59 protein-coding genes, 3 tRNA genes and 1 other RNA gene (1 of these 63 cut by a window edge) are annotated in these 57,671 nt (G+C 37.4%); 11 read left to right on the top strand and 52 right to left on the bottom strand.

Features of this window, described 5'->3' with window-relative positions; translation table 11 throughout:
- Nucleotides 1-4: 4 nt before the first annotated feature.
- The 4 genes from BN999_RS14045 to BN999_RS14030 form a co-directional block, all read right to left on the bottom strand.
- On the bottom strand, nucleotides 5-931 hold the full coding sequence (locus BN999_RS14045; RefSeq protein WP_096272356.1) for a protein kinase domain-containing protein: 927 nt from the start codon (nucleotides 929-931) through the stop codon (nucleotides 5-7).
- Nucleotides 906-1,640, bottom strand: a complete 735-nt coding sequence (locus BN999_RS14040; RefSeq protein ID WP_096272354.1) for a VWA domain-containing protein — start codon at nucleotides 1,638-1,640, stop codon at nucleotides 906-908. The genes BN999_RS14045 and BN999_RS14040 overlap by 26 nt, the downstream gene beginning before the upstream one ends.
- Nucleotides 1,641-1,737: 97 nt before the next feature.
- Nucleotides 1,738-4,188 (bottom strand): stage II sporulation protein E, encoded by a 2,451-nt coding sequence (spoIIE, locus tag BN999_RS14035; protein WP_096272352.1) that lies wholly within the window; start codon nucleotides 4,186-4,188, stop codon nucleotides 1,738-1,740.
- Nucleotides 4,189-4,736: 548 nt separating this feature from the next.
- Complete coding sequence (locus BN999_RS14030) at nucleotides 4,737-5,195, bottom strand: DinB family protein (protein ID WP_096272350.1); 459 nt, start codon at nucleotides 5,193-5,195, stop codon at nucleotides 4,737-4,739.
- Between the two features lie 145 nt (nucleotides 5,196-5,340).
- Here BN999_RS14030 and BN999_RS14025 point away from each other — a divergent pair.
- Nucleotides 5,341-5,414 (top strand) — tRNA-Met (locus BN999_RS14025).
- Nucleotides 5,415-6,101: 687 nt separating this feature from the next.
- Here BN999_RS14025 and BN999_RS14020 read toward each other — a convergent pair.
- The 26 genes from BN999_RS14020 to metG all read right to left on the bottom strand — a co-directional run bounded on the left by BN999_RS14020 (nucleotide 6,102) and on the right by metG (nucleotide 31,422).
- The gene (locus BN999_RS14020; protein ID WP_096272349.1) at nucleotides 6,102-6,485 is read right to left on the bottom strand and encodes a S1 domain-containing RNA-binding protein; all 384 of its coding nucleotides are present in this window, start codon (nucleotides 6,483-6,485) and stop codon (nucleotides 6,102-6,104) included.
- A 74-nt stretch (nucleotides 6,486-6,559) separates the two neighbouring features.
- Nucleotides 6,560-6,937: an FtsB family cell division protein gene (locus tag BN999_RS14015; RefSeq protein ID WP_096272347.1), complete on the bottom strand. Its 378-nt coding sequence runs from the start codon at nucleotides 6,935-6,937 to the stop codon at nucleotides 6,560-6,562.
- Between the two features lie 4 nt (nucleotides 6,938-6,941).
- Entirely contained in the window at nucleotides 6,942-7,541 is a 600-nt protein-coding gene (yabQ, locus tag BN999_RS14010) for a spore cortex biosynthesis protein YabQ (RefSeq protein ID WP_096272346.1), read from the bottom strand.
- Entirely contained in the window at nucleotides 7,538-7,840 is a 303-nt protein-coding gene (yabP, locus tag BN999_RS14005) for a sporulation protein YabP (RefSeq protein ID WP_096272344.1), read from the bottom strand. The genes yabQ and yabP overlap by 4 nt, the downstream gene beginning before the upstream one ends.
- A gap of 54 nt (nucleotides 7,841-7,894) precedes the next feature.
- Nucleotides 7,895-8,158 (bottom strand): RNA-binding S4 domain-containing protein, encoded by a 264-nt coding sequence (locus BN999_RS14000; RefSeq protein WP_096272342.1) that lies wholly within the window; start codon nucleotides 8,156-8,158, stop codon nucleotides 7,895-7,897.
- A gap of 4 nt (nucleotides 8,159-8,162) precedes the next feature.
- A complete protein-coding gene (mazG, locus tag BN999_RS13995; RefSeq protein WP_096272340.1) occupies nucleotides 8,163-9,611 on the bottom strand; it encodes a nucleoside triphosphate pyrophosphohydrolase in 1,449 nt (482 codons plus the stop codon).
- A gap of 19 nt (nucleotides 9,612-9,630) precedes the next feature.
- Nucleotides 9,631-11,151, bottom strand: coding sequence for a putative polysaccharide biosynthesis protein (locus tag BN999_RS13990; protein ID WP_096272339.1), 1,521 nt, complete (start codon nucleotides 11,149-11,151; stop codon nucleotides 9,631-9,633).
- 389 nt (nucleotides 11,152-11,540) lie between these two features.
- Nucleotides 11,541-12,077, bottom strand: a complete 537-nt coding sequence (gene spoVT / locus BN999_RS13985; protein ID WP_096272338.1) for a stage V sporulation protein T — start codon at nucleotides 12,075-12,077, stop codon at nucleotides 11,541-11,543.
- Between the two features lie 229 nt (nucleotides 12,078-12,306).
- Nucleotides 12,307-15,825, bottom strand: coding sequence for a transcription-repair coupling factor (gene mfd / locus BN999_RS13980; RefSeq protein ID WP_096272336.1), 3,519 nt, complete (start codon nucleotides 15,823-15,825; stop codon nucleotides 12,307-12,309).
- 194 nt (nucleotides 15,826-16,019) lie between these two features.
- A complete protein-coding gene (locus tag BN999_RS13975; protein ID WP_096272334.1) occupies nucleotides 16,020-16,250 on the bottom strand; it encodes an anti-sigma-F factor Fin family protein in 231 nt (76 codons plus the stop codon).
- Between the two features lie 91 nt (nucleotides 16,251-16,341).
- Entirely contained in the window at nucleotides 16,342-16,902 is a 561-nt protein-coding gene (pth, locus tag BN999_RS13970) for an aminoacyl-tRNA hydrolase (protein ID WP_096272332.1), read from the bottom strand.
- Nucleotides 16,903-17,087: 185 nt separating this feature from the next.
- On the bottom strand, nucleotides 17,088-17,711 hold the full coding sequence (locus BN999_RS13965) for a 50S ribosomal protein L25/general stress protein Ctc (protein WP_096272331.1): 624 nt from the start codon (nucleotides 17,709-17,711) through the stop codon (nucleotides 17,088-17,090).
- A gap of 136 nt (nucleotides 17,712-17,847) precedes the next feature.
- Complete coding sequence (locus tag BN999_RS13960; RefSeq protein WP_096272329.1) at nucleotides 17,848-18,801, bottom strand: ribose-phosphate diphosphokinase; 954 nt, start codon at nucleotides 18,799-18,801, stop codon at nucleotides 17,848-17,850.
- Nucleotides 18,802-18,816: 15 nt separating this feature from the next.
- Nucleotides 18,817-20,199, bottom strand: a complete 1,383-nt coding sequence (gene glmU / locus BN999_RS13955; RefSeq protein WP_096272327.1) for a bifunctional UDP-N-acetylglucosamine diphosphorylase/glucosamine-1-phosphate N-acetyltransferase GlmU — start codon at nucleotides 20,197-20,199, stop codon at nucleotides 18,817-18,819.
- Nucleotides 20,200-20,391: 192 nt separating this feature from the next.
- Nucleotides 20,392-20,679 (bottom strand): septation regulator SpoVG, encoded by a 288-nt coding sequence (gene spoVG / locus BN999_RS13950; RefSeq protein ID WP_042147512.1) that lies wholly within the window; start codon nucleotides 20,677-20,679, stop codon nucleotides 20,392-20,394.
- Nucleotides 20,680-20,895: 216 nt separating this feature from the next.
- Nucleotides 20,896-21,705, bottom strand: coding sequence for a pur operon repressor (purR, locus tag BN999_RS13945; RefSeq protein ID WP_096272326.1), 810 nt, complete (start codon nucleotides 21,703-21,705; stop codon nucleotides 20,896-20,898).
- A gap of 64 nt (nucleotides 21,706-21,769) precedes the next feature.
- A complete protein-coding gene (gene ispE / locus BN999_RS13940) occupies nucleotides 21,770-22,621 on the bottom strand; it encodes a 4-(cytidine 5'-diphospho)-2-C-methyl-D-erythritol kinase (RefSeq protein WP_096272324.1) in 852 nt (283 codons plus the stop codon).
- Nucleotides 22,622-23,003: 382 nt separating this feature from the next.
- Complete coding sequence (locus tag BN999_RS13935) at nucleotides 23,004-23,177, bottom strand: small, acid-soluble spore protein, alpha/beta type (protein ID WP_047986267.1); 174 nt, start codon at nucleotides 23,175-23,177, stop codon at nucleotides 23,004-23,006.
- A gap of 105 nt (nucleotides 23,178-23,282) precedes the next feature.
- On the bottom strand, nucleotides 23,283-23,630 hold the full coding sequence (locus BN999_RS13930; protein WP_096272322.1) for an SCP2 sterol-binding domain-containing protein: 348 nt from the start codon (nucleotides 23,628-23,630) through the stop codon (nucleotides 23,283-23,285).
- A 157-nt stretch (nucleotides 23,631-23,787) separates the two neighbouring features.
- Nucleotides 23,788-24,057 (bottom strand): biofilm formation stimulator Veg, encoded by a 270-nt coding sequence (gene veg, locus BN999_RS13925; protein ID WP_096272320.1) that lies wholly within the window; start codon nucleotides 24,055-24,057, stop codon nucleotides 23,788-23,790.
- 238 nt (nucleotides 24,058-24,295) lie between these two features.
- Nucleotides 24,296-25,207, bottom strand: coding sequence for a sporulation peptidase YabG (yabG, locus tag BN999_RS13920; protein ID WP_096272318.1), 912 nt, complete (start codon nucleotides 25,205-25,207; stop codon nucleotides 24,296-24,298).
- Between the two features lie 116 nt (nucleotides 25,208-25,323).
- Nucleotides 25,324-26,202 carry a 16S rRNA (adenine(1518)-N(6)/adenine(1519)-N(6))-dimethyltransferase RsmA gene (rsmA, locus tag BN999_RS13915; protein WP_096272316.1) on the bottom strand — a complete coding sequence of 293 codons (879 nt, stop codon included), beginning with the start codon at nucleotides 26,200-26,202 and terminating at the stop codon, nucleotides 25,324-25,326.
- Nucleotides 26,195-26,761 carry a ribonuclease M5 gene (gene rnmV / locus BN999_RS13910; RefSeq protein WP_096272417.1) on the bottom strand — a complete coding sequence of 189 codons (567 nt, stop codon included), beginning with the start codon at nucleotides 26,759-26,761 and terminating at the stop codon, nucleotides 26,195-26,197. The genes rsmA and rnmV overlap by 8 nt, the downstream gene beginning before the upstream one ends.
- 72 nt (nucleotides 26,762-26,833) lie before the next feature.
- Entirely contained in the window at nucleotides 26,834-28,015 is a 1,182-nt protein-coding gene (locus BN999_RS13905; protein ID WP_096272314.1) for a G5 and 3D domain-containing protein, read from the bottom strand.
- Nucleotides 28,016-28,263: 248 nt separating this feature from the next.
- Nucleotides 28,264-29,034 (bottom strand): TatD family hydrolase, encoded by a 771-nt coding sequence (locus tag BN999_RS13900; protein WP_096272312.1) that lies wholly within the window; start codon nucleotides 29,032-29,034, stop codon nucleotides 28,264-28,266.
- Between the two features lie 438 nt (nucleotides 29,035-29,472).
- Complete coding sequence (gene metG, locus BN999_RS13895; protein ID WP_096272310.1) at nucleotides 29,473-31,422, bottom strand: methionine--tRNA ligase; 1,950 nt, start codon at nucleotides 31,420-31,422, stop codon at nucleotides 29,473-29,475.
- 366 nt (nucleotides 31,423-31,788) lie between these two features.
- Between metG and BN999_RS13890 the strand changes: the two genes are divergently transcribed.
- Entirely contained in the window at nucleotides 31,789-32,064 is a 276-nt protein-coding gene (locus BN999_RS13890) for an AbrB/MazE/SpoVT family DNA-binding domain-containing protein (protein ID WP_096272308.1), read from the top strand.
- A 137-nt stretch (nucleotides 32,065-32,201) separates the two neighbouring features.
- Entirely contained in the window at nucleotides 32,202-32,537 is a 336-nt protein-coding gene (locus BN999_RS13885) for a L,D-transpeptidase (protein ID WP_096272306.1), read from the top strand.
- A 35-nt stretch (nucleotides 32,538-32,572) separates the two neighbouring features.
- Here BN999_RS13885 and rsmI read toward each other — a convergent pair whose 3' ends face one another.
- From rsmI to tadA, 18 genes are all read right to left on the bottom strand, one after another.
- Nucleotides 32,573-33,445: a 16S rRNA (cytidine(1402)-2'-O)-methyltransferase gene (gene rsmI / locus BN999_RS13880; RefSeq protein WP_096272305.1), complete on the bottom strand. Its 873-nt coding sequence runs from the start codon at nucleotides 33,443-33,445 to the stop codon at nucleotides 32,573-32,575.
- Nucleotides 33,423-33,716 (bottom strand): GIY-YIG nuclease family protein, encoded by a 294-nt coding sequence (locus tag BN999_RS13875; RefSeq protein ID WP_096272303.1) that lies wholly within the window; start codon nucleotides 33,714-33,716, stop codon nucleotides 33,423-33,425. Before BN999_RS13875 ends, rsmI begins: the two co-directional genes overlap by 23 nt.
- Nucleotides 33,709-34,449, bottom strand: coding sequence for a tRNA1(Val) (adenine(37)-N6)-methyltransferase (locus tag BN999_RS13870; RefSeq protein ID WP_096272301.1), 741 nt, complete (start codon nucleotides 34,447-34,449; stop codon nucleotides 33,709-33,711). The genes BN999_RS13875 and BN999_RS13870 overlap by 8 nt, the downstream gene beginning before the upstream one ends.
- A 281-nt stretch (nucleotides 34,450-34,730) precedes the next feature.
- The gene (yabA, locus tag BN999_RS13865; protein WP_096272299.1) at nucleotides 34,731-35,075 is read right to left on the bottom strand and encodes a DNA replication initiation control protein YabA; all 345 of its coding nucleotides are present in this window, start codon (nucleotides 35,073-35,075) and stop codon (nucleotides 34,731-34,733) included.
- 15 nt (nucleotides 35,076-35,090) lie between these two features.
- Complete coding sequence (locus BN999_RS13860) at nucleotides 35,091-35,918, bottom strand: PSP1 domain-containing protein (RefSeq protein ID WP_096272297.1); 828 nt, start codon at nucleotides 35,916-35,918, stop codon at nucleotides 35,091-35,093.
- Between the two features lie 5 nt (nucleotides 35,919-35,923).
- Nucleotides 35,924-36,910, bottom strand: a complete 987-nt coding sequence (holB, locus tag BN999_RS13855; RefSeq protein WP_096272296.1) for a DNA polymerase III subunit delta' — start codon at nucleotides 36,908-36,910, stop codon at nucleotides 35,924-35,926.
- A gap of 32 nt (nucleotides 36,911-36,942) precedes the next feature.
- Nucleotides 36,943-37,383: a YaaR family protein gene (locus BN999_RS13850; RefSeq protein ID WP_255247476.1), complete on the bottom strand. Its 441-nt coding sequence runs from the start codon at nucleotides 37,381-37,383 to the stop codon at nucleotides 36,943-36,945.
- A 26-nt stretch (nucleotides 37,384-37,409) separates the two neighbouring features.
- Nucleotides 37,410-37,739: a cyclic-di-AMP receptor gene (locus tag BN999_RS13845; protein WP_096272294.1), complete on the bottom strand. Its 330-nt coding sequence runs from the start codon at nucleotides 37,737-37,739 to the stop codon at nucleotides 37,410-37,412.
- 14 nt (nucleotides 37,740-37,753) lie between these two features.
- Nucleotides 37,754-38,389 (bottom strand): dTMP kinase, encoded by a 636-nt coding sequence (tmk, locus tag BN999_RS13840; RefSeq protein WP_096272292.1) that lies wholly within the window; start codon nucleotides 38,387-38,389, stop codon nucleotides 37,754-37,756.
- A gap of 217 nt (nucleotides 38,390-38,606) precedes the next feature.
- Nucleotides 38,607-40,025: an aminotransferase class I/II-fold pyridoxal phosphate-dependent enzyme gene (locus BN999_RS13835; protein ID WP_096272290.1), complete on the bottom strand. Its 1,419-nt coding sequence runs from the start codon at nucleotides 40,023-40,025 to the stop codon at nucleotides 38,607-38,609.
- A 477-nt stretch (nucleotides 40,026-40,502) separates the two neighbouring features.
- A complete protein-coding gene (locus BN999_RS13830) occupies nucleotides 40,503-40,697 on the bottom strand; it encodes a sigma factor G inhibitor Gin (protein WP_096272288.1) in 195 nt (64 codons plus the stop codon).
- A gap of 76 nt (nucleotides 40,698-40,773) precedes the next feature.
- Entirely contained in the window at nucleotides 40,774-41,040 is a 267-nt protein-coding gene (locus tag BN999_RS13825) for a pro-sigmaK processing inhibitor BofA family protein (RefSeq protein ID WP_096272286.1), read from the bottom strand.
- A gap of 659 nt (nucleotides 41,041-41,699) precedes the next feature.
- Nucleotides 41,700-41,924: a YaaL family protein gene (locus BN999_RS13820; RefSeq protein WP_042147586.1), complete on the bottom strand. Its 225-nt coding sequence runs from the start codon at nucleotides 41,922-41,924 to the stop codon at nucleotides 41,700-41,702.
- A 15-nt stretch (nucleotides 41,925-41,939) separates the two neighbouring features.
- Nucleotides 41,940-42,536 (bottom strand): recombination mediator RecR, encoded by a 597-nt coding sequence (gene recR, locus BN999_RS13815; RefSeq protein WP_096272284.1) that lies wholly within the window; start codon nucleotides 42,534-42,536, stop codon nucleotides 41,940-41,942.
- A 47-nt stretch (nucleotides 42,537-42,583) separates the two neighbouring features.
- Nucleotides 42,584-42,904: a YbaB/EbfC family nucleoid-associated protein gene (locus BN999_RS13810; RefSeq protein ID WP_096272282.1), complete on the bottom strand. Its 321-nt coding sequence runs from the start codon at nucleotides 42,902-42,904 to the stop codon at nucleotides 42,584-42,586.
- A gap of 30 nt (nucleotides 42,905-42,934) precedes the next feature.
- Nucleotides 42,935-44,620: a DNA polymerase III subunit gamma/tau gene (gene dnaX / locus BN999_RS13805; protein WP_096272280.1), complete on the bottom strand. Its 1,686-nt coding sequence runs from the start codon at nucleotides 44,618-44,620 to the stop codon at nucleotides 42,935-42,937.
- A 239-nt stretch (nucleotides 44,621-44,859) separates the two neighbouring features.
- Nucleotides 44,860-45,125: signal recognition particle sRNA large type (ffs, locus tag BN999_RS13800), an RNA gene on the bottom strand.
- Between the two features lie 64 nt (nucleotides 45,126-45,189).
- On the bottom strand, nucleotides 45,190-45,672 hold the full coding sequence (gene tadA, locus BN999_RS13795; RefSeq protein WP_217988485.1) for a tRNA adenosine(34) deaminase TadA: 483 nt from the start codon (nucleotides 45,670-45,672) through the stop codon (nucleotides 45,190-45,192).
- Nucleotides 45,673-45,731: 59 nt separating this feature from the next.
- Between tadA and BN999_RS13790 the strand changes: the two genes are divergently transcribed.
- Together BN999_RS13790 and BN999_RS13785 are read left to right on the top strand one after the other, a co-directional pair.
- Nucleotides 45,732-46,265: an isochorismatase family cysteine hydrolase gene (locus tag BN999_RS13790; RefSeq protein ID WP_096272413.1), complete on the top strand. Its 534-nt coding sequence runs from the start codon at nucleotides 45,732-45,734 to the stop codon at nucleotides 46,263-46,265.
- 90 nt (nucleotides 46,266-46,355) lie between these two features.
- Complete coding sequence (locus BN999_RS13785) at nucleotides 46,356-47,648, top strand: glycoside hydrolase family 18 protein (protein ID WP_096272277.1); 1,293 nt, start codon at nucleotides 46,356-46,358, stop codon at nucleotides 47,646-47,648.
- A 258-nt stretch (nucleotides 47,649-47,906) separates the two neighbouring features.
- Here BN999_RS13785 and acsA read toward each other — a convergent pair whose 3' ends face one another.
- Complete coding sequence (acsA, locus tag BN999_RS13780; protein WP_096272276.1) at nucleotides 47,907-49,622, bottom strand: acetate--CoA ligase; 1,716 nt, start codon at nucleotides 49,620-49,622, stop codon at nucleotides 47,907-47,909.
- 270 nt (nucleotides 49,623-49,892) lie between these two features.
- On the opposite strand from acsA, the gene BN999_RS13775 reads away from it, so the two are divergent.
- The 4 genes from BN999_RS13775 (at nucleotide 49,893) to BN999_RS13760 (ending at nucleotide 54,302) form a co-directional block, all read left to right on the top strand.
- On the top strand, nucleotides 49,893-51,410 hold the full coding sequence (locus BN999_RS13775; RefSeq protein WP_096272274.1) for a spore germination protein: 1,518 nt from the start codon (nucleotides 49,893-49,895) through the stop codon (nucleotides 51,408-51,410).
- 20 nt (nucleotides 51,411-51,430) lie between these two features.
- Nucleotides 51,431-52,525 (top strand): GerAB/ArcD/ProY family transporter, encoded by a 1,095-nt coding sequence (locus tag BN999_RS13770; RefSeq protein WP_255247475.1) that lies wholly within the window; start codon nucleotides 51,431-51,433, stop codon nucleotides 52,523-52,525.
- A complete protein-coding gene (locus tag BN999_RS13765; protein WP_176481990.1) occupies nucleotides 52,518-53,600 on the top strand; it encodes a Ger(x)C family spore germination protein in 1,083 nt (360 codons plus the stop codon). Before BN999_RS13770 ends, BN999_RS13765 begins: the two co-directional genes overlap by 8 nt.
- Nucleotides 53,601-53,804: 204 nt before the next feature.
- On the top strand, nucleotides 53,805-54,302 hold the full coding sequence (locus BN999_RS13760) for a hypothetical protein (protein WP_096272269.1): 498 nt from the start codon (nucleotides 53,805-53,807) through the stop codon (nucleotides 54,300-54,302).
- A 180-nt stretch (nucleotides 54,303-54,482) separates the two neighbouring features.
- Here the strand turns inward: BN999_RS13760 and BN999_RS13755 are convergent.
- A tRNA-Arg gene (locus tag BN999_RS13755) sits at nucleotides 54,483-54,555 on the bottom strand.
- A 167-nt stretch (nucleotides 54,556-54,722) separates the two neighbouring features.
- Here BN999_RS13755 and BN999_RS13750 point away from each other — a divergent pair.
- Both BN999_RS13750 and BN999_RS13745 read left to right on the top strand, forming a co-directional pair.
- On the top strand, nucleotides 54,723-55,367 hold the full coding sequence (locus tag BN999_RS13750) for a deoxynucleoside kinase (protein ID WP_096272267.1): 645 nt from the start codon (nucleotides 54,723-54,725) through the stop codon (nucleotides 55,365-55,367).
- Between the two features lie 38 nt (nucleotides 55,368-55,405).
- A complete protein-coding gene (locus BN999_RS13745; protein ID WP_096272265.1) occupies nucleotides 55,406-56,089 on the top strand; it encodes a deoxynucleoside kinase in 684 nt (227 codons plus the stop codon).
- A 367-nt stretch (nucleotides 56,090-56,456) separates the two neighbouring features.
- On the opposite strand, the gene BN999_RS13740 is transcribed toward BN999_RS13745, so the two are convergent.
- Nucleotides 56,457-56,549, bottom strand: a tRNA-Ser gene (locus tag BN999_RS13740).
- 160 nt (nucleotides 56,550-56,709) lie between these two features.
- Nucleotides 56,710-57,671: the 3' portion of a serine--tRNA ligase gene (gene serS / locus BN999_RS13735; protein WP_096272263.1), read on the bottom strand. Its footprint extends 313 nt past the window's final position; the window shows 962 of its 1,275 coding nt (coding positions 314-1,275); the start codon falls outside the window, past its right edge; its stop codon occupies nucleotides 56,710-56,712.

Below are 57,671 nucleotides of genomic sequence, written 5' to 3'. Positions count from 1 at the left end.
GCTATTAAGGAATTAATAGTGAGGATACATAATACCCAAGTGCAATTAACAAGAAACCAATAGACTCCAATGCTAATGGAGGATTATCTTGCTTTCTTTTGGTGGTAGTTTGTGGTTTCTTCTGCAAATCATAAATAATAGAAGATAATTCTTGCTTCATTTCAATACTCGTTTGATATTTCCCTGTTAAAGCTTTTTTAAAACATGCCTCATAAGGCTTCAGTGCTTTTACTTCATTCATTTTCTTAAATAAGGTTGCTTGGGGATTTGACCCTTTTGGGAATTGTTTTGGATAGAAAACACCTACAAACACCATCACTAATGCAAATAGGTCATAACTTGGCTCTGCTTTTCTCGTACCTAATCCCCAATACCCTCGGTCATAAAACTCGGTATACTCCTTAATTGCCCTACCTATTTGTGTTGTTCCCCCAACATCAATCCAACGAAGCCGTGTTGGTGAACCTGTTACAAGTAAATTATCAACCTTTAAGTCACCGAATACCCATCCAGATTGATGTAAGTTACCGAGATCTTCTAATAATTGGAGCATAAACACTCCAATCCATTCCTTTCCGTTCTGCTTCATAAACTCTGGAAGTGTTTGACCATGAATATATTCCATCACATAGAAGGAAAATGTCTGTCCGACCGGTGTTACCCAATCATCAACATCCAACAAAGAAGGTCCAAGACTCTTTCCTTGGACCTTTCCTAGTGACTTTAATACATTAACCTCCATCGTAATAGAGGTACTGATATCACTTATCTTTAATGCTGCTTTTTTACCATTCGCATCACATAGATAGACCGATCCTATAGCACCATTTCCTAGTTTTCGAATGATAACATACCGTTTTTGATGCCATTTACCAGTTAGTGTCATCCCGGGTCTTAGGAAGGAATCATGCGTTTTCAATGTCTTGTTCATGGTTATTTCTGAAGCTCCTTAGCAAGCTTTTTTTACCAAATTGATACATTGCTTCTCGGATAGCCGGACCTGTTGGCGTAATCCCTCCACTTGTAAGCTTTGGAAAGACTGACGACATGGTATCTAGTCTCGGAGACCAGTCTAGTACTTTATCAATATCCTTACGTTTTCCCGGGAAATTATATATGGCGAACCGGTTTCTCCCCACCCTGGAATTCAAACTGATAGACAAGTCAATTAAAGCTTCCTTAACAGTTGGTAACTTATCATGCATGCTTGCACTAGTATCGATTAGAACTAACACTTCTAAATCACTAGTTTCCCCTAAATCTTCAACAACTTCCATGATTTCCCCACGCTTCTCTGGGTCTAAATCTTCCATGGTTTGTTCACGTCCAAGAATTTGTTTAAGCTCCAAATTGACTAACCCTTGTAAGGTCTGGGTCATTCCTTGCTTGGTTACCATCTGTACCGTTTGTGATAATGCTTGCTTATAAACTAACTGACTGACACCACCACCAGATAGTGCAATTTCTTCGACTTCTTGTAGTCCTTCCGGTTCCTCTGTTTGGTCATCTTCTAAAATACCAATTACATTAACTGTAATTCCTTGTTGATGTGCCAAAGCTGCTGTTGCTGCTGGGTCCTCGCCTTTATTAGAACACCCATCTGTAATTAATAGAATTTGCTTTAAAGTCCCCTTCTTCAATACGAACACCTCCAGATTAATCATTACCATCATCGACAAAAATAATTGGAAATATACATAAAAGAAGGGGCTATACAGGATAAATTAAGGAGTCTAGTTACACAGTTGCCTTGGTTTGATAGATTGGGAAGGTTGCCCATTCTGGAATATTCTTTTTTACCTTCGCAACTAGCACCGTCATATCATCTTCTATTTCTCCTGATCTTGTTCGAATAACTTCCTCCAATAACAGATCCGCTATTTCTTGTGGGTGATCTGTTTCCATTTCTCGTATCTTCCGCTTTAACCAGATATCGGTATTTTCCACATGCTTTGGTCCGTCAAAAATGCCGTCACTCATCATAATTAGGAGATCTTCAGACTGCAATTGCTCATTCACGATATCCACTTCAAATTCACGAATAATTCCCATCGGCAAATTGCTAGCCTCTATCTTCAACAGTTGATCTCCTCGTTTTACAAAACTAGGAGTAGATCCGATCTTTAAGAACCTTACAAAGGCATTATGTAAATTGATTACGGCCAAATCAAGTGTTGCAAACATTTCATCGGTTGTTCTGAGAGCTAGAATAGAATTAATAGATTTAATAGCAACCTTTTCTGGTATACCTGTCTGTAAGATTTGTTGAAGTAATCGTAATGTTTCTTTACTTTCTTCGTTAGCTCGTACACCGTTCCCCATCCCATCACTAATTGCCATTGCATACTTTCCTTCACCAAGCTCAATCATGGTGTAACTATCTCCAGATACGATACCACCACCCTTAGCGGCATTCGCCACACCGGTTTCAATGGTAAACTCCTTTGCAGATCCAAATGCTAGAAAAGAATACCCATTTGGAAATGGTGATATGTCCTCTTGTTTCACCACAATGGTTTCATTTAATATATCCGATAAAATCGGTGCAATGAGCTTAGAACCTTCCCCATGGTAATCATAGAAAGATGCTGTCATTTCGATATCAACATTACCTTTATCCAGTCGATAGACATCTAACTTTTCTAATTCAATTCCAATAGATTTTAAGGCATGGCTAATTTGCATTTCCTGATTTTCATGCTGTTCCCGTTCTTTTAAAATTTCCTTAGCGAAGTCTTCCATGACATCGGATACACCTTGTAATTGCTCTGCAACTAATTTTTTACTTTCAAAAACTTGTCTTCTAAGTTTACGATTCGCTTCAAAATAGGACATTTCCTCATTCATGGTATCTATAACCTTACGAGATTTGATACAGTGGTTCTCAAACTCCTTGACTAGCTTTCTACTTGGATCATTACCCGTTTCAATATCTTTCTTTAGTTCTCCCATTAAGGTGTAGGTTGTATCAAATTGTTGTTGCCAACACCTTTCCTTCATAAAACAAGATTGGCATGTCTTTTCGGTCACATTACTTAAAAAGTAATCTGTTTCCCGTTGTGCTTCTTCTTCTTCCATTGAATAATTTTCTGCTGAGCTAAAGCTCTTAGATAAGGCTTCAAAAACCTCAGAGAATTGTTCTACCCTTTTAGCCGTTACATTACGGATTTTTTGTAAATACTGTTGCTGCTCATTGGCATGTTCCTCTGTTCCCGGAATATATCGTGATAATTGAGTAAACCAGCTAGCTGGTGTTATAAGAAATAGTAGAATTGCAATAGATGATTCTACTAAAGAAGGGATAAGTGAGCTAGAGTCTCCATAGATTCCTACTAAAAAGGTACCAACTAATAAACCCGCACCGACACCAATTTTCTTCCCTTCCTTAAGCAATCCTCCAAGTAAACCAGAAAATGCTAGCAGGCTCATTTGATAAAGATTAGCAACGTTTGCTAATGATAAGATTAATCCCACTACAACACCAACAGTGGAACCAATAGATGCTCCACCCACAAAAGCAAATATTAGTACAAAGTATCTCGATAATACCTGCTCCAACTGCGCCCCGTATACTTCCCAACCCGCTGTTCCTGTAAGAATAGACGCAATTAATATAATCATACAGACAATTTCTTCATTCTTTAATGTTGGACGATATCTTTTTTGCGACAATAGAGGAACACTTTGCATAAAGATTAGTACAAGCACTGTTCCTAGGATTCCTTCTACGAATATTAGCATCCATTCATAGGATGTAAGTTGTCCATTTATTGAATAAAGAAAGATTCTTGGTCCTACCGTTGCTAGGAATACAAAAATCGGAATCTTCGTTTGCTGGCCTTTTACGTTCTTAAAAATGGCACCGATAATGATAAAGAAGAAGCAGGCTATCCCAACAAATAACCCATGTGACAATGAAATAGTAAATGCACCTGCCATCGTGGCAAGTAATGTTTTAGCTGCTTTGTCTTTATGCATAAACCATAGCGTTGCTAGGAAGGCAACAGCAAATGGCGATACAACGGATAATATAATAGCCCGTCCCAATAAAAATCCTACAAAAACATATAGCCATCCATGATCAAGTAATATTTTTTTTCCACCAGTGTATATTTTCATTCGTATGTTCGCAAGAAATGTTCCTTCTACACCTATAGCCTTTGGCTGGGCCCCTTGAACTGACTCCATTCAACCACTCCTCTGAGTTATTATTTTGTTCTATTTGTATATTGGGTTCTAACGGATAAATCGTTGGCATATATTATTCTTATGGACAATACTCTTTCGTAACAGTAAACCACAAATAGGAATTATTTTTTGTCAAAACAGGAAGATAAAATCAATAAATCGTTCGACTGAAATCTAGTATGTGGTTGGAGTTTCTACATAATCTGTAGGAAAGTGTATTCTTTTTGTCAGAGAAGGTCGCGTGGGGTAAAAATGAGAGTTTCAAGAAGTGGTATTACTTATAGAAATTATTTCTTTAAACAAAAGATGAGCGCATAGACCCGCTCCGGAAATATACTATGCTTTTACTGTCAGCACAGGGACGACATCTGTTCGAGAGTACCTCACAGTGTCTACCTTGCCACGGGCGGCTGGTGAGCGTCCTCAGAGCTAAAGCTCTTGCGGGGTCTCACCGATGCCTATCTTCCCGTAGGAGTCTCCGTATATTTCCGGAGCTGATGTGGCATTACGTTCAGGTTTTTTTATCTTTAACTTTTATGTCCCAACCTCTACATAAATCTTTTTAAATACTGAATTGCAGCTGCATGTAGTCCTTCATGATATATGGTACGGATTAGTACCTGCTCTATGGTATGCATCCCCATTTCCGTTGGCTGAAATTCTTTTTCTAGATGGTCTCCATATTTTTCTTTTATTTGCATAGGTTGGCTACGCAGTAACTCCTTTAACACTGTAAAACTAGGTGTACTTTTATTAAAATTCGTTGGGCTTGTTCCAAAACCAAACCACTGGTTCAACATTTGTGTCTGGTCTGACTTTTCCTTGATTACAGCTTCAATCCATAAATATTGATCCAGATAGATATGCCCTAAATTCCATCTAATGTTATTGTTAAACCCTTTTGGAATTCTCTCCGCTTCTTCCTCTGTAATTTTTTCAACTAATGCAAGAGTTTCACCTCGATAGGTTTCAAGTTGATTAAATAAGGCTTCATGGCGCTTTTTCACTATTTATCACCTTCTTTTTTGAGTATAATTATATATTCTATTAAATCTGAATATATCCTTTTTCATAAAAGATATTGACACAATTTGTTTCCTATTGTATTATGATTTTTGTTGGCTAAAGAAATGAGTAGTCACATTATCATATGGCGGCGTAGCTCAGCTGGCGAGAGCGTACGGTTCATACCCGTGAGGTCGTGGGTTCGATCCCCTCCGCCGCTATCAGACAAAAAGCTTGTTATCTATTTTGGATAACAAGCTTTTTTTGTTTTTCAGGATTATATTTAAGAGAAACTACTCTAACTAAGCATTTTGGGTAGAGCACCATACCCGCTACGGAAATACACTCCGCTTTCCGCGGGCGGCTGGTGAGCCTCCTCAGAGCTAAAGCTCTTGCGGGGTCTCACCGATGCCTATCCTCCCGCAGGAGTCTCCGTGTATTTCCTTCGCTAGTATTGAGCGAATAAATTTTAGAACATATCAATAAAAAACAGAACATAACTCCTAACTTGAATTAGAAAATCAATACCAGCGTAGGCAGAATACCGAGACTCCTACGGAAATAGCACGTGTCTGAAGACCCCTAGACTAGAGAGGCGAACTTTCCTCGAGGAAGGAGGCTGAGGCCGTGCCCGCGGCAAGGTAGACACTGAGACGGTCTTGATCTGAGCAGATGTCGCCCCTGTACTGACAGTAAAAGCGGAGTATTCTGCCGGAGCGGTATCACACCGCTATAACCATTAACTAATAGTATTTGAACTAGTTATCACACAGTTTCCTATCAACCGTGCACATCGGTTTCTTAATATAAATCGTGAGAAATAAAAAAACAGCTACTCATTATGAGTAGCTGTTTGATTCATGCCGTATATTAAATAAACTAGAGCATTATCCGGTAGACAGCATCTACTATCCTCTTCTAGCACCTCGACCCCCGCGTCTAGATTCTGTGTGCTTCTTCAAAGAGGCTAATCGATCTTCAGAATCCTTAAGAAAACGGCTCATTTTTTGATCAAATGTTTCTGTACGTTCTCTTGGATTCTGACGGACTGGCTTTCTTTCTTTTGCTTTTTTAATTGATAAACCAATTTTGCCATCCTTTTCGACATTAATTACTTTAACCTCAACTTGGTCACCTACTGTTAAATGTTCATTAATGTCTTTGACATAATTGTCGGCAACCTCACTAATATGAACTAATCCTGTTGTGCCTTGGCCTAACTCGACAAAAGCACCAAAATTCGTGATACCGGTTACCTTACCTTGCAGCTTGCTGCCTACTTCAATTGACATAAAAAAAATGCTCCTCCTTAAAATTTTTGGAAAGTACCTTACTTATATATTATAGCTAGTAACTCAAAAGTGTGTCAATATGACGTATCTTCATCTGGAGTTTTAAAAATTAATTCGCCTTCTTTTGATAGGAAGTATTTAGTACGAGCAATTTCTAAAATATAGTCATCATTGTTTAGCAATTGTATTTCCTCTTTGTACCTGTCTTCCTCTTTCTTCAAATCAGCTAGCTCTTCTTTAAGAAGCTTGTACTCTTCCGCCTTCTCCAAATGTACTTGTCGTTGTTGGAAGTGGTATACCGCCATGCCACTAACTGCAACGGCAACTACAACGGCAAAAAGAACTAACCGACGGAAAAGGCGTTGTTTTTTCCGCTTTTGTCGTTCGATGTGGGCATCATATTGTTCCATATAGTTTGAGTTAAGTTTTGTAATTGTCTTCTTCTTTTGCATAGCGTCACCTCCTCTTAGATGAAATGAGCCTCCAATACTTTATACATATATTCTGTATTTTACTATAAAATCCTGCTATTTTGTGTAAAATTAATTTGAATTTTTTTGGAAGTAAACGATATATCTGATTAAGGATCCAATTTATCGGTAGGTAGACGCACTTTAGAACAAAACCTAAAACTAGCATAACCATATTAAAGAGGAAGATTACACTTGCTATTAAGATCTGGATTAAGTATTTTATTGGTGCTATTATGACGTTCTTTACTAGATTGTAAAGTATTTGATAGATTCTTGAAGCAATGACTATCATACGTTCCAATAACCGTTTATAAAGGTTTGCAGCCAATGCTTGATAAGCTGCAAACCCTAATAAACAAGCTACAAAAACATAAAATCTTAGCTCACCTAAATTTACTTGGAATAATATAAAATATAAAATGAAAACTTGGGTGAGCCAAAAGCTAATTTCCATCAGATAAACTAACCATACATTCTGTTTCCAGTGTCTTTGGAATCTGCGAAAGGTATCTAAGGCAATGCCAAGGTAAAAGCCTCCAGCAATCATGGAAACCATGGTTAAGAACTGGATACTAAGTGTCATTTGAATAGCTTGCTAAAGAATCCTTTAGCCTTCTCCTGAGTATGTTCATCTACATAAGACATTTCATACACTTTACCTTTTATGGCAACTACCCCTTCGCCAACATCTAGATTTTTCAGCTGAAGATTTTGCCCACGAATGATTAGGTAACCCATAACGGTTTCTAACAGAAACTCTTCATTGTCAAAACTATCTACTTCTTTTACACCTGTAATTTCTAACAACCTACGATTATTTAACTTTAACTGATGTTCTTGCTGTGTTACTCTTGTACTATTTTCTTTCTCATAATAGTTCATATCCGCCTTCCTCCTTATCAGTAATACTTTATGAAAGGAGGGACAAGTATAGAACTATTCTCTATCTATTTTTTCCTCTTTAATAATTTTATACAGCATGTCCGCTTCTTCTTTAAGAACGGTTTCTTTAAGGGTTGTTACCTCTACCGTTACAAGCTTTTGTCCAAATCTAATTTGCATAGTATCCCCTACTGATACAGTGGAAGATGCCTTTGCTACCGTCCCATTTATTGTAATTCGACCTTGGTCGGCTACTTCTTTTGCTAGAGTACGTCTTTTAATTAAACGAGAAACCTTTAAAAATTTATCTAAACGCATAAGATTATTCTCTCCCCTTTGCTTGATCCCAATAATAATCCATTTCTTCTAGATTGGACTTTCTTATATCCTTTCCCTGTTCATCCAATTGCTCTTCAATATACGTGAATCTTCGGAAGAACTTCTGGTTTGTTAGGTTGAGGGCATTTTCAGGATTTACTTTATAATATCTTGTTAAGTTTGCTAGTACAAATAATACATCACCGAATTCTTTCTCTACTTCATCCTCATTACCTGATTCAATTGCGGCCTTCACTTCTTTTAATTCTTCATCCAGCTTATTCCAAATATCTTCTGCCTGATCCCAATCAAACCCAACTTTAGCAGCTTTCTTTTGTAATTTATATGCCTTTAGAAGAGATGGTAATCCTTTTGGTATACCATCTAGAACGGATTTTCTGAGCTCGCCTTTTTCTTTACGCTTAAGTGCTTCCCAATTGGTCATCACATCATCAACAGATTCGACTGCTACATCAGAAAACACATGAGGATGCCTGAAAATCATCTTTTCGGTAATCGATTTAATGACATCATCAATCGTAAAGTATCCATCATCCTCACCAATCTGGCTATGTAACATAATTTGCAATAACACATCACCGAGTTCTTCGATAATCCCGTTGTCATCTTGTTCATCAATCGCATCAATTAGTTCATAAACTTCCTCAATCGCATATTCCCGTAAGGACTCATGGGTCTGCTCTTTGTCCCACGGGCAGCCATTTGGCCCTCTTAAAATGGCGATAACCTCTCTTAGACGATCAAATGTATGGGTTAATATCTGTTTCGGCACTGGTGGTATGTACACACTGGTTAAATTGCTTACTTCCACCCGGTGATCGAGTTCCTCTAATGGCACTGTGTTAATTTTTTCTTGATCACTTCCTGCAGCATCAATAATGGTTACCTGATAATCTGCAGGTAAATCTTCTAGTAATGCTAGTTTTACCTCAGATGCAATGAACCTGTCATAAACTTGGCAGAAGACAATATGATGTTGGTAGTCAAGTTGTCCCCTTGTAAAGCTTGTTCCATCGACAAACTGAAACCCTTCAATTGGATCAACCTTCAAGGAGGTGAAAAGTGCATCCAGATAACTTTGTCCCCCAACTATTTCCACGTCTACTTGATCTTGTTCTAATAACAGTTGAACTGTCCTTTCTGCAAGCATTGGGTGACCTGGAACGGTGTAGCAAACATTGTTATCCTTTGCTTTCTCTAATAAAACCCTCACAATTTCCTGGTAAACCGGTTCAAACTCTTTTTCTTGTTCATACAAATAGTCAAACGAAGAGAACGTCAAGCCCTCCTCCTTTAATGATTGAATAACTGGATGGTCTAGCGTGCGAGTAAATACAACATATTCCATATTGGTTAGTTTTCTGTATATACCAAGTGGTAGTTGCTCTAAATCCCCTGCACCTAATCCTATTACTTCTATACGATGCGTCATATTGATTGACCTCCTATTGCTACTTTAAGAACCTAGTTATAAATGGTAAAAGACATAACTCTCTATCGGTAAAAGCTTTAAAGCGTATGAGTAGTAATAAATATATTAATGCCCCTAGAGTGGAGACAATAAAAACAAAGAACAATAGTGTAATCCTAGAAAAAGTATCCGTTGAGAATAGCTTATCCACTATTAATAAAAATGTTATCATACCAAAATTGGCAATTATAAACGCTTTCCAGTTCATATGGACAAGCTTTTTACTTTGCCCCATTTTTAATTTCAATAATGTGGTAATCGTTAAAAATAACAAACTACCGACTGTTGCAATGGAACCTCCAATAATGCCAATATACGGGACCATTATCCAATTTAACAGCCATTTAAGTAGAAATGCCCCTAGAATGAAGATTGCAGTCCATTTAATATGACCTAACCCCTGAAGTATTGAACTAGATGTTATAACTAGTGAACTTAATAGAATGGCCACCATTAATAGGGTTAACGCCTGTTCACCTAAATTATCTTGAAACAATAATTGATTAGCTTCCGGAAATAGTAAGATTAACCCGATTGTTGCTCCCCAAGCCAAATAAAAACTTATCTTTAACGAACTCTCAATATGTTGTTGTCTATCACGAGCATCCTTAGCCATACTAGGGATTAAAGCAAGTCCAAAAGAAGATCCAAGAACTGCACCTAGTTGAATAAGTGGTTGCCCTCGATCAAATACCCCTTTCGCTTCCATTGCTTCTTGGTTGGATAATCCATACTCCATTAACCCAGGTACCATGGTAAACGAGTCTGCAAACTGAATAATCAACAATAACATATGATTTAAAGATGCAATTAATCCAAATACTAGTATGGTTTTTATGTAATACTTCCATGGAATGGATTGGCTTGTAATGGTGGTAGGTTTAGTTTTCGTGAAGAAAAAGATCAGAATGATGACGGCTCCTATTACCCCAATAATAGCAGCAATGGCAGCAAAATTTCCTATTTGATATATATCCATTCCATATACTGCCACACAAACGGCCATCACGATGATAATGGTGACTCGAACAAGTTGTTCACCTATTTGCGAATAAGCTGTTGGTTTCATTTCTCCTTTTCCTTGAAAAACTCCCCGAAGTAATGCAGAGAAGGGAATCAATAACAACAGGATACTTGCCATTTTATAGGCTTGGACTAACCTTTCATCTCCGACAAATATTGCTATAGCATCAGCATTAAAGAAAAGAAGTATTGCTAATGTACCACAAATTCCAAATAGTATAGTTAGGATTGGCATCATGAAGTACTGAACGGAAATATCTTTTTTCTCTGCTGTTAACTTTGAGATTGCTGTTGGAAAACCATAGAGAGCTAGCACAAGTGCTATTCCGAGTATAGGATACACTTGTTGGTAAATATAAAAGCCAATATCACCAGTAAGATTTTGTAATGGTATTCGATAACCAGCACTCAATACCTTACTAATTAAGCCTGCTAATGTAAGGATTAAAGCTCCCTTAACAAATTTATTATGTTCCATATGTAACTTCCTTTTTTCGTGTGTTCACCCACTGTATAAAATTCCAATCCATTATACCATAGTGATGGTTCGGTAGTACTGCGCTCGAGTTACATAGCACCAACTTAGAAATTTCCCTAATAAAATAGTAGGGTTATCAAAAAAAATTTGTTTGATAGAAACAGCGTGGCTAATATTTATGATTGGGAGCAACATCCCGCTACGGAAATACACTCCGCGGAGTATTCTGCCGGGGCGGTGACGTACAGCTATACCCCATAACTAATTCATTTGTAATTAAACTAGTTACCGCACCGTTTCCTATCAAATAAGTAATTACCAAAATCTTAACCAGACTTAAAAAAAGAGTAAAAATTAGTGATCATAACTAATTTTTACTCTTTAAGTCTCTATTCCATTTGTTTTGCTAAGAAGCTTGCTGCTGTTTCCAATGACTTTTGTTCTACTTCACTTAATGTATCGCCTTCTCGTGAATACATTACGATACAACCTATTGGGTCACCATTTGCAATAATTGTACTTATACAATACGAGTTAAACTTCTCTTCTTTTCCTGAAAGTAATTCTAACGTGCTGCTTTCTTTTTCCAGAGTTTGCAATCTACTTTCAATTGCCTTTTCAATTTTAGAGCCGATGTTTTTATTTAAGTAATCTTTTTTGGATTCCCCAGCTACTGCGATAATTTCATCACGATCACATATTAATACCGGATGGTGAAGTGAATCGAACAGTGCTTGTGCATATTCTGTTGCAAAATTTCCTAATTCATTGATTGGCGAATATTTCTTTAGAATTACCTCGCCCTCACGATCAATGAATATCTCGAGTGGATCTCCTTCTCGGATTCGTAATGTTCTTCTGATTTCTTTCGGGATGACTACTCTACCTAAATCATCAATCCGTCGTACAATTCCTGTTGCCTTCATACAAGTGAAGCCTCGCTTTCTAATGATGATTTTTGGTGCCAAGTTCGAAGCTAAGCCTATTATGTCACGCTAATGGTGATAGAGTTTTTGGTTAGGTGTTTTGAAAACAGCCTACTCCTTAAGTATTTACACAACTTTCTGGTGCTTCTATATATGTTAAAACTGCAGTTGTGTTTTAGTAGTATAAATCATCTTGGAAGAACTATACATGAAATACCATTTTCTGTTTTTAGCGATTAATTTTATCCATTTTTCCAATAAAATCTTTTATTATATCGTATCGATTTACTTTCGTATCCCTTGAAAAACGATACATAATCTTAAGTTTGTTTCCTTCTGTACCAAGCATTATTTCTCTACCGTATTCATTTGCTAATTCGAATATTTTGGCGCCATCAATTAGCTGGCTCCTATCTTCAGAAACAAGCATTTCTATTTTATAATTTTTTTCTACAATGGACTCTATTCTTTCCTTCTTCGCTAACCATCTTAGCTCAGAAACAATGAATAGATTTTCCACTTCCGTAGGGAAGTCTCCAAATCGGTCCAATAATTCATCCTGTAAATCATGAACATCTTCTTTTGAGGAGAAGGTTTGGAAATGTTTATACATGTCAATCTTCTGTCTTTCATCCTCAATATAAGAATCTGGTATATAAGCATCTATGGACAAGTTTAGCTCTGGATCGAATGGTTTAATATCCTCTATTTCCTTGCCGAGTTTTCGTGCTTCAATGGCTTCACTTAACATTTGGTTGTACATATCAAATCCAACGGAATCGATAAACCCATGTTGTTGTGCACCAAGGAGATTCCCTGCCCCTCTTATAGATAAATCTCGCATAGCAATTTTAAATCCTGACCCTAATTCGGTGAATTCTTTAATCGCTTGTAGACGCTTTTCAGCGACTTCGGTTAATACTTTATCCTTCTTATAGGTGAAATAAGCATAAGCAACCCGGTTAGAGCGCCCTACACGACCTCTTAACTGGTAGAGCTGACTTAATCCCATTCGGTCTGCATCATAGACAATTAGGGTATTTACATTAGGGATATCTACGCCCGTTTCAATGATGGTTGTACTAACTAATACATCAAATTCTCCCTCTAAGAAGCCAAACATAACATTCTCTAATTCCGATTCATTCATTTGCCCATGTGCAACGGCCACTCGTGCTTCTGGTACTAACATTCCAATATCACGAGCCATCTTATCTATGCTCTCAACACGGTTATATAAGAAAAATACTTGCCCACCACGGGCCATTTCCCTTTCAATCGCTTCCCTAACAAGTACAGGATTATATTCCATCACATACGTTTGAATAGGGAAACGATTTTCTGGTGGTGTTTCGATGACAGACAAGTCACGAACACCTAGCATAGACATATGCAAGGTTCTTGGAATTGGTGTAGCCGTTAAGGTTAGAACATCTATATTGGATTTCAGTTGTTTAATTTTTTCTTTGTGCTTAACCCCGAATCGTTGCTCTTCATCAACAATTAATAGACCTAAATCATGGTACTCAATATCCTTAGACAGGAGTCTATGGGTACCAATTACAATATCGACTAATCCTCTTTTTAGACCTTCAGTCGTTTCCTTTTGCTGCTTCGGCGTTCTAAATCTACTTAATAAACCAATATTTATTGGGTAATCTTGGAATCGTTCCCGGACTGTCTCGTAATGTTGCCCGGCAAGAATAGTAGTGGGAACAAGAAAAGCAACTTGTTTTCCATCTGCAACCGCTTTAAAGGCAGCACGAATTGCCACTTCCGTTTTTCCATAACCAACATCCCCACATAATAAACGATCCATTGGTCTAATGCTTTCCATATCTTGTTTGATCTCTTCAATACAACGCAATTGGTCCTCTGTTTCTTGATATGGAAACGAAGCATCAAACTCTCGCTGCAATTCCCCATCTGGCGAATAAGCAAATCCCTTCTGCGCTTGTCTCTCGGCATATAACTTGATTAAATCATCTGCTATATCCTCAACAGAACTTTGTACTTTACGTTTTACTTTTGTCCAATCACTTCCACCTAATTTATATAGCTTAGGCTCTTTCCCCTCGGAACCAACATATTTTTTCACGAGGTCAATTTGATCGATTGGGACAAATAATTTATCATCACCAGAGTATTTAGTCAGCATATAATCCTTATGTTTTCCATTTACCTCTAGTGTTTCAATTCCTAAATATCGTCCTATACCGTGATTCGTGTGAACAACATAGTCACCAACTTTTAACTCTTGGTAATTTTGAATTCGTTCTGCATTGGAGATATTCTGTTTCTTTCTTGGCCGTTTCGATCTTTTTTTGAATAACTCATTTTCCGTTATGACAACCAGTTTATGCATTGGTAGTTCAATACCACTAGTCATATTTGCGACAACTATCGTAGGAACATCAACTGGTAGTTGTAAGTGTTCTGATACCCTTGCTTCCACATCATAATCAGCTAGTATGGATTGTACCTTTTCCGCTCTGTCCTTACTTGGCACAGCTACAACAACGGAAAAGTCTCCCTTGGACCACCGCTTCAGTTCATTCTTAAACAAATGCATCTGGCCATGAAACTCTTGCATTGCCCTTGATGAAAGATTCACTATATTTTGCGGGTTGGTATTAGGAATATGACGTAAAAATACAGACATATAAACTCGTGTTGCATTCATATCGTGGAAAACAGAATGCCAATCAAAAGAGAACTTACTACCTACCACCATCTTACTTGCTTCTAGTAGGCTACTGTACCATTCTGCTTCCTCATGATCCAAATTGGTTGCTGTTTCTTGTATTCGACTCATCTCATCTAGGATAACAAACCCATTTGTTGGTAAATAATCTAATAAACTAGCAGGTTTATCATAGAAAAACCCGATATACTTATGCATTTCCTTAAAGTGTTCTAATCCTTTTAGTCGCTCGATATCTCCCTCAATGGCATCGACTAAGGCTTCTTTTGACTCTTTTGTTTTCAATTTCTTTAACGTAGCAGAAAAAGCTTCTTCTAACCGATGGGCACCAGTTAGGATATCTTCATCAGTTAAAAGTAGTTCTGTTGCAGGTCCAACTGCAACCGTTTGAAGTCGATCTAGTGAACGTTGGGTATCGGCATCAAAATAACGAATGGAGTCTACCTCATCATCAAACATTTCAATTCTAATCGGATGGGCTTCTGTTATCGGGTAAATATCGATAATTCCCCCACGACGACTAAACTCCCCTGGTGTCGTTACCATGGAAGCATGTTCATACCCCATATCTATTAAAGAACTAAGGTAGGAATCGATTTCTATCTCTTCGCCTTCTGAGAATTTAAGTTGATACTTACTCCAATATTGTATTGGGGGTAATAATCGTTTTAAGGCTGCCACCGGAGCAATTAAGATACCTGATTTCTGACTAGACCATTTTGTTAAAGCATCTATTCGTTGACTCTTTAATTCCGGGCTCGATATCGCAATGTCAGATGCGATTAACTCATTGACAGGATATAAATGTACCTTGTCCTCATCGACTAGTACGGTTAAGTCATCATACAATTGCTGAGCTTGGACCAATTGGTATGTAACAAGAAGAATTGGTCGCTTTGTAGCTGCTTCGAGTGCGGAAACTAGCATACTTCTTGCCGAACCAGATAATCCTGCAACTAATTGCTCTTTTAAGTTTCCTTCAATTCCACTTATGATAGACTGTACGTCTTTTTGTGATTCTAAATATTGATTAAAACCTTTCACATCTAAACCCCCATCATGACTTCCCCATATGCTAAAATCTTACTAATTTACTAGCTTCTTATTCTCACCCTGCGCCTTAATCGGAATCTGCGCACGTTATTTAGAGAAAATAACCTTGTAAATTAATTGGAATCTATTAAATAAAGCAGAAAAATGCCTTGGTTTGGAAACCAAAGCTTTGTATTTCTTATCTGTTATTGTATGAAATAATCTAATTCATGGTATTCTGGATATGTTCCAAGTGTCTCTTCACAATTTTCACAGATTGCTTGGATATGTACATCTCCATTTGATTTATATTGAATCATTTCTTTTCTTTCCTCATCTGATAAGTTATTCCAACCGAGTATTGTTGTATCGACAACTTGTTCATTAATCTCACCAATTACATGTCCACAGTGCCTACATTTATAGACAACTGACATAGGAAAACCTCCTCGAATAAACATTAACTAACTAGTTAATAGGTTTATCCGAAAACAGTCATTTTATACCATCATGCGTAAACTCACAGGTTTATGCATTAAATTCATTCATGACTTCTTCAAACTGTTTTTCCATCCAACTTTCACAGGCATCTGCTGCCTTTTGGATGCTATCTTGAACTAATGGTTGTTCATCCTTTGGAAAGGGTCCTAGAACATAATCCACTACTGGAATTGGGGATGTAGGGCGACCGACACCAAGACGTATACGTTTAAAGTCTTTCGTACCTAAGTGATCGATAATAGAACGAATTCCATTATGGCCTCCATGTCCTCCTTTTTGTCGTAACCTTACCTTTCCAGTAGGTAAATCTAAATCGTCATAAATCACGATAATATCTTCTACAGCAATATCGTAATAGTCCATTAGTGGTCTAAGAGATTCACCAGATAAATTCATATAAGTTTGTGGTTCAAGGAGTAAAACTTTCTCACCATTTATAATGGTTTGTGCGTATTTACCTCTGAATTTATCTTTGTTAAGGCTGAGATTTTGTCGTGATAGTAATTCATCGATTACCATAAATCCGATATTATGTCTGGTAGATTGATACTTTTTCCCCGGGTTTCCTAAACCAACGATACATTTCATTCTGTTTCTTCCTTTATCATTTGTTTATTTAACTATCTCTTTTGGTATGGCCTTAATATGTAATCCTTATTTGTAACACATGGAATATATATCCATCGCTCTTTAATACAAATACAATAATCCCTCCAGTATAAATAATTTATATGGAGGGGTTTTGTTTTTATGCTTATTGTATTGCGTAAATATTAGTCTTCGTTTGCTTCTGTTTGAGCTTCGCCGGTGAATTCTGGTTCTTGGTCTGTTTCTTGTTGACCTTCCATATCAGCGTTAGTGTTTGGTGCTAAAACACTTGCAACTACAGTTTCAGCATCATCTACCACTTTGTATGTTGTTGATTCACCTATTTCAGCTACTGTAATAATGTCACCGATGCTTTTATTTGAAATATCAACGGTAATCTCATTTGGGAAATTATTTGGTGTTGCTTTTACCGTAACCTCATAAAGCGGTTGCTGTACGACACCGTTTTCTGGTTCCCCTTCCAAACGAACAGGAACTTGTGCTTCCATTTCTTCAGACATATTAACAATGTAGAAGTCTGCATGCAAGACACTATCTTTAATATGATCCGATTGATAGTCATGTAGCATTACATTAACAGCAGAATCACCTTGAATCTGTAGAGAAATTACCGCATTTCTTCCTTCGTCTCGGACTGTTTTAAGTAATTCCAAACTATCTACAGAGATTGATTTAGACTCGTTTTCCTTTCCGTAAACTACCGCTGGAACTTGTCCACTTTGACGTAATTTTTTCGTTGCCGATCTTGTATGATCCTCTCGTTTCATTGCATTTAAGGTAACTGACATGTTATATCATCCTTTCCATTCAATAAAAAACTCGTATATCATTTAACAATGGTGACAACTTTCTCGTATATGAAATGGTAACCTAAATCTACTTTCCATAATATAGTATGTTCCCCTAAAACAGGTAGACTAAACATTAATCAAACAAAATACTAACGGATTGTTCTTCATGCACACGAATGATTGCTTCCCCAATAAGTGGTGCAACAGACAATTGTGTAATTTTATCAATCATCTTTTCCTCTTTTAAAGGAATAGAGTTTGTGACAATTAATTCTTTAATTTTTGAGTTTTCGATACGTTCAATTGCTGGTCCTGATAGTACAGGGTGTGTACAACAAGCGTATACTTCTCTAGCACCATTTTCAATTAATGCGTTAGCAGCAAGTGTAATGGTACCTGCAGTATCAATAATATCATCGATTAGAATGGCTGTTTTGCCTTCAATATTTCCGATAATATTCATTACCTCAGCAACGTTCGGGCGTGGTCTTCTTTTATCAATAATTCCAATTGGTGCTTTTAGACGATCAGCCATCTTTCTCGCTCTTGTCACTCCGCCATGGTCTGGTGAAACCACAATAACATCATCTAAATTCTTCGCTTCAAAGTAGTCTGATAGAAGTGGAACACCTTGTAGGTGGTCAATTGGTCTATCAAAGAAACCTTGAATTTGAGGAGCATGTAAATCAAGTGTAATGACACGATCTGCACCAGCTGTTTCGATTAGATCTGCTACTAGCCTTGATGTAATTGGTTCTCTAGCTCGTGCTTTACGGTCTTGTCTTGCATAACCATAATAAGGCATAACAACATTGATTGTTTTAGCAGATGCACGTTTTAATGCATCTAACATAATCAATAACTCCATTAAGTGTTGATTGACAGGAGAACTGGTTGATTGTACGACATACACATCACAACCACGTACACTTTCTTCGATATTAATTTGAACTTCTCCATCACTAAAAGTGGTTACCATACACTTTCCAAGAGAAATTCCAATGTGGTCTGCGATTTCCTCTGCAAGTTTCCGGTTTGAATTAAGCGAGAACACCTTCATGTTTGAATTTTGATATTGAGACATCAAGTAAACCCTCCGTTATTATTTATCTTCTAATCTTTTCTTAAGACGTGATGCGTAGCCTTCTTTATTTGTTTGTCTTGCACGTGCAACAGATAAAGAATCTTCTGGTACATTTTTCGTAATAGTCGAACCAGCTGCAACATAGGATCCTTTTCCAATTGTTACCGGAGCAATTAAATTAGAGTTACAACCGATAAAGGAATCATCTTCGATTGTAGTTAAATATTTATTTTTTCCATCGTAGTTCACTGTTATTGTACCACAACCAATATTAACATTACTTCCTACTTTTGCGTCACCAATATAACTTAAATGGGAAACTTTACTTCCTTTTCCTAACTCTGCCTTCTTAATCTCTACAAAGTTACCAACCTTCGCTTCATCACCAATATTGGCATCTGGTCTGATATGTGCAAATGGACCAATGTTAACCCGTTCCCCAATTTTACTATCTGTTGCGACACTTTGTTTAATAACAGTATGCGCACCTACTTCACAGTTTGATACTTCACTATTCGGACCAATAATGGCATGTTCATAAATAATGGATTTACCTGAAATGATGGTACCTGGGTAGATTACTACATCGGGTTCAATCACAACGTCCGGTTGGATATACGTATTTTCAGGGTCAATAATGGACACGCCATTACGCATATGTTGCTCATTGATACGTAGCTTCATTGTTTTCTCTGCTTGCGCTAAAGCGACACGATCATTTACGCCCAGAGTTTCGTCAAAGTTAGAAGATAAAAAGGCACTTACTTTTTCAGATTTATTCTTTAGGATTTCAATAACGTCTGGTAAATAATATTCACCTTGTGCATTATCATTTGAGACCTCTTTTAATGCTTCAAACAATGCCTCATTATCAAAACAATACGTACCTGTATTTATCTCATCTACTACTAATTCCTCTTGTGTTGCATCCTTATGCTCAACTATTCGTTCTACTTCATTTTGTGCATTACGAATGACTCTACCATACCCGAATGGATTAGGAGCTTTTGCTGTCAGAATAGTAGCCTTTGATCCCTCATTTTCATGGTGGTCAAATAGCTGTTGGAAGGTTTCTTTTGTAATTAATGGTGTATCGCCACAGACAACAATAGTTGTACCTTTTTTGTCTTTCATTAATTCTTCAGCTTGTATTACTGCATGTCCTGTTCCTAGTTGTTCTTCCTGTAGGACAAACTTAGTCCGATCTCCAAGATGTTCTTTTACTTTATCTGAACCGAATCCAACGACAGTAACAATATCCTCAAGGCCAACTTCACTCACCTGCTCCAGTACATGTTGAACCATCGGCTTTCCAAGTACAGGATGAAGTACTTTATATAATTTAGATTTCATTCTAGTACCTTGCCCTGCCGCCAGTATAATTGCATATCTCTTCGTCATGAGGTACCCTCCAATATTTTTATCCATTTTGACTATATCCTAAAAAACAGCTGATTTCAACAATTTGACTAGGAAAGGTAGAAGTGGTTTTTACGTTACTCAGAGTGGATAAACGAGGGTAGAAATATGGACACAAAAAAAGAAGGCTAATCTGTAGGAGATTAGACCTCTAGTTGTAAAGGGTTTCATTTTTTAGGATGCTCCCGCTTCCTCAAATTCAACTTCTTCACCTGCACGGCGATATTCTTCTAATACTGCATCCTGAATTTTAGAACGTGTATTAGAGTTAATCGGATGTGCAATATCTCTGAATTCACCATCAGGAGTTCGTTTAGATGGCATAGCCACGAATAGTCCATTGTTACCATCGATAACGCGGATATCATGAACTACAAATTCCTGATCTAACGTAATAGATGCGATAGCACGCATTCTACCTTCCGTGTTAACACGGCGTAATCTTACGTCAGTTACTTCCATGCTGATTCACCACCTTTGTACTTTTGAGTTAATTAATAATTCTACAAATATTTCTAAATTCCTGCTTAAAATTGAAAAAAGTTTAATAATTTACACAAAAAGTAAAAAATAGATGTTTTTTACTAGTTTTTAGAATATTAAATTAGATAGAAAAAAGGCTGGTATACAACGTTTCGTTACCCAAAACTAGTTGTATTCCAACCTCAAATTAATTAATTATATAAAATTACCGCGTTGTACGGAGATGAAGTTCTCTTTTATATCTACATCTGATATTTTTACTAGAGAAGTATAGTCGTCTACGATTCGTTCTTCTTCTTCATCATCTGCTTCTGCTAGTACTCCAATTGCTTTTACATTGGCATTAAACTCTTTTAAGAGGCTTACTATACCATTAATGGTACCGCCTGCTTTCATGAAGTCATCAATAATACATACATTAGATCCTTCCTCGAAACTGCGTTTTGGGAGGACCATGGTTTGTATCTTTCTCGATGAGCCCGATACATAGTTAATGCTTACGGATGAACCTTCTGTTACTTTAGGATCTCGCCTAACAATGACTACCGGCACATTTAGGAAGGATGCAACCGCATATGCAAGTGGAATTCCTTTTGTGGCAACCGTCACCACTACATCAATTTCTAAATTAGAAAAATTGGAAGCAAATATTCTTCCAATCTCACGAACTGTAGATGGTTCACCTAAAATGTCACTCATATAAAGATAACCACCAGGTAGTATTCGATTTGGATCCTTTAGCCGTTCACATAACTGATCAACAAATTCTATGCCCTTTTCTCTTGATGCTTCTGGAATATACATTACACCACCAGCTGAACCAGCGATACGCTTTAAGTAACCAATTCCTTCTTCACGAAACAACTCGTCAATTATATCTAAATCCTCACTAATAGATGCCTTTGCTGCATTATATTTATCCGAAAACGATGGTAGGTTTTTATGAATCCTAGGGTTTTCTAGAAAAAAATTAGTTAATGCTACTAAACGTCCACTACGTTTCATGCTTTCACCTCAAAAACCGAATTATTTTATATAAACATACCACCATTATATGTTTTTAGCAAGTTTATCCAAGTAATCGCACTAAATAAACCTCGGTACAGAACCCTTTCATTCCGTTATAGATTCTTTGCGCCTTGCTTTCATGCTCAACTAATCCGTAAACAGTAGGGCCACTTCCGCTCATTAACACACCCGCAGCACCTGCTTGTCTCATCTTCTCTTTAATTCGTAGTATCTCTGGATGAAGCGAGGCTGTTATCTCTTCTAATGAATTACCGATGTTATGACAGAGCTTTGTAAAGTCCTTTTCATATAATGCTTCTATTACACCGTTTGTATTAGGATGGCTAATTTCATCCACTTTCACACGTTGAAAGATCGTTCTGGTTGATACACCAATGTCTGGTTTTGCTAATATAACCCAAAAAGGAGGTGGAGATGGTAGTTTCTCGACTATCTCACCAAATCCTTTTGCGATTCCAGTTGAGCCATATACACAAAACGGAATGTCCGACCCTAATGTAGATCCAAGTTTTGCAAGCTCATCAATTGGGATGTTCATATTCCATAATTGATTCAAGCCCCGTAGAACCGCCGCAGCATCTGTACTACCACCGCCTAAACCAGCAGAAACTGGGATGACCTTCTCAATCTTAATATGAACACCTTTTTTAATATTGTATTTTTGTTTAAATGCTTGTGCAGCTTTATAAGCCAAATTCCGTTCATCATTTGGAACATATCTACTCCATAATGAGACTTCGATACGATCCTCCACTAAAGTATTTAACTCAATTCGGTCTGCCAAATCAACTGTCGTCATAATCATTTCCACGTCATGATAACCATCTTCACGTTTCCTTAGAACGTCAAGTGACAGGTTGATTTTAGCAGGCGCCTTCTCAAAATGAGTCATAACCGTCACCTACTTTTTTCATGTATGGAAATTGTAACACATATCATTTGATGGTGGAAGCGAGTCCTTGATAGTGTGAAAATTAATATAATGTCGTGAGTATTTTAGGTGTAGGGTAGTTTTTTGAATGGTAATGAGGTAGAGGGTTTATGCACTTTTTGTGAGTTTGTTGGATTTGAAATAATTATGGGGAGGGGCTCACAACCTTTTTAGCACTGATTTGAACTCGAATTGGTCTTGAGGACGGTCCTCATAACCTTATTAGCACTGATTGAACTCGAAATGGTTATGAGGACCACTCTCACAACCTTTTTGCAATGAATTAGATTCAAAAATGGTCTTGAGGAGAGCTCTCCACCAATAATAAAAAAGAGCAGACCATTTATGATCTGCTCTGCATGTTTTGCTCGGCTATTTCAATTGCACGTTTTACCATGTTCCCGGCATCCCTTGCCTTAATTCCGCCCCAGCCTTCTTTTTGCACCGTGTCGTAAAAGCCTAACTCTTTTGCAATTTCTTCTTTCAGTTGGTCAGACATGATCCCTCGTCTACCCATGAAAGAACAACCCCTTCCCTGTTATAACTTGTTACGACATTCTTAGTTTGTTCAAGCTATGGGGATATAGCCAAGTTATATCTAGGTAAATCAGGAAATTCTTTCTTAAAACTGATATTGCTTTAAAAGACTTTCCAACTTCAATGCCATGGAAATGTTCCCATCAACCTTAAGTTTTCCTGTCATAAATGCTGTCATACTATTTAAATTTCCCGCTAAGAACTTTCTGAATACCCCATTTTTCATTTTTAACGTACAATCCGGTTTATCACTACCATCTTTGTTAAGTGAAAAATTGCCATCACGAAATGAGAGCTGGTATGTTACATTCTCATCCGTAATTTGTATTTCATATGTACCTTTCATGTCTGAATAAGGTTCTTTGTTATTAGTCAATTTATCTTCTATACTTTGCCAAACTTGTTCCGTAGTTGCATTCTCCAATGTCCCCATTTTAGTTATTGTCCCCCTAAGAAATAAAGTTTTAATTATCAAATAATTATATGCAATTAATTAATCTTTGCCAAGTCTCAGGTGAATTACATGGACATAAAGTGGTGAGAATAATAAAGAGGTTATAAAAAAAACAAGGATCAGTATCCTTTAAAGGTTACTGATCCATTAACGATGCGCTTGCATGAAGGGTTTCATTGAAGTTTAATTCTACTGTTTCTGTTAGTACGTCTGCATAGCTGTATGAAACACGTTCGAAAGCATTTTCGTCTTGATCTAATTCAACAATAAATACAGAAGGATACGTTTCTGCTAGTACTCCCGTTCTTTCTATCGTCTTCCTTCTGCCGCCATTAGCTTTTAGTGTCAATCGTTTACCAATCTGACCTTCAAGACCTTGCTTGATTTCGGTTAATGTTTTAGCCAATACACTCCACCTCACTGTACTTATACTTTAACACATGCTTGTATAAAAGTCAAATAAAATCTTTTATTATAACAAGATATGTTTTTTGATGTCAACAAGTAAATTTCACTATCTGAGTTTATTATTACAAAATATTGACAGATTATGTATCCTTTTTTACAATATATAATTTATTCTTCTAACTAGACAAAAGGATACCAGTATAAATTAGATTAAAACCCGACTTACTTTAAAGGAGTTAGCCGAGTTTTAAATTTACTGTTCCATCGCTCGAGTCACTGGATTCTTGGTCACTATCAGTAAGATAAGGTAATCCAGTACGAAGAAGCCCTCTTGTTTCTACACCACCCATCCCTTTCTCTCCTGTCATCGTATTGCGGAGTGCATCCCACACATTTACCTTTTCCATAAATGGTGTATATGCTATTTTGGCGGCGATATAAACAGGGTCTAATGCATGAATGTTTATTCTAAGTGGGGAACTTGCAAAATTGGCTCCAGCCCGTATTAATGATTCAAAATGGGACTGACATGCCCCTGCAAAGATGACTAGTTGATCTAAATTAGGGACGACCTTTCTAGCCTCTCTAACGGTTTCAGCAAAATATTTTGAATGGCGATAGGCACGAATATCATCTTTTGACCCTTTCGTTTTGGAAAATGAATCATGTCCTGTCACGACGATAATATCTGGTTGGATTTTCTCAATTAAAGAACGAATATGAAAGGACATCTCCTTCTCGTTTAGATGAACCCCATGCACTTGAAGTCCCAAACGTTGATAAAGGGCTATACATTTTCTTAAATACATTTGATCACCATCTAAGTGAAGTACTTTAGCTGGCAGTTGGAAATAATCGGTATACTGGTAGCCATCGGTTGATTGGTAATCACGCTTTTCCTTCATTAGCTGATAATCTTGTCGAAATAAACGATACGAAAATTCTTCTTGGTCTTTTCCTTTTTGCCTTCTTTTAACGAGATCCCTTTCTTCAACTTTCACTAAGTCATCGAGAGGGGCATCTGCTACTAACCGAATATCCTCACCATGTAGGACTGCTTTTTCCTGTTTTATCTGATCAATACGAAATAATAAATCATGATGATATGATTTCCTTGTTACTAATTCACCTTTTGTTCTACGCTCCATATACACACCTCACAGCCTTCACTGAAGAAAAAGCATTCTCCTCTATAGACTATGAGTAAAGAGCCGTATGCGTGCTTTATGCCCATAATAAAAGGATGTCCGCTTAGGACATCCTTTTAATTCTGCAATTCATAAAATGCATTAGCTAACACACTAAACTCTTGCATATCTAATGATTCCCCTCGTCTTGTTCCATCTATACCAATGGAATCTAACGTTTGGTTAATCACATCCTTATCCAGTACCCCTTTAAAATGACTGGATAAATTATTACGTAATGTTTTCCTTCTTTGTGCAAAACAAGCCTGAACAATGGTAAAAAAGTAATCTTCATCTTTGACATGTACTGGTGCCACGTTTCGTGCCACGAGTTTTAAGATAGATGAATCTACATTTGGCTGAGGCATGAATACGGTCTTCGGTACATTCATCACGACACTTGCTTCTGTATAGTATTGAATAGCTATTGTTAAAGAACCATAGCTTTTCGTATTTGGCTTAGCAGCCATGCGATCTGCTACTTCTTTTTGGATCATGACGGTTATACTTTCTACTGGTAATCCTTCTCGTAATAATTTCATTAATATCGGAGTGGTTATGTAGTATGGAAGATTAGCTACAATATGAATAGGTTGGTCTTCTTCAAAGTTTTCCTTGATAACCTGGTGTACATTTGCCTTTAAGATATCTTCATGGATAATTCGGATATTCTCATAATCTGATAACGTATCCTCTAAGATGGATAGTAACCTACCGTCGATTTCAAAGGCAACAACTTTATCTGAATGGATAGCAAGTTGTTCAGTCAACGCTCCAATACCTGGCCCGATTTCAATTGTTCCTGCGTGCTCATCAATTCCTGCATGACCAATAATATTTTTTAGTACATTGGAATCAATTAAAAAATTTTGACCTAGACTTTTTTTGAATGTAAAACCATATTTTTTTAGAATCTCTTTTGTACGTACAGGTGTTGCGATAAATTTCTTATTCATGCATGTCCTCCTGCTCTATTCTTTCCATTGCCTCTTCAAATTGTTCTTTAGTTATTTGAAACATCGTTAACCGCTTTAGTAACTGTTTGCCATTAGTATGCCCGATTTGCAATAACTCTCCAAGTTTTTCACGTTTCCAACTAGCATTAGGGCCTCCGATTAACTGATGGCGTATTAAATCGCCTTTTGTAATATCCGATACTTCTATCTCTGCTAATTCATATACATCCTCTAGAGCTTGTTGGATGGCTTCTACAGTGGCATGTTCAATTCCCAGGCTTTTATTAGCTGGGTGCTTGGCACGTGCTTTATCCCTTGTTAAGAACGCATGCTTACAGCCTGGTACGGCTTCGTTAATAATTTGCCTAATTCGTTCACCAGGATAATCAGGATCTGTAAATATGATAACGCCACGTTTCTCTTTGGCATGTTTAATTTGTTGTAGTGTTTTTTGATTGATAGCTGACCCGTTCGTTTCGATGGTGTCTGCATCCACAGCTAATTTTATTTTAGTTGTATCATCTTTACCTTCTACAACGATTACTTCTTTTATCTTCACTGGTTGTTCCTCGCTTTTTTGCAAAATAAAATATGCTCTTACCACTATAACATGGTAAGAGCATTGAATTCATTAGTCTAAAATGATTACTTTAACTTTTCTTACGCCCCATTTATAAGCATCAGCCTTTGATGGTACATGAACGTCGATACGCATACCACTAATATTACCACCGGTATCTCCAGCGATTGCTTCTCCATATCCTTCCACCCAAACTTTTGTACCTAGTGGAATAACGCTTGGATCTACAGCAATAACTTTCATATTAGGATTTGCTTTTAAGTTAATACCAGTTGCAGTATAACCAGAACAGCCACTGCATGTTGCAGTAAATGCACTTGCAGTCATAGTGAATTCTTTTCCATCCCCACTAGATAGGGTCACTAAGTTTTGTGGTTCTTTTGTTCCAATTGCTACAATTCGGTTCTTACTTTCTTTTGTAACCTCTTCCGCTACTAATTCACGATTTACTTCTTCCCCGTTTTCATATGTAACTTCATATGTTTTAACAACGGATCCGTCTTCTCCAGCTTCAATTACTTGCTCTTTGCCTTTAGCAAGGGAACTGTCCTTACGAGTTTCTGTTTGAAAAGCAATAGAATCTGTTACTTCTTCTGTCTTCTTTTCTACTCGAACAATGGAGATAGCTGTATCTTTAGAAATCGTTTGATCTAGTGCCGGTTTTACCTTATCAAGTTTTGAAAGCTTTATACTATTAGACTCTAACAATTCTTTAACCGAACCGCCAGTTGTCCATGCCTTCTTTTCTTTTTCACCATCTTGAATCACTACTTGATACGCTTTTGTGATAGATAGGGTAAGACCATCTGCTATTTCATCGTCTAATTGGTGAGAAAGAGCATCATGTTCAGAGACTGATAGATTTTCTTTCTCTAGAAAATCTTTAACTGTATTTTCAACTGTAAAGAATTCTTCTTTCTTTCCGTCAATGGTTACAATAACTTGATTTGCTTTCTTATATTCAATCTTCATTCCATCTGCAATCTCTGCATGTAAATCATGCGATAGTGCATCATGAACTCCAACTTCAATTCCTATTTCTTCTAGTAGTTCTTCAACTGTATCAGCATGTGTATCTATGGTTCTATCTTCTCCATTTTCAGCAAATACTACTTCATTCTGTGTTGCATAAAATAGCATTACACTAGCAAATGTTAAAAGCACTACAATACCAATACTTGAATTGACCAGCATCCGTTTCGAGGCCGGCAATAGCTTTGAAAGAATTCGCATGCATCTTGCCTCCTTATTCGAGTTGATTATATAGACAGTATTATGTTTTTGTAAATGTTTATAGGATTACGGTTATTTTACAATTTGGTTACATTGGCAATAAAAGCTTGTTTCATAACCATGACAGAATAGGGTCAAACTCTTGCTATCACTAGCTTTTGGGCAAAGAAAAAAGACTAGAAACATTTCTAGTCTATATGGTCTAAAAAAGTGAAAAATTTATGTTTTTTTTAGTTAAAATTTACTATTCACTGGTTAATGTTAAATAATTTGAGAGCATTTTCGGTTGTTTTTTCACTCAATTCTTCTAAAGAAATCTCTCGTAATTCTGCAATCTTTTCTGCTACTAATTTTACATAGGCAGGCTCATTGCGTTTCCCTCTATTTGGATGTGGAGCTAAAAAAGGAGCATCTGTTTCAACAAGAAGTCGTTCTAATGGAACTTCTACTGCGACCTCTTTAGGTAGATGGGCATTTTTAAATGTTACAGGACCCCCTAGTGATATATAAAAGTTCATATCTAGACAGGTTTGGACATATTTTGCAGAGTCATTATAACAATGCATAATTCCTCCAACTTCTTTTGCATCTTCTTCCTGTAGAATCTCGATAATATCCTCGGTTGCTTCACGATTATGAATGATGATTGGCATGTTCACTTTTTTGGCCAATCGAATTTGCTTTCGGAATACTTCTTTCTGAATATCTTTAGGAGATTTATCCCAATGATAATCGAGACCCATTTCGCCAATGGCAACTACTTTTGGATGACTGGATAGCTCTTCAATCCACTCTAGATCTTCGTCTGTCATGTCGATTGCATCTACTGGATGCCAGCCTACCGCTGCATAAATAGTATCGTGTTGTTCGGCAATTTCGATGGCGAGGGGGATTGTTTCTCGATCGAATCCGACAACGGTCATGTATTTTACTCCTGTGTCAAAGGCGCGTTTGATTACTTCTTCTCGGTCTTGTTTGAATTGTTCAGCGTTGAGGTGTACGTGTGTGTCGAATAACATGTGAATTTGTCCTTTCTATTAGAAAAGGTCAGGATTCTACATGTTTTGTAGTATGCTGACCTTTCCATTTATGTCTTCGATTGTTAACCGCGATCCGAATACACTCCGCTTTTACTGTCAGCACAGGGGCGACATCTGCTCGAAAGAACCGTCGCAGTGTCTACCTTGCCGCGGGCGGCTGGTGAGCCTCGGGCCAACAGGATGTTGGTCACAAAGGCGTTGCCTCAGGATGAGGCGTTTTTAGCCTTTGAACCCCTATTTCGCACTGCGGGGTCTCACCGAAGCCTATTCTCCCGCAGGACAAGGAAGGCTTCGTCAGCGAAACATCGCACGCAGAAAAAGTGCTTTTCTTTTTCAAGGAGTCTCCGTGTATTCGGATCGCTCAGTGCAACAATCATAGGTACATTCCTTTATTAAATAACTAACAAAAATAACAACCTATTTAACAATAGACCCATTTGGTAGGGTTTGTTCTACTGTTGCTAGGGATAGGTTTCCATCTTGGTCTTCGCCGGATAGGATCATTCCTTCTGACATTTCTCCGCGTAGTTTGACTGGTTTTAGGTTGGTTACGCAGATGACTTTTTTGCCTATCATTTCTTCTGGTGTGTAGAATTTAGCTATTCCTGAGATAACTTGTCGTTTTTCCGTGCCTAGGTCAAGTTGAATTTTTAATAGCTTATCTGCTTTCTTCATCTTTTCAGCGTGTATTACTTCTGCTACTCGCATATCTAGTTTCATGAAATCGTCATATACGATTTCTGCCTTCTTGTCGGTATCTTGTTCTTCTTTTTCCTCTGTTTTAGGTCCTTGCATCATTGCTTTAATTGCCGCAACTTCTTCTTCCACATCTAAACGAGGGAAAATTGGATTTCCTTTTTGAACCGTTGTTCCTGCTTTTACTTGTCCAAGCTCATAGACACTTTCCCATTCTTTTAGGGCCTCATCCTGAATCCCTAGTTGTTTAAAAATCTCAACTGGCGCTTTGGTTAAGAAAGGCTGTAGCATAACGGCAACAACACGTAAGGAATCTGCTAGATGAGCCATTACATTACCAAGTCTTGCTGTACTCGCTTCATCCTTTGCTAGAACCCAAGGGGCCGTTTCATCAATATACTTGTTTGTTCGACTAATTAATTGCCAGATAGAAGATAGGGCAACAGAGAATTGCATATTTTCTAGTGAATCCTCCACTTGTTTAACCGTTTCGTTAATCATTGCCTCTAAGGACTCATCTACTTCTGTTTCTCCTAAACGGTATTCTGGAAGTTTTCCATCAAAGTACTTTTCAATCATGGCAACAGTACGATTTAATAGATTTCCTAAGTCATTAGCTAGGTCGAAGTTTGTACGTTCTACGAAACCTTCAGGTGTAAAGACACCGTCTGAACCGAATGGAACTTCACGTAGTAGATAGTAACGTAGTGCATCCAATCCGTAACGGTCTATTAAGCTTACTGGATCTACCACATTCCCTTTAGATTTAGACATCTTGCCGTCTTTCATTAATATCCAACCATGTGCAAATACTTTTTTCGGTAATGGTAAATCAAGTGCCATTAACATGATCGGCCAATAAATGGTATGGAACCTGACAATTTCCTTACTCATTAAATGAACATCGGCAGGCCAGTATTTCTTGAAATTCTCATCATTATCAGTGCCATATCCTAGTGCTGTTATATAGTTACTTAGCGCATCAATCCATACGTAGATAACATGCTTTGGATCCCCAGGAACTTTAACGCCCCAGTCAAATGTTGTTCTAGATACAGCTAAATCTTCTAGACCAGGTTTGATGAAATTATTTAGCATTTCATTTTTACGGCTTTCCGGTTGAATAAACTCTGGATGCTCTTCATAATATTGTACAAGGCGGTCGACATATTTACTCATTTTAAAGAAGTATGATTCTTCTTTAACCATTTCTACTTTTCCACCACAATCCGGGCATTGACCATCCACTAATTGTCGCTCAGTAAAGAATGATTCATCTGAAGTACAGTACCAACCTTCATATTCATCTAGATAAATATCGCCTTGTTTCACTAATTGGTCGAATATCTTCGCAACAATCTTCGTATGACGCTCCTCGGTTGTACGAATAAAGTCATCATTGGTAATCTCTAACTTTTTCCAAAGGTCTTGAATACCACTCACAATCTCATCTACATATGCTTGCGGGGTAACTCCTTTTTCTTCTGCTTTACGTTGAATTTTTTGGCCATGCTCATCCGTACCAGTTAAGTAACGGACATCATAGCCACGCATCCGCTTATAACGGGAAATTGCATCCCCTGCTACGGTAGAATATGCATGTCCAATATGTAATTTTCCACTTGGATAATATATTGGAGTGGTTATGTAAAATGTCTTTTGTTCACTCATCAGATTGCCTCCTCGAATCCTTTATGATTCTTCTATTGTATCGATTTTTATGGTATATTTCCATTTTTTCTTATTAGCCCTGACTCTTCTATCTTGAATTATTAGCGATTAGTTCCTATTTTAGACTCTAAGCTGGGTAGATATATTTTACTATATTGGAATTAATATTAATTTTTTTCAAATTATTGGTTTATCTTTGTTCGTAATTGGGTAATTGAACAAAAGAATACTGCCAATTAATACAATTTTCCTATTATTTATTGTATTACATCAACAGAATTGACAGTAGTAGAAAGGTTTGCTAATATAGCAAAAGAAATATGTCGAAAAGTGACGAAATAGAGCGAGTAGGAGGAGGGGAAGTATATGAAATCTACTGGTATTGTAAGAAAGGTAGATGAATTGGGAAGGGTCGTTATTCCGATTGAACTTCGTAGAACACTGGATATTAATATTAAAGATCCTTTAGAAATTTATGTCGATAATGATAAAGTTGTGTTGAAAAAGTATCAGCCAAATATGGCTTGTCAGATCACTGGGGAGTCATCTGATGACAATGTTTCATTAGCAAATGGAAAAATAGTGTTGAGTCCTGAGGGAGCAAAACAATTAATTAATGAAATCCAATCTCATTTTAAATAAGAAAAAAAGAGCTTGATTGATACCAAGCTCTTTTTTTGATGGCTGAATTTCGACTTTTGACCATGTAAGTTCATTCCTATTCTGAACAATCACCTAATTTTCCACATACAATATCAAAAAAACTGGAGTGGACTATGATGGTGTATTGGATTAACGTTTCGACAACAAGACATGAGCTAAAACTTTTCGATGGTAGCACACTAATAAAGACATATCCAATAGCAGTTGGAAAAATGGTCACACCAACACCTTTTGGGAGTTATCAGATAATCAATAAACAACCTAATCCAGGTGGGCCGTATGGAGCATTCTGGATGGGCTTATCCAAACCTCATTACGGTATTCACGGAACCAATGATCCGTCTTCTATCGGTAAGAATGTTTCTCTTGGATGTATTAGGATGTATAACCAAGATGTTCTGGATTTATCCTCAAGGGTTACGCTTGGTACAGATGTTGTGATTCGTAAATAACTACGGAGTGAGTGGTATATCCGTAGCGTATGCAGTTACTCAATATGGTACGCCTGATATACTTCTCTCTTTGGTAATTCCCGATCTTTTGCTACTTGTTTGATAGCATCTTTACTCGCTAATCCTTCTTCATTAATATAATGGTCTACATGAGCAGGAATTTCTAAATCGCTCCACCATATCTCCACTTCCTCTTGCTGCTCTATACTATTACCTTCGACCACAATGCAAAATTCACCTCTTGGATCATGTTGACTTGCCCATTCGATTAATTCTTCTGTGGTACCACGTACATACTCTTCAAATCGCTTTGTTAATTCACGTGCAATGGCTATGTTTCGGTTTCCAAGTTGTTTTTGAATAGCTTTTAATGTGTCTTTTACTCGGTATGGTGACTCATAAAAAAGCAGTGTTGCTTTGTATCTTCCTAGTCTTTCTAGTTCTTCTTCCTTTTCCTTTTGCTTCCGAGGTAAAAAACCATAAAATAAGAACTCCTTATTAGGTAACCCAGACCCAACCAACGCACAAAGGGCTGCATTAGCACCTGGTAACACAATGACAGAGAGATTCTGTTCTGTTGCCGCTTTTACAATCTCGTATCCTGGGTCGGAAATAGCAGGCATTCCAGCATCACTTACTAAAGCAATAGATTCCCCATTTGCAAGTCTCTCCAGCAACTGGTCTTCACGACCTAGTTTATTATGTTCATGATAACTAATAAGCGGAGTAGAGATCTCAAAGTGATTCAGTAGCTTTATGGTATTTCTCGTATCCTCAGCAGCAATAACCGATACCGATTTTAAAATAGAAAGGGCCCGATATGTAATATCTTCTAAATTCCCAATTGGTGTTGGGACAACATATAATGACCCTTCACTTCGATTCTCAAAGCTCTTTTGAATCATCATTTTTCATGACCTCTTTCAGTTTATCTCGTATTAATTGAAACTTTCCTTTACGAGTTAATCGCTTAATCTCATATTCCCGCTTCATTGCCGCTTCCTTCGTCGGAAACTTCTCCACTAACATGACCTGAAAAGGCCCACGTCCTCTGGTGTATTTAGCACCTTTTCCTGATTCATGTACTTTCAACCTGTTCTCAAGGTCATTCGTATAACCGGTATATAATGAGCCATCACCGCATTTTAGGATATATACGGTGTGTTCGTAATCAGTCATAAATAATCTCCTTTGCTTCCTCTGTATAGGTTCCGTCCTCATTATAAATGTATAACGGTGGCAAGATATGCAAATCTGCCTTCCCATCGCGGATCCCTTCCACTAATAACATGTTTGCTTCTCGTCCTCTTTTAGGATAAACAAGACGTAATCGTTTTGGTTCGAGTTTATACATACGAAAGGTTGTCACAATATCAACCAGTCTACCTGGGCGATGAACCATAGCAACCTTCCCCCCAGGCTTTACATGTAATTTACATGCCTTTACCGCATCCTCTAACGTACAATACACTTCATGTCTTGCAATGGTTAGATATTCATTTTGATTATGTTCCGTATCAGAAGGTGTTTTAAAGTATGGAGGATTACAAGTAACTACATCAAAACTAGATTGGTGTAATTCCCCTTTCAAATTTCGGATATCACCTTGCAGCATCTGAATTTGATTAGCTAATTGATTATGCTCCACACTTCGTTTTGCCATATCTATAATACGTTCCTGTAGCTCAACACCAACAATATTAGCATTTGATTTCCTCGATAATAAGAGCGGAATTGCTCCATTACCACTGCATAAGTCTAAAATATTTCCCCTCTTAATCGGTATAGACGCAAAATTAGCTAATAATACTGCATCTAGCGAAAAAGAAAAAGCAGTCGGGCTTTGAATGATCTGCATACCTTCATCAGCAGTTAAATAGTCAAGCCTCTCATCATCATATAATTGAACCATATGTAAAATTCCTTTCTGGTGGGTAGAATGTTGGTTTTGTTTGATGCATGGTTTTTGTGCTTGGGTGCATCCTCTTCTTGTTTGGGTGCATAATCTGGATTCCTGGGCACATCCTTGACAAGTTTGGGCGCATAATCCGGATTCACGGGCACATCCTCGACACGTACAGGAGCATAATCCAGTTTCCCGGATGCATGCCAAACTTGTTTGGTAGCATGCTCCATTTTCAACTAGTTAAAAAGAAAAGCTGTCTGAACATATCCAGACAGCTACATTATACGTTATTTAGTTTTGCTTAGAAAATCTAAACAAAACATACAATCTTCATTTCTTCTTGGACTGCCAAATTCTAAATTACAAATATGAAAACCCTCTTCATACAATCTAGCTAGATTATCATAACCTTCACTTGGAATTTTCGTTATTTCGATACCATCACCAGTACTTTCTTGGTCATTATCGAATCCATCTAAACGATTTCTTAGATGATGGTTTTCCATTTCTAGGCGATGATTTTCTTCTAGCAGGTCACTTAGCCTTCCTTTTAAGTCGCCAAGTTGTTCATATAATTCACCAATTTGTTTTTCCATATCTGATACTTGGTCAAATATTTTTCTCTTTTGCAATTTCGACTCACTCCATTATTCTTGGCGCTGAGCTGTCACTATTCCTTCTTCGATGAGTTCATCCAAGGTATATTCAATAACACGTTCTTTTGCTGGAATTTCGATTTGAATTACACGGTCAAGAATATTAAGACCAACGACCTTTCCTTCTCCATGAGGAGTTTTCACATGTTCTCCTAAGTCTGGTAATTCTCGTTTTGCTTCTTCGTATTCATCATTTTCATATTTAAGACAACACATTAATCTTCCACATAAACCGGATATTTTAGCCGGATTTAATGATAAATTTTGATCCTTTGCCATCTTGATGGAAACTGGTTCAAAGTCCCCTAAAAATGTTGAACAACAAAGCATTCTACCACAAGGTCCTATTCCGCCTAACATTTTTGCTTCGTCACGAACACCAATTTGTCTTAATTCAATTCGTGTTTTAAACATTGCTGCCAAATCTTTTACTAGTTCACGGAAATCAACACGACCATCTGCTGTAAAATAAAAGATAATTTTATTTCGGTCAAATGTATATTCCACATCCACTAGATTCATATCTAATTGATGTTCCTCAATCTTATCCGAGCAAGCAACAAATGCCTTATCTGCATATTCTTTATTTTCCATTACCGTTAGTTTGTCTTTATCGGTAGCTGCACGGATAACCTTCTTCAATGGAAGGACAACATCTTCTTCCTCTACTTGCTTGTTAGCAATAACAACTTTACCAAATTCAATCCCTCGGACAGTTTCTACGATAACATAGCTATCTAATTCTATATCTTGCCCTGCTGGATCAAAATAATATATTTTACCCGCTTTCTTAAAGCGGACACCAATTACCCCAATCATTCATTTCACCTCTCTATTTGAAGTGTCACCTGTTCCATCACAAGTGTTGGATGGACATTTTGCTTCAATTTTCTCTTTGCATCTAGTAATCCATGTAAAATGGAAATCAGTTTTTCTTGTGAAAAGTACATACTAAGACGCTCTAATTGTTCATCTTGTTGGAAGAACACAAGTGATTCTTCATTATCTAGATGAGAATATAATATATCTTTAAAAGCTAAAAGCAATAAATCGATGCCTTGATCGATTTTAATTCTCTCTTTAAAATGTTGTAACCAATGATTATGTATAAATAGATACACATCATTTGAATTATCTGTAAATGTTTCTACTAATTGTACCACTAATTTTCTTGCTTCGGCAAACCACTCGTCTTGGCTCCATTCCATTGCTTCATCAAGATTATTAGTAAGTGCACTCATTAATTTTGCACTTGCTTCATTTAATCCTGATTCTACTAATTTCTCTTGGAACTTAAGAGCATTTAATGGTTGTAAATCAATGTTCTGACAACGAGAACGTATCGTTGGTAGAATAGATTGGCTATTCTCGGTTAACATAATAGCTGTTGTTTTTTGGCTTGGCTCCTCTAAAAACTTGAGAATCCGATTCGCCGCATTTGCCGTTAACGTTTCAGCGCCTTTTATCATATAAACTTTCTGATCTGACTCAAGACCAGAATAGGTAAATTCTTTTTGTAAATTTCTTATCTGTTCAATTTTAATAGATTGGCCTTCTGGCTCAATCCAATGGACGTCAGGGTGATTACGAGAATCTATTCGTTTACATGCATTACAATCCAAACACGGATTAACACCTGATAGATTTTCACAAAACAAGACCTTAGCAATTAAGACAGCAATTGCTTCCTTCCCAGTTCCACGTGCACCTTGAATTAAATAAGCATGTGAAATGCGGTCCTTCACAATACTATTGGTAATAATTTTACTAGCCATTGGTTGTATTTCCGCTACTTCAGACCACGTTTTCATCCTAATCCCTACCTATTTAAGTGCTTGTCCATTTACGTATATAAATTAATCAATAGACCTTTAATTTCTCCAATAAGTCCTAATAAGTCTACTGTCTTCTTTTCTTGACTCATAATTTCCTCTGTTAATTCGATCAGTTTTTCATCAATTTGTTTCACTAGAGTTAAGTTTCTACTACTGCCGGTATAACTAAAACTAAGAGACTTCTGTAAGTCCATACCGCTCGAAACAGCTTCTTCTAAAAAGCGTTTTATTAATCGTTTAAACTTCACTAAATCTTTAAAAGAACGATATCGTGCTAGACGATCTCCTTGAAGCGTAATGTCACTCATTAATCGTTGTAACTCTGTTTGTTGCAGTTTTTGGGTTTGGGACTGAACTAAATTACCGAAGGATGGAAGATTAGGTTCTCTAGTACGTAAATTCTTTTGTGATGTGTCTACCTGTTTCAACATTTCCTGACTGATTTTCACGCGCTCAGCCCCCTTTCAATCATTAATTAAAATTGAAAAAATGATTCGATTGGCAATACAAATACAGTTGCTCCGCCTACCTCAACCTTCACAGGTCTTGGGATATAGGAATCAGCATTCCCACCCATAGGCGAGATTGGTGCTACCATTTGTTCCCGCTGAGAACAATTTTCTTTAATGATTTGCAGGACTTCATCTACATAATCATCCTCACAACCGATAATTAGTGTCGTATTTCCTTCTTTCAAAAATCCACCTGTTGTTGCAAGCTTTGTAGACTGATAGTTGTTCTTTCCTAGTGCATCCGTTAATCGGTTAGAGTCTTTGTCCTGGATAACTGCCATAACTAGTTTCATTTTACTAACCCCCTTTACTCTATTGTATTTAGATATTGGGTTATTAATGATAGGCTGTCTTCTTCCACTTTATCAATAGTTTGATCTGCATTAATAACATGGATTCTTTCTGGGAATCGTTTGACTAATAGTTGATATGCCTCGTACACTTTTTCATGAAAATCGAGATTTTCTAAATCTAAGCGATTTCGTTCTCGCTCTTTGTTTAAAGCAATTCGCTCTAAACCTTTTCTAGGCTCAATATCAAAAAACAAGGTTAAGTCTGGCATTGCGTCATGAATTGCAAATTGATTGATACTAAATACTTCATCAATTCCTAAATCCCTTGCATACCCTTGATAAGCTAAACTACTATCAATAAAACGATCACATAGTACAATTTTCCCCTGTTCTAATGCTGGTAAAACCTTCTCAACCAAATGTTGTCTTCTTGCTGCTGCATATAACAGTGCCTCTGTTCTCCCATCCATTTCCGTATGTAATGGATTGAGAATGATGTTGCGTATTTTCTCTGCTATATCAATGCCACCGGGTTCCCGTGTCGTTATAACGTCATACCCAGAATCACTTAATTTATTCGCTAAAGAATGTAGAATAGAAGTTTTACCTGCTCCTTCCCCACCCTCGAACGTTATAAAATAACCACTCACTTAATCCTTCTCCTTTTAATAGAAATGCGTAAGGCAACAGTTTGCGACGTACGGACTGGACTGAGCCGTAGGAGATAAAGGAAACATGCCCCTTCATAGGGGTATGTCGACGTTGGCCGCAATGGCCGGTTTTAGTCGACCTTCCTTTAATACTTAAGTCGATGTTGACTTATCGCACGGAGGTGAGGGAAGTCTCGCTAGTCGCTGGTGCCTGAAGCTAGACACCAACAAAAACCTGGATGCCTTGTTTAATATCCTGGTGTTGAATTGTTGCGCCTTGCTTTATTAAATGCTGAATTAGCCTAATTTGTTCTTCTGTTACACGTTCCCCTTTTAACATAACAGGAATACCTGGCGGATAAGGGATAACCGCTTCTGCAGCAACGTATCCGACCGCTTCCTCCAATTGCACCCTTTTTCTAGGAAGCTTGAACATATCGTGATAGCTTATTGCTAATTGTGATAAAGGCTCTTTAAATAAGTTACTTACCTCTATTGTAGCATGATTTAGGAGATATTTATATTCTTCCTTGAAGCTTTTCACGATATTTCCAATTTGCTCTGTTTCTTTAAATACCTTTAATCCATGAATGAATAAAACTTGTTTATCCGTTGCTAGTTCTGGATACACATGATGAGCCTCAAAAAAATCTGCTACTTCAAATCCAGATAACCTATTGTTAACCTGTAGTGTTATTTTTAATGGATCATCGGTCGGAAGAACTTGCCAATGCTCTCCCTGCTCCAGCACACTTCTAAAGCTCATCACACTTTTTAAAATCGCATCTAGTTCCTCTTTAGAAAGTGTTGCCAAATAGGATCTTGCGACATCCAATGATGCCATCAGTGGATAGGATGGGCTGCTTGACTGTAGTATTTGTAAATAATGAGCTACATCATCTTTAGAAATAAGTTTAGAGTTTACATGTAATAGGGATGCCATTGTCATTGCTGGAGCCATCTTATGCGCTGATTGTACGACAATATCTGCTCCTAAGTAAATAGCAGACTTTGGAAATGGTTCACCAATGGAAAAGTGAACACCATGTGCCTCATCTACTAACACAGGAATTTGATATTGATGTGCTAAATCAATGGTCCTCCTGATATCGTAGGTTTTCCCAAAGTAGTCTGGATAGGTTAATACTAAAGCCTTTGCATTTGGATGGCTTACAATAGCTTGTTCCACCGTTTCGTAACTTGGAGCCGTGTAGCGATGAACAGTTTCATCAAACTCTGGACTGATAAAAATTGGCTTTGCCCCACTTAATTCCAATCCATTCATAATGGATTTATGGCTATTACGTTGAACAATGATGGTATCTCCAGGATTACATACGGATAATATCATAGCCAAGTTTCCAGCTGTACTACCACCAACCAAGAAAAATGTGTGCTCTGCTCCAAAATAATCTGCTGCTAAATCCTGTGCCTCTTTTATCGCTTCTTGTGGTGCATGTAAATCATCTAAACCAGTCAATTCTGTTACATCAATAGGTAAGATAGACTCAAAATATGGCTTTGCTGCTTCTAAAAAAACAGCACCATTTTTATGTCCTGGAACATGAAATGAAATAGAATTTTCTTTAGTAAATTCGATAATCCGTTTTAATAACGGCTTTTTATAGTGATCCATGTTAAATTTCCTCTCCAAAGCTAATAAATAGTTTGTTTTCTAGAAGATTGTATTCTCCATTTAGTTTAATCTAACGGATAGTAAAAGGTAAATGTGTGGTAACAATATAAGATATGATGATACCGCTCCGGCAGAATACTCCGCTTTCCGCGGGCCCGGCCTCAGCCTCCTCGAGGAAAGTTCACCTCTGCGGGGTCTTCGGACACGTGCTTTTCCCGCAGGAGCTTCAGCTCTGAGGAGGCTCACCAGCCGCCCGCGGCAAGGCAGACACTGTGAGGTCTTTTCGAACAGATGTCGCCCCTGTGCTGGCAGTAAAAGCGGAGTGTATTTCCGTAGCGGGAATGATGCTCCCCCAATTTAATAAATAGCCGCACAGTTTCTATCAGTAGTACCAAACTATACCAAAATAGTCTAAAAATATCATAACAACAAAAAAGGCCTTTGCAAAAAAATAATGCAAAGGCCTTCTCGATAAATCTATGAAAATAAAGTAGGTTGATTAATATTTTTTAATTTTTGTAGATAGTAATTATACTTTTCCTCGCGAGGTTCTGTATGAATCATATTGTATTCGCAATCCGTGCAAATAAACATATGGTATAGATGAATTCCACGATGCTTTTTCTCCTCGCAAATCCCACAACACTCTAATTCTACGATTCTTTCTTCCATTTTCCCCACCTCCGTTAAAACTAGTAACCAGTTTGTCCAACTTTAACGGAAGCTATACGTTAAATCTTTGAAACTTTTAAGGAAGAATAATTAAATGAATAGCTGCTAGACTTGCAACACCAAATAATCCTAAAAATCCAGACACGACTGCCGTAAAAATATTGATTGGAATATGCAATCCAAATGATCCACCAATCACGTTAAAAAAGAATAAAAATAATATACCAATTCCTAATTTCACCGTACCATTCACAAGAAAACGCATTGGTTTAAATGAAGTTCCGACAAATAGTAGTAAGACAATAACTGCCACCATAATAGAAATAATGACTGCAGGTTCCATCCAAAAATCAACTCCTTTTAACTTGTCCCTTATATATGTAGATATGACTCAGAGCAAGAAAAAAGAACCAAAACAAGGCTAATTTCTATACTGGTTTTAATTCAATTTAAAGTTAGTTAAATCTGTGAGTGAGTTTTTAGGGATTTATTGAGTTAAATCATATTGATACAGTCACATGGTTGAAATGATGAATGAGAACCTGTTGCACATCATTTGGGCTATGAATTCAGGTTTAAATGATAAATGAAAGCCTGTCGCACATCATTTTGACTATAAATTTGGGTTGAAGTGATGAATGAAAACCTGTCACACATCATTTGGGCTATGAATTCAGGTTGAAATGATGAATGAGAATCCGCTGCACTTCGTTTTGGCTATAAATTTGGGCTGAAATGATGAATGAGAACCTGTTGCACATCATTTGGGCTATGAATTCAGGTTTAAATGATGAATAAAAACCCGTTGCACTTCGTTTTGGCTATAAATTTGGGTTGAAGTGATGAATGAGAACCTGTCACAAATCGTTTTGGCTATAAATTTGGGTTGAAATGATGAATGAGAACCCGTTGCACTTCGTTTTGGCTATAAATTTGGGTTGAAGTGATTAGGGAAACAACCTAAAATAAAAACACCTACAAAATTAATTGTAGGTGTTTCCTTTATTTACTATACCTAATCGCGCTTATCTTACGGCGCCTTGCTTCTCTTAATAAAAATAAATACTTAGATTGAGCAATTTTCTCTGTGCTTTTCCCCTCGAATGTTGGCTCAATGGATTTTTCAACGATGGACCTTATCTGTTTCCACTCGTGTTCGATGGAGAAGATAGCATCAAGTAAAAGCTCATCGACCTCTCGCTTTTGCTTTCTTTTCTTTCTTCCCACTGATGTCACCCGACTTTACAGTTCTCTCCTACCCTCTAACGCTTTCGATAATGTTACCTCATCTGCATACTCTAAATCGCCACCAACTGGTAAACCATGTGCAATCCTTGTTGTTTTGATACCAGAAGGCTTTACTAAACGCGAAATATACATTGCAGTTGCTTCTCCCTCAATATTAGGGTTTGTTGCTAAGATAATTTCATTCACTTCTTCGTCTTTTAAACGATTTAACAAATCTGGAACATTTATGTCTTCCGGACCAATTCCATCCATTGGTGAAATGGCGCCATGTAGCACATGATATTTACCATGGAATTCTTTCATTTTCTCCATGGCTATCACGTCTTTTGGATCCTGAACGACACAAATAACAGAATTATCTCTTGTGGAATCCGTACAGATAGCACAAGGATCCTGATCTGTGATATGACCACATACGGAACAATGTGTTAATTCACGTTTGGCATTAACCAGTGAATTAGCAAATTCAAGTACATCATCATCTTTCATATTTAACACAAAAAATGCCAGACGAACAGCCGTCTTCGGCCCAATACCTGGCAATTTTGTAAAGCTATCGATTAATTTCGTAATCGGCTCTGGATAATACATGATGTCTTCCCCCTAAGAAATGCATAAGGTGCCTGAAGCTAGACAAATTAGAACATTCCTGGCATGTTCAATCCTTTTGTAAATTGCCCCATTGTTGCATTTGTTTTATCATCAACTTGCTTTAGAACATCATTAGTTGCCGCAAGGATTAGATCTTGTAGCATTTCAATATCATCTGGATCCACAACTTCTTCTTTAATTTCTACATCGATAATTTCTTTCTTTCCATTAGCTTTAACGGTTACCATACCGCCACCTGCAGATGCTTCAAATTCCATTTCGAATAATTCATCTTGCGCTTGCATCATTTTCTTTTGCATTTTTTGCATTTGTTTCATCATATTGCCCATATTTCCCATACCTTTCATGGAAAACGCCTCCTTTAAATTTAGGTAATTTTAGTCATGTATTTCAATCAAGTCATCCCCAAAAAGCTTTCTTGCTTCTTCTACTACAGGATCTCCACTTGCTTGTTCTCCTGAACTAGATGGCTCTTGACTTTTTACATATTCATTCCGAAGTTCTTGCCAATCCTGATTCGGAATCGGAATAATGGTTAATGGTTTATTTAGAATACCTGTTAAGATAGATTCTACTAATTCACGGTTATCCATGAAAAGCGAACAATGGATTTCATATTTAAATGCTACAACAAGTGATGAATCTGATGCTGCAGCAGGTTTTGCATCCTGAATGGTTGCATGTGCTGGAGCACTTGTTGACTTCAGTTTGCTAAGGAAATTAGCCCACTGTGATTGTACATCCTTGAGTGATTGCTTTTGTGCTTCTTTTAGCACATTACGGATTCGCTCATAAGGAATCTTGTAACTATTTTTGGATTTCGTAGCTGTTTGTCTTTTCTTTTCCGGCTGAGGTGCTTGCACGCCCCCGGTAGGTATTTGTTTTAAATTAGCAATTTCTTTCTCGAGATGTGCTAATTTCTGTGTTAATTGCATGACTGCTTCTGAGGATACGGAATCCGATGCTTGAGGTGTATCTTCATATCGATTGGAAATGGTAATAATGGCAATCTCTATAAATACCTTTGGATTGTTAGACCATTTCATTTCTTGCTGACATTGATTTAATTGCATAATCGCATGTTGAATCCAGGTTTCTGGAACATTCGATGCTAACTGCTGAAAGGCATCATCAATAATGGCCCTCTCTAGAATCCCTTCTAAGGAAGGTGCGCTCTTATATAGCAATAAATCACGTAAGAAATAAATGATATCATAGACAAATCGTGCTGGATCTTTACCATTTTGAATCAATTGATCAAGCATTTTTAATGCAGATTGAACATCTTTCTGGTGCATGGATGCAACCATATCCGTGAGAATTTTTTGAGAAACTCCACCGGTAACAGCAAGAACATCCTCCAGTTCAACACTTGCTTCACTATAGGATATCGCTTGATCTAGAATACTAAGAGCATCACGCATTCCACCTTCTGCAGCTAATGCTACCGCATCAAAGGCTTCCTTCGCTACGGAAACACTTTCTGCTTCAACAATAGTTTGCATCCGCTCTACAATTGCTTGGTTAGGAATTGGTTTAAAGTCGAATCGTTGACAACGAGAAATAATCGTTAACGGTATTTTATGTGGCTCTGTCGTAGCCAGGATAAATACTACATGTTTAGGAGGTTCTTCTAATGTTTTCAGTAATGCGTTAAATGCATTCACAGAAATCATATGGACCTCGTCAATAATGTAAACTTTATACGGCACGGAACTAGAAGCGTATTTAACATTTTCACGAATCTCACGTATATCATCAACACTAGTATTAGACGCAGCATCAATTTCGATAACATCCGAAATGGATCCGTCCCGAATACCAATGCAAGCAGCACACTCATTACATGGTTCTTTGACCGGAGCATGTTCACAGTTAATAGTTTGAGCAAAAATTTTGGCAGCACTTGTTTTACCGGTTCCGCGTGGACCAGTAAACAAATATGCATGTGAAAATTTTTCCTGAACAATTGCATTTTGGAGTGTTCGTGTTATATGACTTTGCCCTACAACATCCTCAAACGTTCTCGGACGCCATGTGCGATACAATGCTTGATAGCTCATAATTGATTCCCCTCATTGATTTCTATCTAATTATACCGATTTTAAGTTCGAATGTGAATGATAATGAAAAAGAAAATCTGGAATATGTATGGGAGTATTCTTATTACGGATTAGGATGTTTAAAGGAGACTACTGTCTGTGTGCAAAAATAGTAAAATTCCAATCTTCTGAAGAGGGAATAACATGATAAAACAAAACCTCTTGTATCAAAACAAGAGGTTTCCAATTGAGTATGTAAGCCGTGCACCCACCGTCGATGAAATGTCCCCATGCGTTACTCAAGTTCATGGCTCGGTTTAGGTGACCCTGCGGCACACAGAGATAACCACTTACTGCTGCTTCCTTCCGGACCTGACAGGGTTCGTGGGTCTCTGTTGCGCAGGACCTAAACGTCAACACCAATCCCTTGAGGCAGACCATACGGACATCCACCTCGTGATGGGAATTCAGCCTCGCTATAGCGGATTGCGAGTACAGGGCACCGCTACCTCCCCGCCTAGCACGGTAATATCCATTATAACATCTTATGGGAAAAAATCAATGGACTGGCCGGAGATAATATTTGGAAGTTAGTGTTTTTTTCTTTCTCGTAAGGCTTTAAAGAAATTAGTTAAAAGCAGACTACATTCTTTCTCCAATACTCCTGAAGTAACCTCTGCTTGGTGATTAAACCGCTGATTATCCAGTAAGTTCATAATTGTTCCTGCACAACCAGCTTTTGGGTCCACGGCTCCATAGACCACTCTTTTTATTCTGGATTGGACAATAGCACCGGCACACATTGGACATGGTTCCAAGGTTACATATAAGGTGCAATCCTCTAAACGCCAACTCCCTATTTCTTTATTAGCTTGTTGAATGGCGATTAGTTCAGCATGGGATAAGGTTTCTTGCGATAGTTCTCGTACATTAAAACCGCTTGCGATTACCTCATCTTGATAAACTATAATGGCACCAATTGGTACTTCATCTTTTTCCAGAGCTCTCTCTGCCTGTTCAATGGCTAATTTCATGTACTGCTCATCCGTCACTTCATCACAACTCTCTTGCATAATCTATTTTTATTTTATCAATACTACTAACTCATAGTGTTAAGGAGGTGGACATCTTGTTGGAGAATCAATATGCTGGTACCGCCATTATTTTCATCGATTTAATTAATGATTTCCAATTTGATGGAGGCGATAAATTACGCTCTCACACGGAAGAAATCCTACCAAATCTACTCAAACTACGACATATTGCCGAAACACATCAACTTCCAATTATTTATGTTAATGATCATTATCATTTATGGACTTCCGATATTCCATCCATTGTACAACATTGTACCAATGAAAAAAATCACCATATTATTAAGCAAATAAAACCATCAGCTAACGATTACTTTTTCATTAAACCACAGCATTCTGCATTTTTTCAAACACCACTAAAGGCACTGTTAGATGAATTACGAATTACAAAAATTATCCTAGCAGGAATTGCAGGTGATATTTGTGTTCTATTTACTGCAAAGGACGCTTATATGTACAACTTTACGATGCATATTCCCAAGAATTGTATGGCATCTGAAGAAAAGGATGGGAATGACTATGCACTATATTTAATGAAGTCCGTTATGAAAGCCGATATTGCCCCTATTTAATCGACATAACGTACATGCTCCCTTCATAAATTTGTATATAGAGACATTCGTTCAAGTTTCGACTTGGATATGATCTTAAGGAGGGAGAATATGCAAATTCATGTAGTCGCGCAGGGTGATTCTGTATTTTCCATTGCTGGTACATACGGTACAACCGTGGATGCCTTAATAAATGCAAATGAATTAGATGCCCCAAATCAGCTTGTCGTTGGGCAAGCATTGGTTATTCCAATTGTTGGGCGCTTTTATTTTGTTCAACCTGGCGATAGTTTATTTTCAATCGCAGCACAATTTGGTTTGTCTTATCAAGAACTTGCAAGAATTAATAATATTCCAGTCAACACCCCCCTCAATGTAGGGTTACGGTTATATATTCCCCAGGGTCAAAAGCGGGATATCGTTTCCAATGCTTACATTGAACCTACCGGGGGTACCGTTTCTGAAGCTTTAGAAAATGCCGCACGTAAAAATACTCCTTATCTAACCTACCTTGCACCTTTTAGTTATCAAGTAAACCGAGACGGAAGCTTGGCTGCCCCACCACTTAATAATTTCAAAGAAATTGCCGATGCCAACAATGCTAATTTAATGATGGTTGTGACCACACTGGAAGAAGGAGCCTTTAGTGCGGAATTAGGTCATATTGTAGTTACCGTACAAGAAGTGCAGAATAGGCTACTAGATAACATTGTGAATACAGCAGGGCAAGTTGGTTTTACCGATGTCCATTTTGACTTTGAATTTTTACCACCGGAAGACCGAGATGCTTATAGTTCTTTCTTGAGTAAAGCGAAGGATAGATTATCTGCACAGGGCCTATTAATGTCTAGTGCACTTGCACCTAAAGTTAGTGCTACTCAAGAAGGGGAATGGTATGAAGCACATGATTATGGTGCACATGGTGCCGTCGATGACATGGTGGTCCTGATGACGTATGAATGGGGTTATAGTGGTGGTCCTGCTATGGCAGTTTCCCCAATTGATCAGGTTCGACGAGTTGTGGAATACGCCCTTACAGAAATGCCGGCTAATAAGATTTTATTAGGTCAAAATCTATATGGCTATGACTGGACCTTACCATTTGTTCCAGGTGGAGAGTATGCACGTGCCGTAAGCCCACAACAAGCTATTGCACTTGCTCGTGAACATAATGTACCGATTCAATATGATACGACAGCCCAGGCACCATTTTTCCGTTATACGGATGCAGAAGGGCGACAACATGAAGTTTGGTTTGAAGATGCACGCTCGATACAAGCTAAGTTTGATTTGATTAAGGAACTTGGATTACTTGGAATTAGTTATTGGAAATTAGGGCTAGCATTTCCACAGAACTGGTTACTATTGCAGGATAACTTTAATATTGTGAAGAAATCGAGTTGAGTGAATAACATTTAATGAGGTTGGGACATAGATATAAGTTTACGTTATAAAACTGAACGATGTGATAATCAGCTCCGGAAATATACGGAGACTCCTACGGGAGGATAGGCATCGGTGAGACCCCGCAAGAGCTTTAGCTCTGAGGAGGCTCACCAGCCGCCCGTGGAAAGCGTAGTATATTTCCGGAGCGGGTCCATGCGCTTATCATGTTTGTTCGGGTTTTTTAACTAAAACTTTTTTGTCCCAACCTCATTATTTTTATGCTTCCAAAGTAGAAGTATCACCAGTTGGAAGCCCTAGCTCCCAAGATTTTAAGAGACGACGCATGATTTTACCACTTCTAGTCTTTGGTATTGTATCACGCACTTCAATCTCACGAGGTGCTGCATGGGCTGCTAGTTCTGTCTTTACAAATACACGGATATCCTCCAGTAATTCTGCCGATTCTGTATATCCTGGATTTAATGTGATAAACGCTTTTATGATCTCTCCACGTTCTGGATGCGGCTTCCCGATAACACCCGCTTCTGCTACCGCTGGATGTTCAATTAATTTACTCTCTACCTCAAATGGTCCAACTCGTTCACCAGAGGTATTAATGACATCATCCAGTCGTCCTTGGAACCAGAAATAACCATCTTCATCCCGGTAAGCACTATCTCCAGATACATACCACCCATTAATAAAGTAACTTTCATATTTACCAGGGTTATTCCAAATGGCTCTCATCATCGATGGCCAACCAGCTTTTATCGCTAAATTACCCATTTGATTTGGTGGAATCTCATTTCCTTCATTGTCCACAATTGATGCTTCAATACCCGGGATTGGTTTCCCCATGGATCCTGGTCGAATCTCTTCTGTTGGTAGATTTACAATCAATTGTGCTCCTGTTTCTGTCATCCACCACGTGTCATGAATACGAAGATTGAACGCTTTTAATCCCCATGTCACCACTTCGGGATTAAGTGGCTCACCAACACTCATCAGATGGCGTAGTGAGGAAAGGTCATATTGATTAACCAAGTTTTCGCCTGCACTAACTAACATCCGTAATGCCGTTGGGGCTGTATACCAAACGGTTACTTTATTCTTCTCTAATGTTCCATACCAATCTTCTGGCGTGAATCGTCCCCCACGGATGACATTGGTGACTCCATGTAGCCACGGTGCAAAGACACCATAACTTGTACCTGTTACCCAACCAGGGTCTGCTGTACACCAGTATACATCATCTTCTTTCAGGTCTAGTACCCATTCCCCGGTTGCATAATGCTGAATCATTGCATTATGGACATGTAATACACCTTTTGGTTTGCCAGTGGAACCAGAGGTATAATGTAGTACCATTCCGTCCTCTAAATCTACCCATTCTATATCGAAGTTGTCACTTGCATATTCCATTTCATGATAATAATCAACATACTTTTCTGATGCTTCACTTCGGTTGCCAACTAATATTATTTTTTCTAAAGAAGGTAATTCTTCTTGTGGCACACGTTCTAATAAATCAGGAGTCGTTACAAGTACACTTGCTTCACTATCCTGAATTCGATCACGCACAGCTTGTTCCATAAATGCTTCAAATAAAGGTCCAGCGATAGCACCTGTTTTTAAAATACCGAATAAACTCACATAAAACTCCGGACTTCGTGGCATAAACAGGAAAATACGATCCCCTTTTTCTACGCCATATTTCGTTAACACATTAGCAAACTTATTACTATCCTTACTAATTTGTTCAAAGGTTAAGGACTCTTCTCTTCCTGGTGCAGAGTATAAAAGTGCAACTTGATCTTTTTTCGCTGGGTTCTCTGCATGTTTATCAATTGCCTCATAGGCAATATTTACTTTACCTGTATCCTTCCAGGAAAAGTGTTGATGCACGTCTTCCCATTGAAAAGTTGCCCTTAGCTCATCATAGTTCTTTAAATTGTAATTTCCTTCTCTAGCCGGTACTCGTTGCATGTCCATCCTATCACCTCGTTTTGAAATTTGAAACCGATTACATTTAATAAATTATGAAATATTTGAAATGTTACTTAATATATTAGAACATTTTGTTACATTTTTAAAGTGGTTATCACTAATTTAATAGAATTTTTTTTCAATTGGTATTAATTATGACTGTACGGATACAAAAACCTAATAACTTTGTTAACATGGATAAATTTAGCTTCGATTGAAGAAAATAGAAAATATAGACTCTTGATTTTTATACATAGATGGTGAAGGTGAATGTAAATGAGATTAAGGAGACAGAGAAGGAGACTAAATAAGAGAATAGAGAAAGAGAAAGAAAAAGAGAAGGAAAAAGACGAATCGATTGAGAGTCTTTTTCAGCAGCTAAATGGATCAAATGATTTTACACTTTCTACATTACCCTATGAGGAGCACACTCTCTCTATAGGTTATTATTCGACCCTAATTGATTCAGAGATTTTACATCGGGATATCTTCCCTTTTCTAAAAGATTTGGATGCCATCTCTTCCTTACCAACTTTGCTACCTATTGAAGAAATTATTCTTACAACAGATATATCTGTCGTTAGAGACAATCTATTAAAGGGATACACCTTAATATTTGATGTTAATAACTTGAACCTATTTGGGCTTGTGAAATCAGATGTCGATAAAACACGTCAGGTTTCACTGCCAGAGGTTGAATTCAGTGTAGTAGGGCCAAAGGAGTCATTTGTAGAATCCCTGGATACGAATATTAATCTTGTTCGAAAAAGACTTCCGATTCCGGAGTTTGTATCAAAGGAACTAATCATTGGGAAGTTATCGAAAACAAGAGTCTCGGTATTATATATTCAAGGTGTTGCTAATGAAGAGAACATCCATACCGTTATCCAAAGGTTAACTGATTTGGATTTTGATCAAATTACAGATAGTTCCATGATTACACAATTAATCCAGGATAATCAGAATTCACCTTTTCCACAGTTAATCGACACGGAAAGACCTGACAGGATTGCTACAGCAGTAGCGGAAGGAAAGATTGCGATTTTAGTAGATGGTGCACCACACGGTTTAATCGGACCTACTACTATTTTTGAGTTTTTTTCAGCCTTTGAGGACTACTATTTAAATTGGCTAGTTGCCTCCTTTTTTCGTTTGGTTCGTTTTTTTGCAGTACTGTTTTCCATCTTAGCTACACCGATTTATGTAGCGGTCCTGACGTATCATTATGAACTAATTCCCAAAGATATGGTGGCTACCTTAGTTACTTCTAGGAGTGCCATTCCTTTACCACCTATACTGGAGGCGCTTGTTCTAGAATTAGCCATTGAGCTGTTACGAGAAGCAGGTGCAAGACTGCCGACCAAGGTCGGTCAGACAATTGGTATCGTGGGAGGTATTGTCATTGGAACCGCTTCTGTTGAAGCTGGTTTAACGAGTAATGTCTTATTAATTATTGTCGCTCTAGCCGCACTTGCATCCTTTACAACCCCGGTTTATCAAATGGGTAATACGATTCGACTAATACGATTCCCGTTTTTATTAATGGCCCATTATATGGGATTTATTGGGGTAGCCATAAGCTTTTGTTACTTGCTTATTCATTTATTAAAGTTAACGTCATTAGGCAGACCATTTCTTGAACCGTTCTATCCACCAAGAGTACAGGATTTTAAAGATGCATTAATTCGTTTACCTTATTCCCTTCAATCCAAGCGTCCTATTCAAGAACAAACGGAGGATACCATGCGTTTTAATGGTGATAAAGCAAAGAAAAAAGCTGATCCCAAGAAATGAGAAAGTGTGGAGGTGTTATTTTGGAGGAAAAACAGAAGCAAATATCTCCTTTTCTCGTATTTTTCTTAGTACATTCTGTGCAAGTGGGTGTAGGCGTGTTAGGCTTTCAACGTATTATTATGAAGTCAGCAGGGAATGATGCGTGGATTGCTGTTATAGCAGCTGGCATATCCATAAATGTCGCTATTATGATTATGTACCTACTGTTAAACAAACAGCAAAAGGACCTGATCGATATCCATAAGGACTTGTTTGGTAAATGGATTGGAGGATTCTTTAGCCTTATATGGATTATATATTGGTTAGTAATCGGGATTGTCGTACTAAGAAGCTACATTGAAATTGTTCAGGTATGGGTATTTCCATTAATCAATATTATGATGTTCAGCATCATCATATTAGGTCTTGTTTACTACAATGTTACGGGTGGTTTCCGAGTGGTTGCTGGTATTAGCTTTCTAGGAGTTGTCATCCCGTTCTATATCTTTTTATCATTCTTATTCCCAATTGAATACGCCAATTTTCGTAATTTACTGCCTGTATGGAATCATTCTGTAAAAGAACTTTCAATTGCAACAAAGGATATGATGTTGGGCTTATTAGGTTTTTCCACTTTGCTCATGTACTATCCATATATTAAACATCCTAAAAAATCTCAAAAATGGGCTCACTTTGGCAATCTATTAACAATAGGAATATATTTATTCATATTAATCATTACCATTGCTTTTTTTAGTGATAAACAAGTCAGTAAACAAATTTGGGCTACGTTATCAATGTGGAAAATAGTGGAACTCCCATTCATTGAAAGGATTGAGTACATCGGAATTACATCTTGGATATTAATTATTTTGCCTAATATTTGTTTGTCTGTTTGGGCTGCAAGTAAAGGCATTCAGAAGATGTTCCACTTTCATCTCAATAAAGTAATACCGGTCATTCTAATCCTGTTACTATTTGCAACGGTAACGATTCAAGGTAGAGAAACAATTGATAAGCTCAATCAATATTTGGCTATTGTAGGGTTAGGACTGGTTTTTATATATGTGCCAATTCTTACGGTACTTTCTTTCTTCTTCACTAAAAAAAGAAAGGGGAACACTGGAAATGGATAGTAGAATGATGCTCTTTGTATCTGTACTGGTAACACTACCGCTTACAGGATGTATGCATATCGAACAAGAAGTAATAGACGAGATTCAATTAACCACTGCCGGAGGTTATGAGTATTCAGAGGACGGCATGATAGAGGTAACCACTGTTTATCCTAACTATCAGCCTGATAAGTCGGTTATTAATGAAACCCTTACGGATACTGCTAAGTTAAGCAAAGAAGCTCGAGATAGGCTTAATCTACAATCGGATAAACCTGTTGTTAGTGGAAAAGTGGAAGTGACATTATATGAATGGAAAACAGCAGAAAAGGGGATTTTTGACTTTTTAGATACATTAGAGCGAGACCCATCCATTGGCTCAAGTATTTATTTGGGTGTGGTGGATGGAAGTCCAAAAGAGTTATTGAGCAAGCAGTATGGAAATCAAGATAATGGCATTTACCTTTCCAACTTAATTGAGCAAAATATCGAAACGGGTCAAATCCCTAAAACAAATCTTCATCAATTTCTATATAAGTTTTATGCGGATGGAATTGATCCTACCCTTCCAGTACTTAAACAAGAAGATGGTAAAGTAAAACTAACAGGAATTGGACTATTTGCAGAAGATAAATTGGTTGGCCAGTTAGAGGAAGAACAATTCTTTACCTTCAAATTATTATTGGAACGGAAAGGTCAAAAGGGTTCGTACTCTATAAAACTGAATGAGGATAATGACATTTCTATTTATAATATAAGCTCTGGAAGGAATTTCGACATACAGAAGCCAATGACAAATTCTGAAATAATCATCAATGTTAACTTAAAGGCAACTGTTTCGGAATATCAAGATGGTATCCTAAATAAGCAAAAAACTACGAGACTAGAGAAGGAAATTAAAGAATTGCTCGAACAAGATTCGCAAGAAATGATCCAGCAATTCCAAGAAAAAGGGATTGATCCACTAGGAATTGGGGATCAGGTTCGATCCCGAACACGAAATTGGGATCCAAAGAAGTGGAAGGAGCTTTACCCTGATCTCCAAATAACCGTTAAGGTCAATGTTGATCTTTTGGAATCAGGGGTAATAGAATAATGTGGTGAGGTTGTTCCCCAAGTCAATCCCTGAAGTACCGTTTTTATGCTCCTTGAAATTACTTAAAACTAATCCAGTACCTTCCACCCAAACTAGGAAGGTATGGATAGATCGTAAGTAATTGTCCTTTGTAGTATTAGAAATGTATAGATGTAGTGATTATTCCCCATACTTCTTACAAAAGCTTACGTGGAGATGGAGAATATGTCATTAAGATTGATAGAATTGATTACATATATGAAAGATTGTCATAAACACTTAAATAAAGTACCAACAGCAATGGAGTTTAGAGGATATCTAAAAGACCTTAAGGTTATCGGTAATCCCTATAGGTTATTTGCACATAACTACATTCTAGAGAAGGCTGGAATTATTGCAAAAAAAACATGGCGATTAACCGATAAAGAAATTCAGGATAATTTAAAGATATGTGAATGCTTGTTATTATCATTATCAAAAAATATGAGTGGAGAAACTCCTAAACAGAATGAATTTATTCAATATTGTCATTCACAAGGTTTTTTCTTTGCTTGGACACACTATATTTCTTACAATGAGATGCTTAAAAAAGTAAATCTTAAACCAAATCAAAACAGGTATACTACAGAGGTACTGAAGCAACTGCTATTTGACAATATTACCAAACACGGTAAAGTACCTTCCCAATTGGAATTTGAAAATGATAAAACGATGCCTATGTAATTGCATCTAAGAGAAACTTATTTATTAAAAAAACCTCCCAATCAATTGTTTGATTAAAAAGGCTTTTAATGGTTACTATGTAGTCCAACGGATTAACTATATATGGAGTACGGTCTATTACAAATGATAGCTAGACCGTTTTCTGCCCAAAATATCCAAATCCCTTGATTACTGTTTTGATGCCCTCGGCAGGATTCGAACCTGCGACACACGGTTTAGGAAACCGATGCTCTATCCCCTGAGCTACGAGGGCCTGTTATAGGAACATACATTATTATACAAAAACTCCTAGCTAAATTCAAAATACTTTCTCTCGGTATACCAAATATTACTTTCCAATCTAGTATAGAAGGCTTTTCAATAGTATGTTAAAATTAGTAGATATGTCAGTTATTCATTTTTTTGATTGGGGGTACTGGGATGGATAGAGTCCCTTTTATCGCAATAGAAGGACCAATTGGTATTGGTAAAACATCACTAGCGAAAAAGCTATCTGATCACTTTGATTTTCATTTATTAAAAGAAATTGTTGAAGAAAATCCATTTCTAGGTAAATTTTATGATGATATAGATGAGTGGAGTTTTCAAACGGAAATGTTTTTCCTATGTAATCGATTTAAACAACTAGAAGATATTGAAAATAAATATCTAGCAATGAATAAGCCGGTTGTTTCTGATTATCATATTTCTAAAAACATGATTTTTGCAAAACGAACACTTCAAGCGGATAAATTCGAAAAGTATGAGCAAATATATCATATCTTAACAGCGGACATGCCTGTTCCAAATATGTTGATTTATTTACACGCTAGTCTCGATACCATTTTAAATCGTATCAAATTACGTGGTAGAGAAATTGAACAAAACATAAAAGCTTCTTACTTAGCACAGCTTGCAGAGGATTATGAAGCTTATATGAATGAATTTGAAATCATGCATCCTAATATCCCAGTCATTCGAATCAATGGCGATGAGATGGATTTCGTCAAAAACCAAGTAGACTTGGATGCTATTATAAAACAAGTACAACAACAGTTACGTTCTTTTGAAACTGTTACGAAATAATAACTTACTATTTTACCCCTTATAAAGGAGATTACGTAATGAACTTACGAGAAAAATATCATATTCCGAATGATAGTATTATTACCATTGCTGGAACGGTCGGTGTTGGAAAGTCTACGATGACCAAAGCATTGGCAAATGCATTAAACTTTAAGACATCTTTTGAAAAGGTAGACACCAATCCATATTTAGAGAAGTTTTATGATGACTTCGAACGTTGGAGTTTCCATTTACAAATTTACTTCCTAGCAGAACGCTTTAAGGAACAAAAGAAAATTTTCGAATATGGTGGTGGCTTTATCCAGGATCGCTCCATTTACGAAGATACTGGAATCTTTGCTAAGATGCACTACGATAACGGAACCATGAATAAAACAGATTATGAAACGTACACCAGTCTATTTGAATCCATGGTAATGACACCATACTTCCCACATCCAGACTTACTGATCTATCTAGAAGGATCATTTGATGAGGTACTAAGCCGCATTCAGGAACGTGGACGTGAGATGGAGAAGAGTACTCCAATTGCGTATTGGGAAGAAATGTACAATCGCTATGAAAATTGGATTAATAACTTTAATGCATGTCCTATTCTACGCATTAATATTTCAGATTATGATTTAATGGATGAAGAAACATCTATTGAACCAATCTTAGAAAAGATTGGGCATTTTATTCAACAATCAAGACGCTGGGAAACAAGAGAATTGATAAGATAATAATATGAAATGATACATCTGTTGATGTATCATTTTTATTTTCACAACAAATAGAACAAAAGCGCAGGGCGCCCGTTTAGGGAATACGGACTGGACTGAGCCTTAAGAGATATAGGAAACATGCCCTTTCATAGGGGTATGTCGACGTTGGCCTCATAGGCCGGTTTTAGTCGACCTTCCTTAATGCTTGAGTCGATGTTGACTTATCGTGTCATGAGGTGAGGGAAGTCTCGCTAGTCCCTGGGCGCTGGAGCTAGTCGTGGCCGCCTAATTACAGTCTATTTTACAAATTCCATTAACATAAAAAAAAACCGCTACAAATGTAGCGGTTTTCCATATCTCCAATATTTATGCGCTTATTTAAGAATGGAGGAGGTAGAGGGATTCGAACCCCCGCGCGGTTTGACCCGCCTGTCGGTTTTCAAGACCGATCCCTTCAGCCAGACTTGGGTATACCTCCGTAGCAACAAATATTAATATACAGGAATTAATTTTTAATGTCAATTAGATTTGTCCAATTTTCACTGCAAAGTAAAATGAAAATATTTTCCCATTTGCATGACAACTTAAAGGTAATATATAACCCCTCACCACTTTTGTGATGAGGGATTACATCTCTATTACTTAATTACTTCAACGCCACCCATGTATGGTAAAAGAGCTTCTGGAACTTTAACAGATCCATCTTCTTGTTGATAATTTTCTAGAATAGCTGCTACTGTACGTCCAATAGCTAATCCAGAACCATTTAATGTATGAACGTATTCAGGTTTTCCATTTGCCTCTCTTCTAAAGCGGATACCAGCACGTCTTGCTTGGAAATCCTCAAAGTTAGAGCAAGAAGATATTTCACGGTACATATTTTGACTAGGGATCCAAACTTCAATATCGTATTTCTTGGCTGCAGTAAATCCTAAATCTCCCGTACACATGCTCATGACACGATATGGTAACCCAAGCAATTGCAACACTTTTTCTGCGTGACCTGTCAATTCTTCTAATGTTGCATAAGAGTCTTCTGGTTTAACAAACTGTACAAGTTCCACTTTATTAAATTGATGCTGACGAATTAATCCACGAGTGTCACGACCGGCAGAACCTGCTTCTGAACGGAAGTTAGCACTAAATGCCGCATATTTCTTAGGTAAGTCTTCTACTCGTAAGATTTCATCACGATGATAGTTCGTTACTGGAACCTCTGCAGTTGGAATTAAAAAGTAATCCGTATCATCTAGTTTAAATACGTCTTCTGCAAACTTTGGTAACTGTCCAGTACCAGTTAAGCTTGTTCGATTAACTATTTGAGGTGGTAGCATTTCCGTATAGCCATGCTCATCAGAATGTAAATCCATCATGAAGCTCCATAAGGCACGCTCTAATCTTGCTCCGAGACCTTTATAGAAAACAAAGCGACTACCAGTTACTTTACCAGCTCTTTCGAAATCAATAATATCTAAGTTTGTTGCCACATCCCAGTGGGCCTGTGCTTCAAAACCAAATGAAGGTGCTTCTCCCCATTTACGTGCTTCAATATTATCATCTTCATCCTCACCAACAGGAACACTTTCATGTGGGATATTTG

The sequence above is a fragment of the Paucisalibacillus globulus genome (genome assembly GCF_900184735.1).
Lineage (GTDB): Bacteria > Bacillota > Bacilli > Bacillales > Amphibacillaceae > Ornithinibacillus > Ornithinibacillus globulus_B.
The sequence above is the reverse complement of the archived record's forward strand: the minus strand, read 5'-3'. Positions and strand labels throughout refer to the sequence as shown.

What these genes read in the sequence shown, in the direction of transcription:
- BN999_RS14045 (WP_096272356.1), bottom strand. Translation starts at nt 931, where the DNA reads ATGAACAAGACATTGAAAACGCATGATTCCTTCCTAAGACCCGGGATG.
- spoIIE (WP_096272352.1), bottom strand. Translation starts at nt 4,188, where the DNA reads ATGGAGTCAGTTCAAGGGGCCCAGCCAAAGGCTATAGGTGTAGAAGGA.
- BN999_RS14020 (WP_096272349.1), bottom strand. Translation starts at nt 6,485, where the DNA reads ATGTCAATTGAAGTAGGCAGCAAGCTGCAAGGTAAGGTAACCGGTATC.
- BN999_RS14015 (WP_096272347.1), bottom strand. Translation starts at nt 6,937, where the DNA reads ATGCAAAAGAAGAAGACAATTACAAAACTTAACTCAAACTATATGGAA.
- yabQ (WP_096272346.1), bottom strand. Translation starts at nt 7,541, where the DNA reads ATGACACTTAGTATCCAGTTCTTAACCATGGTTTCCATGATTGCTGGA.
- yabP (WP_096272344.1), bottom strand. Translation starts at nt 7,840, where the DNA reads ATGAACTATTATGAGAAAGAAAATAGTACAAGAGTAACACAGCAAGAA.
- BN999_RS14000 (WP_096272342.1), bottom strand. Translation starts at nt 8,158, where the DNA reads ATGCGTTTAGATAAATTTTTAAAGGTTTCTCGTTTAATTAAAAGACGT.
- mazG (WP_096272340.1), bottom strand. Translation starts at nt 9,611, where the DNA reads ATGACGCATCGTATAGAAGTAATAGGATTAGGTGCAGGGGATTTAGAG.
- BN999_RS13990 (WP_096272339.1), bottom strand. Translation starts at nt 11,151, where the DNA reads ATGGAACATAATAAATTTGTTAAGGGAGCTTTAATCCTTACATTAGCA.
- spoVT (WP_096272338.1), bottom strand. Translation starts at nt 12,077, where the DNA reads ATGAAGGCAACAGGAATTGTACGACGGATTGATGATTTAGGTAGAGTA.
- BN999_RS13975 (WP_096272334.1), bottom strand. Translation starts at nt 16,250, where the DNA reads ATGTCAGTTGTCTATAAATGTAGGCACTGTGGACATGTAATTGGTGAG.
- pth (WP_096272332.1), bottom strand. Translation starts at nt 16,902, where the DNA reads ATGAAATGTATCGTTGGTTTAGGAAACCCGGGGAAAAAGTATCAATCT.
- BN999_RS13965 (WP_096272331.1), bottom strand. Translation starts at nt 17,711, where the DNA reads ATGTCAGTTACCTTAAATGCAATGAAACGAGAGGATCATACAAGATCG.
- glmU (WP_096272327.1), bottom strand. Translation starts at nt 20,199, where the DNA reads ATGACGAAGAGATATGCAATTATACTGGCGGCAGGGCAAGGTACTAGA.
- spoVG (WP_042147512.1), bottom strand. Translation starts at nt 20,679, where the DNA reads ATGGAAGTAACTGACGTAAGATTACGCCGTGTTAACACGGAAGGTAGA.
- purR (WP_096272326.1), bottom strand. Translation starts at nt 21,705, where the DNA reads ATGAAACGTAGTGGACGTTTAGTAGCATTAACTAATTTTTTTCTAGAA.
- ispE (WP_096272324.1), bottom strand. Translation starts at nt 22,621, where the DNA reads ATGACTCATTTTGAGAAGGCGCCTGCTAAAATCAACCTGTCACTTGAC.
- BN999_RS13935 (WP_047986267.1), bottom strand. Translation starts at nt 23,177, where the DNA reads ATGGGTAGACGAGGGATCATGTCTGACCAACTGAAAGAAGAAATTGCA.
- BN999_RS13930 (WP_096272322.1), bottom strand. Translation starts at nt 23,630, where the DNA reads ATGGGGACATTGGAGAATGCAACTACGGAACAAGTTTGGCAAAGTATA.
- yabG (WP_096272318.1), bottom strand. Translation starts at nt 25,207, where the DNA reads ATGGAGCGTAGAACAAAAGGTGAATTAGTAACAAGGAAATCATATCAT.
- rsmA (WP_096272316.1), bottom strand. Translation starts at nt 26,202, where the DNA reads ATGAATAAGAAATTTATCGCAACACCTGTACGTACAAAAGAGATTCTA.
- BN999_RS13905 (WP_096272314.1), bottom strand. Translation starts at nt 28,015, where the DNA reads ATGCGAATTCTTTCAAAGCTATTGCCGGCCTCGAAACGGATGCTGGTC.
- BN999_RS13900 (WP_096272312.1), bottom strand. Translation starts at nt 29,034, where the DNA reads ATGTTATTCGACACACACGTACACCTCAACGCTGAACAATTCAAACAA.
- metG (WP_096272310.1), bottom strand. Translation starts at nt 31,422, where the DNA reads ATGAGTGAACAAAAGACATTTTACATAACCACTCCAATATATTATCCA.
- BN999_RS13890 (WP_096272308.1), top strand. Translation starts at nt 31,789, where the DNA reads ATGAAATCTACTGGTATTGTAAGAAAGGTAGATGAATTGGGAAGGGTC.
- BN999_RS13885 (WP_096272306.1), top strand. Translation starts at nt 32,202, where the DNA reads ATGGTGTATTGGATTAACGTTTCGACAACAAGACATGAGCTAAAACTT.
- rsmI (WP_096272305.1), bottom strand. Translation starts at nt 33,445, where the DNA reads ATGATGATTCAAAAGAGCTTTGAGAATCGAAGTGAAGGGTCATTATAT.
- BN999_RS13875 (WP_096272303.1), bottom strand. Translation starts at nt 33,716, where the DNA reads ATGACTGATTACGAACACACCGTATATATCCTAAAATGCGGTGATGGC.
- BN999_RS13870 (WP_096272301.1), bottom strand. Translation starts at nt 34,449, where the DNA reads ATGGTTCAATTATATGATGATGAGAGGCTTGACTATTTAACTGCTGAT.
- BN999_RS13860 (WP_096272297.1), bottom strand. Translation starts at nt 35,918, where the DNA reads ATGATTGGGGTAATTGGTGTCCGCTTTAAGAAAGCGGGTAAAATATAT.
- holB (WP_096272296.1), bottom strand. Translation starts at nt 36,910, where the DNA reads ATGAAAACGTGGTCTGAAGTAGCGGAAATACAACCAATGGCTAGTAAA.
- BN999_RS13845 (WP_096272294.1), bottom strand. Translation starts at nt 37,739, where the DNA reads ATGAAACTAGTTATGGCAGTTATCCAGGACAAAGACTCTAACCGATTA.
- BN999_RS13835 (WP_096272290.1), bottom strand. Translation starts at nt 40,025, where the DNA reads ATGGATCACTATAAAAAGCCGTTATTAAAACGGATTATCGAATTTACT.
- BN999_RS13830 (WP_096272288.1), bottom strand. Translation starts at nt 40,697, where the DNA reads ATGGAAGAAAGAATCGTAGAATTAGAGTGTTGTGGGATTTGCGAGGAG.
- BN999_RS13825 (WP_096272286.1), bottom strand. Translation starts at nt 41,040, where the DNA reads ATGGAACCTGCAGTCATTATTTCTATTATGGTGGCAGTTATTGTCTTA.
- recR (WP_096272284.1), bottom strand. Translation starts at nt 42,536, where the DNA reads ATGTATTATCCAGAGCCGATTACGAAATTAATCGATAGCTTTACAAAA.
- BN999_RS13810 (WP_096272282.1), bottom strand. Translation starts at nt 42,904, where the DNA reads ATGAAAGGTATGGGAAATATGGGCAATATGATGAAACAAATGCAAAAA.
- dnaX (WP_096272280.1), bottom strand. Translation starts at nt 44,620, where the DNA reads ATGAGCTATCAAGCATTGTATCGCACATGGCGTCCGAGAACGTTTGAG.
- tadA (WP_217988485.1), bottom strand. Translation starts at nt 45,672, where the DNA reads ATGCAAGAGAGTTGTGATGAAGTGACGGATGAGCAGTACATGAAATTA.
- BN999_RS13785 (WP_096272277.1), top strand. Translation starts at nt 46,356, where the DNA reads ATGCAAATTCATGTAGTCGCGCAGGGTGATTCTGTATTTTCCATTGCT.
- acsA (WP_096272276.1), bottom strand. Translation starts at nt 49,622, where the DNA reads ATGGACATGCAACGAGTACCGGCTAGAGAAGGAAATTACAATTTAAAG.
- BN999_RS13775 (WP_096272274.1), top strand. Translation starts at nt 49,893, where the DNA reads ATGAGATTAAGGAGACAGAGAAGGAGACTAAATAAGAGAATAGAGAAA.
- BN999_RS13765 (WP_176481990.1), top strand. Translation starts at nt 52,518, where the DNA reads ATGGATAGTAGAATGATGCTCTTTGTATCTGTACTGGTAACACTACCG.
- BN999_RS13760 (WP_096272269.1), top strand. Translation starts at nt 53,805, where the DNA reads ATGTCATTAAGATTGATAGAATTGATTACATATATGAAAGATTGTCAT.
- BN999_RS13750 (WP_096272267.1), top strand. Translation starts at nt 54,723, where the DNA reads ATGGATAGAGTCCCTTTTATCGCAATAGAAGGACCAATTGGTATTGGT.
- BN999_RS13745 (WP_096272265.1), top strand. Translation starts at nt 55,406, where the DNA reads ATGAACTTACGAGAAAAATATCATATTCCGAATGATAGTATTATTACC.